This is a genomic window from Rubritalea profundi (assembly GCF_002954445.1).
Classification (GTDB): domain Bacteria; phylum Verrucomicrobiota; class Verrucomicrobiia; order Verrucomicrobiales; family Akkermansiaceae; genus Rubritalea; species Rubritalea profundi.
The window spans coordinates 771,931-829,601 of the sequence record NZ_MQWA01000001.1 but is presented as its reverse complement, the minus strand read 5'-3'; the positions used below and the strand labels follow the sequence as shown (position 1 = coordinate 829,601).

Below are 57,671 nucleotides of genomic sequence, written 5' to 3'. Positions count from 1 at the left end.
TGGGGCATTGGAAAACCCCGAGGCCTCACGGTGTTCGGGCTCGGGGCTATTATGTGGTGTCACTTCGTGAGACTGTGGCGCGCCAGCGGACTGACGTTCATTGGACACGCTTGGAATAAAATCAGAGGTCACCAACTGGCGCCGCACAAATCATCGACGGAATGTGATACTATAAAAAACGCGTAGCCTCATCAAAGAAGCTGCGCGCATTGTAGAAAAATTCTTAATTTTTCATTGGAGTGAAGCGACTCTACCACGCGAACTGGCTGCCGAGCGTGAGCGTCCAGTCTTGGCCTAGTTGTGGGCCGTTAAGGTTCTGGTAGAGTGGTACCGCAAACTCTGCCGCCACGCGGAAACCGTTGCTTGGGTGCCAGAGATTGAGACCGAGACCTGCATCGATACGTGTTCCACCGTGGTTACTTGGGTCAGCTGGGGAGGACATTTTAGGCTTCATAGGTGTGTTCACACTATTGTCCGTATCTCCACTAATGCCTTTCCAGCTCTTAGCTCCGAGGCGTAGCGATAAACTAGACCACTCTGTGACATTACGGGCCACCCAGCTGGTGGCTCCGATACTGTCTCCGAAACTGTAGCCTTGGTTGTTTTCACTGAGGTGGATACGACCATTTGCCTGTGCTCCCCACGACCAATGGTCGGTAGGCTGATTGAGGTAGGTGAGTGATGGTAAAAGGTCGAAAGTACCTGTGCCGAGCTGCATAGAAAATGGCTGGTGACGAGTCATGCCCATAGGGGTCTTGAATGATTCACCTGTTGAACCCGTCGGAAGTGAAAGGCTCAGTCCAAAGTGTGCACGGCTTTTGTTCTCGTCATAGAACTTATAAAGTCCACCGATTGAGGAGTCTCCCCAGCCGCTGGATTTCATCTGAGTTTTTTTGCCAGCCATCATTCCGCGGGTAATTATCATGTCCATGGAGTTTTCCACGTAGTTGGTCATAGCCATCAATGTGAGTTTATTTGTAGGAGCGTACATGAGACCGAACATGTGCATTTCCATGTCCATCTCGGTTGGGACCATTGTGTAGCCAGCCTGAGATGGTTGAATCTTGGAGTCTCCATCGTAGAGGTCCTCCATGTGCATGCTCATGAAACGATAAGAAAGCATCCACTCTCCTGCGTTGTGGGTGTGCTCAGCCATGATGCTGATAGGTGCGTGGCCGTCTGGACGTCCGCCATCCCAGTGGTCGACTGCGACGCCGTCTTTCGCACCATGTCCGAGTGCGATTCCTGAAAGTGCGAGAGCCGCGAGTGCGGAGTATTGAAATGATAGCATAGTATAAAGATGTAAATTGTTAAAAGTGGGCGACAGGTGGTCGCATTGAAAATGTAGAGACGTCGATCTACGATCGTGCCGACGTGTTAGCTGCTGAGCGTTCGTTGAGCTCTAGAGCTGAGACTTCTTTGAGAAGTAATGGTCAAAGGGACCAAGAGTAGGAATGATCTACCCTAGCCTGGGTGGCGGGGTGGGAACAGAGTCGTAGAAGCAGCAGGATAGGTGAGCATCAGTCACCACATGTGGTAACAGGCTGGCAGGTGATCCAGCTGGCGGGAGAATCTTGGATGCATTCAGGCCGATAAGCTTGATGCTACCTAATTGATATTGCGGAGCTTTAGATTTTTTATCGGGCGACTTCTCATCGCTCTGCAGTTCTTGGGCGGCCAGACAGTGCTCACACGGATGCTCACCGTCAAAGGTGCTGGAGATCGCCTCAGAGAACCCTTGTGTAGGTATTCTATCATTGAGCATTGTTGCCCATGCGTAGGATTGCAGAGCCACTGATGGCACCTCCAAAATGGTGACAGCAGCTACCAGGCAAATTAGTTTGGCTAAAAAGTGGCGCATCCTTGGGATTTGGAGGTAGTGGTGATTATCTTGATGAGCAAGGAAAATCAGGGTTGTTGACGTAGAATTGTGCTAAGATCTATAGATGTGGGGTTGACCTCTGGCAGTAGCTGGCTATGAGTTTCGCCATGCAAGACGAAACAGCAAATAACACTGATGAGCAAGATGTACCAGTGGACCAACCTGTGGAAGATTCCAACAAATCCATGGACGAAATCAATGCCGAGATCGAGCAAGAGCTCGAAGAGGCAATGGTAGAGGAAGAGCTTAACCGTGAAGATCAACTCGAAGCAGAAGTTGCTGAGCTTAAAAACAAGCTTCTGCGCACTGCCGCAGACCTTGAAAACTACCGTAAGCGTAGCACCCGTGACAAAGCGGATGCCATCCGCTACGGCAACCAGCGCCTTCTTGAAGATCTCCTCCCAGTGATAGATAACTTCGGCATGGGAATGCAAGCGTCCGAGCAAGATTCAGGCTCCATGATCTATATGGGGATGTCTATGGTGCAAAAGCAGCTCGATGATTTCCTCGCGAACCAGGGAGTGCAAGTTGTAGATCTCCAGCCGGGAGCAAAGTTTGACCCTAAAGTGCACGATGCGATGGCTCAGGAGGAATCTGAGACCTTCGAAGAAGGCCAAATTATCCGAGTCATGCGCAAGGGCTACAAGATGGGTGACCGCCTAGTGCGTCCAGCCAATGTAGTTGTAGTCCAAGCCCCAGCAGTTGAAAGCGAAGAGGCTTCAGAAGAAGCCTCAGCTGAATAACCATTTATACTAAGACAAGATGTCTACTAAGAAAGATTACTACGATCTACTGGGTACTGCGCGCGATGCCGATGCCTCAACGATCAAGAAAGCGTATCGCAAACTGGCGATCAAGTTTCACCCAGACAAGAACCCAGACGATGCGGAAGCGGAAGCGAAGTTCAAAGAAATAGGTGAGGCGTATGAAGTTCTCAGCAATGAGGACAAACGCGCTGCTTATGATCGCTACGGTCACTCAGCTTTTGACGGCGGAATGGGTGGCGGAGGCGGCGGTGGTGGCTTCCACGATGCCTCTGACATATTCTCGCAAGTCTTCGGCGGAGCCTTTGGTGGCGGCGGTGGCTTTGACGATTTCTTTGGCGGTGGAGGCGGACGTTCGCGTCGTCGCTCAGCAGCCCAAGCGGGCAGCGACTTACGCTACGACCTAGACATATCCCTCGAAGAAGCAGCCGCAGGTTGTGAAAAAGAGTTAGAGATCGAGAAGGAAGCGAGCTGTAGTAGCTGTAGTGGTAAAGGCTCCAAGAGCGGCAGTGGTTCTAAAACATGTAGCACCTGTGGAGGCGCGGGTGCGGTGACGCGTCAGGCTGGAATTTTTGTGCAGCAGACAACCTGCCCAGAATGTAAGGGAGCAGGCCAAATTATTTCTGATCCTTGTGGTGATTGTCGCGGCCAAGGTCGCAGAGAAGAGACTTCTAGAATCAAGATTCGCATTCCAGCCGGTGTTGATCGTGGGACTAGACTGCGTTCTTCAGGCAATGGCGATGCGGGACTCCGCGGTGGTCCCGCCGGTGACCTCTATGTCTTCATCGATATAAAGAATCACGAAATGTTCGAGCGTGACGGTGCTGATCTCCATTGCGAAATCCCTGTGCCATTCAGCGTAGCCACTCTCGGTGGTGAACTGGAGGTTCCTACACTAGAAGGTAAGGCGTCGATCAAGATTCCTTCCGGAACGCAAGGTGGCACGACTTTCCGCCTTCGCAGTCGCGGGATAAAAGACCTGTCCTACGGCTCAAAAGGAGACCTAAACATTACTGTTCACGTCGAAGTTCCTACCAGGCTCAATTCCGAGCAAAAGGAAAAGCTCAAAGAATTTAGTGAATCGATTGGTGAGAAGAATACACCGATGCAGGAATCGTTCTTTGCTAAGGCGAAGAAGTTCTTCGAGTAAGAAATCTATTTCAAATAAAGCGGTACGTCTCACACCCGAGCGTGCCGCTTTTTTGTAGGTAGACTTCACATATCTAACTTATCACTCCACACTTTCCTCCATGAATTCTATCAATCGTTACTATCTCCCTGAAGACCAATGGTCATCCTGCGAGCTTGTGCTCACCGGAGACGAAGCACATCACTGTACGCGTGTATTGCGCCAGAAGGTGGGAGATGCGGTTGTTGTGTTCGATGGGGTCGGACGTTCGGTTCAATGCAAGGTCGTCTCAGTCGACAAATCGAAGGTCATCCTCGAAAAAGATGGGGAGATAGAAATTCAACCACGCGGGCTAGCTCTGCATCTTTGCCAGGCGATTCCAAAGTCCGGAAATATGGAGCTCATCGTGCAGAAGGCTGTAGAGCTAGGTGTTGCGAGTATTCAGCCACTCATGACAGAAAATACGGTGGCTAAAGCTGACGGTAAAAAACTTCAAAAGTGGCAACGAATAGTTTTGGAAGCTTGTAAGCAATGTGGTCAGAATTGGCTGCCAGAGGTAAAGCCCGTAGCCCAATTCAATGAATGGGTGGATTCGCGAGAAAAATATCAACTCGAAATCGTAGCCGCACTTGATCCTCGGAGCGAAGTGATAAAGGTCGTCTTAGAGAGGCAGTGCGAGATTTCATCCGCGACATTATTAGTCGGCCCTGAAGGTGATTTATCTCAATCAGAATATGACGCAGCTATAGCTAGTGGCTATCATCCAGTGAGCCTTGGTGAAATCGTCCTGCGAGTAGAAACCGCGACACTCTATTGCCTTAGCGTGCTGAGCTACGAATACGCAAAATAGCCCGCGATACAGGCTTGCGTTCTCCTCGTTCGAGAACAAAGCTACACCCAACAATTTTATGAAGAAATTTTTCCCGTATTTTAGCTTATTCAAGCCAGTGAAACTGCAGTTCTTTACTGCGATCGTTTTTGGTTTGATTGCAGGTGTTGCCAGTGGAGCCGGACTTCCACTCGTTGCAAAATATGTTTTCCCGTTGATCTTCAGAGATCAAAGTACAGGTGCTGTGGCAGAAACTCCTGAATGGATGTTGAAACTGACCTCGTTTATCGGCATCGGGGTGCCAACGCCAAATCAGGTTCTTATTGTTGCCTGTTGCTTTCTTCCTGCAATATTTTTGATTCGTAATATAGCACGCTACCTGAATTCAATATTGATGAGCTACTCGGGAATGCTTGTTCTCGAAGAACTACGGATCATGACTTTTGATCGGCTCCAACGTCTGCCATTGGCATTTCATAAACGCCATAAAGAGGGAGATATTCTGACACGTGTGATGGGCGATACCAGTCAGATTAGACGAGCGCTATTCCGTATTGCGAGCGATTTGATTATCCAGCCTGTCCAGCTGGTTTCAGCAGTATGTGCTGTCATCTTCATGGCGATGACCATCGATGGAATGGTCTTTGTCCTCTATGCAATGTTAAGTATCCCAGTCTGTGTGTTTCCTATCCGTTACCTTGGTAAGGCTCTGTATAGAAAGGCCAGAGATGCACGCGCTAAAGGTGGGGACATGACCGCCACCGTTAGTGAGAACCTAGCGTCTCAGCAAGAGATACGTGCCTATGGAATGGAAGATGAGCAGGTGGAGAAATTTCGCGAAGATTCTATTATCATGCGAGGTCTTCAACTCAAAATGGTCAAGTACCAAGGGTTGATTTCCCCTTCAGTGGAGGTGATGTCCACACTAGGTGTTGTCTTTGCTATCTATTTAGGAGCTCAGCGAGGATTCACACTGCAGGTCTTTACTCCAGTGATTTTGGCAATGTACTTTGCCTACGAACCAGTGAAAAAGCTGGGAGCAATCTCAACACTCATTCGCAAGGCTGAAGCATCCCTAGAACGTGTGGAGTATGTTCTACATTCCGAAGACAATATGCCAGAACCTACAGAGCCTAAGGTTCTGAAAGATGTTAAAGGCGAGGTCTGCTTCAATAATGTGAATTTTGTCTACGACAGCGAGCCTGTTCTAAGTGGCCTGAATATAAAAGTGACCCCTGGTGAATCCGTTGCTTTGGTTGGCCCTAGTGGAGCTGGTAAATCTACTTTTGTTTCTATGATCCCGCGTTTCTATGATGTGAAAGATGGATCAGTGACTGTGGATGGATGTGACGTTCGTGATTTGACTAAGCGAAATTTGAGAGACAATATCGCGTTGGTTTCACAGCACCCATTGTTGTTCCGTGGCTCAATTGCTGAAAATATCCGCATAGGCCGTCCATCCGCTACTGATGCGCAGGTTATCGAAGCTGCGAAGCATGCGAATGCTCATGACTTCATCATGGAGTTTCCTAATGGTTACGACAATGAAGTGGGAGAGAGGGGCGATGGCCTCTCAGGTGGTCAGAAGCAACGTGTAGCAATAGCACGCGCCTTCTTGAAAGATGCTCCAATCCTGATTCTCGATGAGGCAACTTCAGCTCTCGATACGGAGAGTGAGTCGCAGATCCAAGCGGCTCTGAAAGTGCTTACGCAGGGGCGTACAACATTCGTGATTGCTCACAGATTTAGCTCAATTCGAGATGCTCAACGCATTCTCGTTTTTGATAAGTTTCAAGACGGTGGCCGAATCGTTGGAGATGGTTCGCACAGTGAACTTTATGAGAGCTGTAGCCTCTATAAAGACCTTTACGATAAGCAAACCGGCTAGTTTTTCTTGCTCTGTAGATTCTTAAAGAAGTCACAGAGTGACTCGGCCTCTTGTTCGATCGTGTAGCAGTCTTGTATGCGTTGATGGCCATTCATTCCCATCTCTAGTAACTCTGTAGGAAGCTTAGCTAAAATCTTAGTAAGAGCTTGCTTGGTGGCAGCAACATCACCACATGGAACCACACAGCCGTCTATGCCGTCGCGTACGACTTCCTTCCATGCTCCAGCTTCACTAGCTATGACTGCTGTCCCGCTCGCCATTGCTTCTGGAGCCGTTAGCCCGTAGCCTTCGTTGCGGCTGAGGGCCGCGACGACTGACATAGAACGGAAGAGTGTTGGGATTTCTGAAAATGGTCTTTTTCCTAGTACGACTATGCGATTGCTGAGCCCAGCATTGGTCATTTTTACTAATTGCTCGTCTAGGAAGCTTTGATGATTCGGCGTCGTTTCCCCAACGATCACTACCGTTGGCTCAGGGTTTTCTTTGAGCAAGGGAATGATAGCATCGATGAGAATATCGAGACCTTTCTGGTGGCGTACGCGACCAAAGATTCCGATGCCGTATTGACCAGCTAGGTCTAACGCTTTCCAATCGGCAGTTTTATCCGCTGACGGGTAATAGGTTTTTAGATCAATACCGTGGGGGATCACAGCATCGGCTGGAGCCTCAAGATATGATCCAGCAGCTTCACAGGTTGTGATGATTCCATCCATTTGACTCATTAGCCACTTAGTGAAGTTAGAATGGTGCCTTTGAGCTGTGGATGTGAAAACTCGGCAGATTTGTGCCCCGAAGACCTTCTTCAGCAGGATGGCTTGAATCATCTCGTCATTACGGCGGGCGTGAAAAATTCTTTTACGCCCGTCAGAGAGGGGTTTCTTGCAGAGTCTAACGGCATCCATAAAGCTCAAGCAAGTAGTCTCCTTGGGTAGGTGATGCTCTCCCATGACCGCTAGGTTCATGTGGGCCTTTTGGTGGCCTAGAACTTGGAGCATCGTGGAAGTCACTCCAGAGAAGCGCTTATTCGAATTTCCTAGAATGAGTTCGATGTCTTGCTGAGCTGGCATGGTAATATTATAAAAATTTGTCGACCGCTTACGGCTATGATCGAGTGAGGCTTAGCTCAACATTCTTGACCACTCGCTGCCACCTGCGTCGGATCGTTTTATCTCGATGAAACTTGAAAATGTTAAGGAAGGTAAAGCTGATGACTTCGCCTATACCATCAATCATCACAAGGCGAAGCTTACCCTGAGGGTCTTTCTTACAGATGATGTTTCCTCCATTGAGATCATAAAAGAGGATTCCGTGCTTTAGCAGGTAGTCCTCGAGGTTAGAGAATTGGAGCATAAGCTCTTTCTGCTGACCGTTGTTCTTTTTAAGGTAGTGAGTGAGGCTCTTCGAATAGGTGTCATCGTGATCTTTGATGCACTCGTAGAGATGTCCGGTTCCTAGGTTGGTCTCGATCGCTCCTTCATACCGCGTGAGGTGGCTGAAATCGACTCCGCGCTTATCCATCGCGCGATAGTAATGGCACTCCCTAGCTTGTTGTTTAATGCTGTTCGGGGTGCCGGTAGAAATTTTGATGCACAACGAGGCTTCATCTGGATGCTGATAGCATGCCCTTCTGGTACCTCTAGCTATAAGTAGGTCGTCATTTAACTCGATTTTCATTGCTCGGAGTATGCCCGAGGGGGCTTTTTTTAATAGTCTAAAGTAGTGTGTGCAGGGGGAAATAGTGAAGGAGTATATCGGGGGTTACTTGCTGTGGAGAGCACTCGTTGGCTTATCCGTTTGTCGAGAACCAGTGTTGACAACTTGATGTGGGGGGGGGATGTTTGACGCTTTATGGAAATGAGAGATAAATGTGACTCAGTGGTCTTCATGTATGATGGCGACTGCGGATTTTGTAGTAAGTCAGTCAATTTTTTATTAGATAACTCTGATGCTGAAAGCATGAAGTTTTGTGCTCTCCAGTCGGAGTTCTCTGCAGAGGTGTTTGGTGAGCATGGTATGGAAGCAAACCTCACGAGTTCGTATCTGCTCAAAAATGGAAAGCTCCATGCTGATAGTTCAGCTGTGCTTCATGCTGCGGCTCTATGCCGATTTCCAGTCAAAGCGCTGAGTGTATTTTTGATCGTCCCACCATTCCTGCGTAATTTTATTTATAGATCGATTGCTAAAAATAGGCATTCGATTTCAAAGTACATTGCCGACCGTTGCAGGATTCCTACCGAGAGTGAAAAGAAGAGGTTCATCGTGTAGTCGCAATAGTGTGTGTCTCGCAAATCATTGTACCAGTCTGCCCCAAGAAATTATAGATGTTCCCAATAAGCTGAAATGAGTGAAATCCCATCCGTCAAATACACAGTAATTCTACTAGCTGTGCTTTTCGTGCCCTTCATCATGAAGGAAGAGTTACGTGAGCCATACCCAGCTCTAATATTGCCTTCTGGAGCAAGCACCGCGAAGGTTAAGGGGGGAGAGGTGAGCTCTACAAAATACCTAGGCTATGGTATTACGCAGGACGGTGTGCGTGAAGAAATTGATCTGGTAGAGCTTATCCGACCAGCTCCGAGCCATTATTTGAAATACATATTTAAGAATGATTTTGGCCTTAGGTCTGGACGGATTGAAGCAGCTAAAGGTAGAAAAAAGTGGAAATATACGGCTAGAGCCTCGACGCCCGAAAATGTAGAAGACTGCAAAAGGTGGGTGTCTCAAAAAATTGGTAGCCAGTACGTTGCTCTCGAAGTGATAGAAAAAAAAGGTGCGGGTCCGGCAGTCAGATGGAGTGATCTCTTCTGAGGAAATTAAAAAAGAGGAGAGCTATGACCTTAAATAAACAAAAATTAAAGAGTCTACACGACTCAGCATGGGAGAGAGTGTGTAGAGCATCATCTCTTACTAATGACGAGATTCGATGCAGTGCTTTGCTGATTCCTTTGATCTATTTAATTATCATGTGGAGTAACTTCACGTGGCTATCGTCCATGCCGGATGCTCTTTTCGATCCCCCAGCGTATTCCCCAGGAATTCTAGCAAGCGGCTTCCCTAGTTACATCGTTCTGGCAATTCTTGAAAGTGTGCTGGCGTTGTCCATCGCCTTTCTAGCTCTAGGTAAAAGACCACTATTCTTTGGCTCCGTTTTTTGTGCAGTTTTGGTGACCCTCTGCAATTTTGAGTATAGTTTTGGTAAGATTGATCATGAAATTTTGCCTATCATCACGGTATTTTGTGTGGCGGTAGCGATGGCATCCATTCAAGGAACGCAACCTAAACTGGTGAAGCGCTTGTTTCCAGTGAGAGCTGAAACGCTTTTAGCTTTAGCAATTACATTTGGAATGTTCACTGCAGGTTTTGAAAAATCAATGAACTGGATTGATTTTGATATGTCTGAGAGTGGCTTTCTGAAATGGTTTTATGGTGGTTACCTTAATAAGGGACGTACTCACATGCTAGCAGAATGGGTGCCTCATTTGCACCCATTGATTATTGAGAGCTTTGATTATATAGCCGTCATTTTTGAGTTATCTCCGCTATCCATATTACTGCTTGGAAGACCTCTCTACTGGCGACTGTGGCTCACGTTTGCCTGCTTTTTTCACATGGGGAACTTGGTGTTTTTGAACATAGCATTCATACTGAATTTCGTCGTCTACCTACCCTTCCTAATGCCTAAAAATTTGGTGAAATTTGTATCACTAAAAAAGGTAAAAGTAAGCCTAATACTCATGATTATGCTGTTTGCCAGTTGGTCTGTTGTGTGCACATGGACAGATTTACCTAGGCCTTTAAGCTTATTGATTCAAGGGAAGATAATGAGACTATGGTTCAGCCTTACTTTATGGGGAGGACTAGGGGCTTGTGGAATGATTCGATGTATTGAACTTTATAGAGCTGAGTCGTCCTCAAAAAGAGTTGAATGATGAATTGTTGATTCGAATACTTCTTTCGTTCATTAAAGTTCCAGTAAAACTGACCGGTTCAGTTGATGGTTTGTAAAAATAAGATGATGAAAATTCTAGTGACAGGAGGAGCAGGGTTTATTGGCTCAGCCCTGATCCGATTTTTAATTAAGCACACACAGCACGAAGTCGTGAATGTGGACAAGTTGACTTATGCTGGCAATTTAGATTCCCTAACTGAATGTTGCGGTGATCCGCGCTATTTCTTCGAGCAGGTAGATATCTGTGATGCAGCTGAAGTTAACCGTATTTTAAGTAAGTATCAACCAGACAAGGTGATGCATCTGGCGGCCGAATCTCATGTTGATCGCTCGATTGATTCTCCAGGGGAATTCATCAAAACCAATGTCATAGGGACCTACGTGTTGCTTCATGCCTCGTTGGAATATTTTAAATCTCTAGATGAGGAAAAGCAGCAGAATTTCCGTTTCCACCATATTTCCACTGACGAAGTGTATGGCGACCTTGGTGCGGAAGGTCTGTTTACCGAAGGTACCCCTTACGATCCGAGTTCACCATACTCTGCAAGCAAGGCGTCTTCAGATCATCTGGTTAGAGCTTGGTCTAGAACCTTTAACTTGCCTGTAGTTATCACAAATTGTTCTAATAATTACGGTCCGTATCAGTTTCCTGAGAAGTTGATACCACTAGTAATAGGTAACGCCCTAGCCGGTAAGCCTCTACTTATCTATGGTGACGGCTCACAGGTGCGTGATTGGTTATATGTTGATGATCACGTTCTAGCTCTACTAACAGTGCTAGAGAAAGGAATACTAGGTGAAACATACAATATCGGTGGGCACAATGAGCGCCAGAATATTGAAGTAGTGAAGACTATCTGTGAGATATTAGATAGGAAAGTTAGCGATAAGCCGAAAGGCGTGAGCTCATTTTCTGAGTTGATCACCTACGTGAAGGACCGACCAGGTCATGACCTGCGTTATGCTATTGATGCGAGTAAGATCGAATCAGATTTAGGTTGGAAACCTAGTGAGTCGTTTGAGTCAGGAATCGCAAAAACTATCGATTGGTATTTAAATAATGCCCAGTGGAGCGAGCGAGTTTCGGATGGGAGTTATCAAGGTCAGCGTTTAGGTATGGCTAAAGGTTGAAATCCATTCAAATCAAAGCTATAAAGTAGCGATACATACTGGGTCAACAGAGAGGTACAACGAGTGTAATGATCCTTGTCTCAAGTGGTAATTCTCTGATGAACCTTATTCATAATAAATATACCCATGACTGAATCTAATATTGACCTAACTACTGTTAGCTTAGCTATTCCTTCAAACGATAGACCTAATTCCCTGCGATCTTGTATAGAGTAGAGTAAAGAAATGTCTTGTTAGCTGGGCGAATTAATCACAGCATCATACTGTGGTTACTACGGATTCAATTGGCTGTAAATGAGCCCGATAATGTGAAGATTTACTAAAAATTCTTGGTCGGTATGATCTGTCAAGCTTTCTATCAGATAGATATGAAGCTTAATAATAGTTAGCGCTTAGTCCTGACTTAATTTTTTTGTTCAAAACAATCTATAAGGTAAAAAATGAATACAATTATTCTAGCTGCGGGGGAAGGAAATTTCTTAGAAATGGTTAGGGGTAAACCCGCGATTGCATGGAGTCTAAGCAAGTTCTCAAAAAATGATCATTGCGTAATTGTCGTACGTAAAACGAACACTAAGTTGATTCAGTATCTGAAGAGTACACATGTTCCAAGGATCGGAATAAGAATAGAGTTGTATGATGAAACTGAGGTTTTAGATAATGTGTTATATAGTCTTCATCTGGGTCTGAAGTCTATACCTGAGAAATACGGAACTAGAGTAGTCTTGGGGGACACGTGTGTTGATCAAGAACTACCTAAAAGGGGCGATTTTTTTGTATGCGATGGCTCAGTTAGGGTTTCGAAAAATTGGTGTTTGGTCTCAATGGATACCTCTGATCGAATACTCCAATATTTTGATAAGCAGGAAGGTGTCGACCTCACTGATAAATCAGTTTTGGTTGGGTACTACTCAATGACTGACACGGCCCTTCTGAAAGTAAGTGTGTGGAAAGCCTTAAAAAACGGAGAGTGCGAGCTTAGTGGAGCTTTTGCCAAATACGGTGAAGTAAAACCTATTTATGGAGAACGCTGTCAAAAGTGGTTCGATTTTGGGCATATTAGTGGGCTAGTTGAAGCTAGGTTAGCCTTTTTTAACGCAAGGGAATTTAACTCTATGTCAGTGGATCCAGCTAGAGGAACTATCATTAAATCTTCTCGTAAAAAACAGAAACTGTTAGACGAAGCTAATTGGTACAGAGACTTGCCTCTTGATCTGAGTGTGTTGGCTCCGCGAGTGATTAAAGCCGAGGATCAAGGGGAGCGTTTCATTCTCGAAATGGAATTATTTGGTTACCCAAACTTGGCTGAAATTTTTGTTTATGGAGAAAACTCTACTGAAGATTGGTTATATATTTTAGATAAACTATTTTTGAATCACAAACTCTTAGAACAGTATAAATCTAATATCGAACACGAAGCTCTAGAATATATTTATAAGAAGAAAACTGAGGAACGTGTACTGGACCTAAAAAAAATTCAAGGTCTTCAAGGGATGGTTGGGGACGATTTCATTGAAATCAATGGGCTAAAATTACGCAATTTGCCATTATTAGAAGATGCTGTACGTGTGATCTGTGCAGAACTCTGCGACACAGATTGTGCGTTTACGATCACTCATGGAGATTACTGTTTTTCGAATATTTTATTTGATGAGAAGCACTTTATTTTTAGGCTGATTGATCCTCGAGGTCGCTTTAAAAATTCTTCGATTTATGGGGACCCACGCTATGATATAGCTAAGTTAAGGCATAGTGCGGTTGGGTTTTACGACTTTATTGTTCTTGGTATGTATTCCTTTAGATCCTCGAATGACGGATCCTATGAATTGAACCTTGTAGCCGACATTGATCAACAAATTATTGAAGAGCATTTTAACCGGTTAGTAGAAAATCAGGGCTTCAACGTGAATGAGATTAAAAAAATCGAGGCGTTATTATTCCTAACAATGATACCTTTACATGAAGATGATGAGAGTCGACAAAGAGCGCTCTATTTGATAGCTATTCAGAAATTAAATGAAGTGGTATAAATGACTGATAAAAAAACATTAAGAATTTGCATAGACCTAGACGGGACAATCTGTAGCCATCGTGAGGATGGGGAAACTTATGCGGATGTTAAAGTCCTTTCAGGGGCTAAGGAAATGATAGATTCCCTTCGTGAAGATGGACACACGATCATCATACATACCGCGAGACATATGGGATCTACTGGACACAATGTTGGTTTAGTTCTAGCCCGACAGGGTAAAATTACCTTGGATTGGCTTGAGAAGAATGAAATTCACTATGACGAAATTTTCTTCGGCAAACCAAACGCCGACATTACTATCGATGACCGGGTACTAAGGTTTGAAACGTGGGATTTAATAAGTAAATTGCAATTGCTGAATCTTGCGAAAGATAAATAGGAAGATGGGATCTAAGGTAAACATCGTGATTCCAATGGCTGGAGCCGGCAGTCGTTTTTATAATGAAGGATATAGCTTGCCTAAGCCCTTTATTGATATTCAAGGAAAAATGATGATTGAGCACGTGTTGAATGGGTTGTCGTGCCCACGAGCCACATACACACTTATTGTACAGGAAGCATTTTTATTAAGAAATAAGGACTGTTTAGATAAATTGAGGTGTGGTTACGATATTCAAATTCAGACAGTTGAGAGGCTAACACAAGGGGCTACTTGTACAGCATTAGCTGTGTATAAATTGATCAACAATAAAACCCCTGTAATCTTCGCTGATGCGGATAATATTTTCAAACATGGCATAGTCTCTGAGTTTCTTAGCGACTCTGTGGAACGTCAGTTAGACGGATCCCTCCTGACCTTTGAATCGAATCAGGAGTGCTTTTCGTTTGTGGAGCTGGATAGTGTTGGTCTTGCCATACGGACAGCTGAGAAAAAAGTGATTTCTAACCATGCTATTGCAGGTGTTTACTATTTTAAGCATGGGGAGTGTTTCGTCGATCAAGCGATCCAAAATATGATTTATAATGATAGAGTGGGGGGAGAATACTATATGTCAAATATATATAATTACCTTATTAAGAACAATGGGAAAGTTGGCAATTTTTCTATTTCTAATGAGGAGTGGGATTGTGTTGGTACGCCAAAGCTGCTTAGGGAATTTGTAGAAAAAGGAGGACAGCCTTTTCAAAAGAGTTGAATAATGAGTGCCGCAGAGAGGCATTTTTTCTAAAGACATGAACTAAACTCGGTGAGGTGAATGTATACAAATAATGGAAATAAATAATAAGGACATATCCGTGGTTATTCAAGGGGCTGTTGACCGAGAGTTAACCGAAACAGCAATTAAAAGTATAAGGGCCTATCTTCCTGGCGCTACTATAATTATTTCTACGTGGAAGGGTGAAGAAGTGTCTAGCCTAGACGTCGATGAGTTGGTTTTGAATGAGGACCCAGGGTGCTCCCCTAGATCTTCTATATCGAAAAAACCCAAGATGAATAATGTGAATAGACAAATAGTTTCATCGCTGAACGGGTTAAAATCATCAAAAACTAAGTTTTCTTTGAAAATGAGAACTGACTTTATAGTGACGGGAAAAGGCTTCGTTGAGGCTTTCGGAAAATATAACGACTATAATTCTGAAAAGTATAAAGTTTTCAGCTCTAGAATTATTTGCTGCATGGTGGGAACTAGAAAACCTGTTGGGGTAAATTATAGCCTGCCTTTTCATGTTAGCGATTTTTCAGCCTTCGGCTTAACTGAAGATTTGTTAAAACTCTATGACATACCCTTAGCTACTGAGGACGAATTCAAGTTTTTTGATAATCATCCTGAAATTGAAAGAAAAACCTTTGCTACTAATAGGTATAACGCAGAGCAAACTATTTGGGTTAATTGTTTGAGATCCAATAATAAACTTGTTGATCTAGATCACTCGACTCATTTATCGAATGAAAATGTGATAGAGTCAGATCGATTCTTAGTTAATAACTTTCACCCTCTTTCTTTTAAGAAATACGGAGTGAGTCCGATGAAGTGTGAATTAAAAAGGATGTTTAGTAATCCTAAGATCTACACCGATTATTATACCGAGCACGAATGGATGATGCTGTATAAAAAACACTGTTCAGAAAATGTAGATATTCCACTTCTTGATTTAGAAAGATTGCTCATAAAATTAAAATGTAAAATGAGTAGGAAAAAAGTTTAAAATATTACTCTCTAAAGGAGTATGGATCTAGCTTCTCGGCTGTTTTCTATTACTCTGACTTCAGTCAGTTACTGACCGCTTACGGTTGGTCTCCTAAAGTGAATTTTGAACCAGGTCTTAAAAAGACCGTGGAGTGGTATATTGAGAGTGATCGATCGACTCAGATGGATTGATAGAGCTATAGTCAATGCGTTGAGACGATTACCCTCGACAGTTTATTGGGCGAGCAGTACATCAATAGTGAGTCTATTATTAAGTATGCCTTTTGATGATTAAACGTGTTACATATCCTAAAAATAGTGTCAGTTGGTTAGGACTTACTGAGAAAAGTCTAAAGAATGAGTGTCGCCGACGTTTCACACGTTCTATTAGCTATCAGAATAAGACGATATGTAGTAAGCTAACTGACTCCTCAACTGAATATTTTGATGGTTCCGTATCGAGTCTCTCAGAGGGTCAACTGTACCCATGCTGTATTGAGGCTGAAATGACAGTCAACGAGCTGCTACTGGACGAGGTTAAATTGGCTAGAGTCTATGCAAAATGGTCTAGTACTATGGATCAAGAACGAGCAAGAGTGGAGCGTTTCTTCAACAGCAAGAACCCTAGTCATGTTATATTAGTTCAAGGCTATGAGCCAACTAGCTGGTTTGCTAGAGAGCTCGCGATTACACGCGAAATACCGCTCCTATCCCTAGAGAATACAGCCTTGAATCATAAACTCGTGTGGGATTCCTGCTCAGGTATTGTTGTGAACAGGAACGCGGCAAAAAATTACTTCTGGAGGTATTGGGATTGCGTCAGCGAGTCCGAAGTCCTCCCTTGGTTCCGTGAACTGGAAGAAAAGACAGCACAGTATAAGTCGAATGAACATACTTCTCCAGCAAATATGGAGTGTAAACTTGGTCGCGATAAACCTATTATCTTGTTCATTGGGCAAGTGTTCACGGACTCTTCCATTCTATTCGGTTCAGGGCAGTGGAAAAGCCCATTAGAGTTAATCTCCTCCGCTCTAAAGGAGGCCATTAAGCTAGGTGCTATCTTAGTCGTTAAGTTACACCCGAAAGAAGCTAGTGGCAGGTCGCCATTGGTGAAGCAGCCGTACGCCAAGCTTACTTATCGAAAGATGTTATCTGAACCTTTTCTTAAAGGTGAAATCGAATTGGGAGAAAACATTCTAGTAGACCATGAAAATTGTTGGAATACATACGGTTTGATGCAAGAGGCCACATGCGCGGTTACCATGAATTCCCAAGCTGGCTTAGAAGCACAAGTACGTGGAGTTCCAACAATTGTATGTGGCCATGCATTCTACGACGGTTTAGGATTCACTTGTCACGCAGGAAATAGACAGGATTTAGCTACTAAAATGGCTGAGGCTTTATCAACTGGTGAATGTAGTGAGCGAACCTATAGAGCAAGACTATTTGCCTATATCTATTTTGAAAAATATTGCATGGAGAAGTCAGAAGCCTCTGTGGTAGAAAAATTATTATCCATTTAAATTAAAGAAATTATGAGTACTGAGAGTGATATTGCAGCTAGTGTTGAAAAGGCTATTTTCAAGAGACGATCAACAAGGTCATTTGAAGATCGTCCAGTAGAAGAGGAGCATCTTAAAACAATTTTAGAAGCTGGAGTTGCGGCTCCCAGCGGATCAAATAGTCAAAACCAAAGATTCTTGGTGGTGATTGATCCCGATGAAATTGAAAAGGTTGGGAAAATGCGCTTTGTCTGGCCTTACAAGGCTGCTGACCAAAAAAAGATGCGGCAGAAAAATCCTGGAGGCATCATTGGTAATGCTGCTGCTCTAGTTGTTGTTTTTGCTGATTGCTCCATCACGGAAGGTCGCAACCATGGGGAATACTATATTTGGGAGTCGTTAGAGATTCAGAATTGTTCTGCAGCAATTGAAAACATGCTCATCATGTCTACAGCTTTAGGTGTGGGATCATGTTGGGTATCAGCAAGTGATAAAATGAATCACAGGAGGATGTTTTCCGATGGTAAATGGCAAAAAGTATTTGAAGACTATAAAATTAAAGACAGTTTCAAGCTTCAAGGTATCATTCTATTAGGTTACCCCAAACAACGCGACGATGAGGGGTTTCCAGCTGGCGAGAAAAAGCATGGGGCTACTGTTTGGCGCAGTGTTGAGAGAAAACCGTTGGATTCTTATTTGGTCGAGAAGGGGGAGGCCCAAAAGCAAGTTAACTTCTCGAAGTCACAGAAGCGCAAACTCTCATTTTACTCATTTGGTATTTCGTGGTGCTTAAAAACGATCCAAAAGTTCGACAAAAAGATTTGGAAACTCGAGTTGCGCAGTAAGGAGAACGTAGCTAATTCCTATAAATAAATTTACTTTGTTAAGTCGTTCATAAGATCACTAAATAAGTGAAACTTATAATATGATAAATAGTATGAAAAATTCGATAAGACGATTTTTTGGAGGCAAGAGGATCCAGCCTGTTAAAAGTGTTAAGAGGACAAAGTCAATGGCCGCTCTAACTCAACGCTCAGGTTTTGACGTTGATCTCCAGCCTGAATTCCGCGTGTTGATTACTAGTGGTCTAGGCTATGGTAATGTAGGAGATGAAGCTCAAGCTGCTGCTTCAGTAGGGCGCTGGAAGGAACTCTTACCAGAATGCTCAGTTCTACTATTGTCGCCGAATCCGGAATACACACGGAAGACTCATAAAGTCAAATCGTCTTGGTCATCTAGGGTTCTATGGTTTTCTAGTAATAATTCTAAAACTTACTGGCAGTCAAAAGGCAGGTTTAAATTTCTTTTTGCTAGAATGTGGTTTAGGCAAACTCTGTCAGCTCGGTTCCTTCGTGCTGGTTGGCCTATATCATTTGCAACAGCAGAAGAAATGACGCTATTGAAGCAAATTCGAGATACTTCAGTGTTACATATCTCTGGTGGAGGTTTCCTTACAGGAATGACTTCAAGTCGTCTTTGGGATTTTTCTTTGGTAATGAGATTGTGTCAGATTTTGGATACCCCTTATTTGCTAACAGGACAGACTATTGGAGTATTTAAATCTCCACTGGACAAATGGTTAGCGAAAAAATCTTTGTGTAAGGCAGATGTTATCTACCTTCGAGATCAAGGAATCTCAGAGAACGACCTTAAGGGTATTGGAATCACTGGAGATCACGTTAAATCAACGTTTGATGATGCTGTATTTTTTGAAAGTCTAGCTGATGAAGAAGTTAAAACTGTTCTGATAGATAATGGGATAGATCCCGAGCGCCCTTATTTCATCGCTAACTACCATTACTGGGGGCAGGACGATGAAATGAAGCTTAAATCTTCTAGTCGCTTTGCTGAACTCACTAAGAGGTTGATGGAGAAAAGTGGCTGCCAAGTGCTATTTGTCCCAATGACGCCAACTGATGTCGATGCAGAAAAAGACGTGATGGCGCTAATGGGTAACGAAGGAAGTCTACTAGACTACAAGTTTGATTATCAAACTGCTAGAGGTGTATACCGATTCGCATCGTTTGTATTTACAATGAAACATCATCCTATCATTTTCGGTTACGGAGAAGGTATCCCTGTAGTCAGCGTGGCTTTAGATGATTACTATTATCACAAAAATAAAGGCGCTATGGCTAACTGTGGCCATCAAGATTATTGTCTGTCGAATGAAGTGTTCTTTGGAGAACAGGCAATCTCTACCTGCGATAAATTTCTCGCGATTAGAGATGAGTTAGCATTTGAAGTACAGCAATGGGTGGAGGCAGCTAAACCTATAGCGATGGAGCCACTCGAGCGTTGCCTAGCTATAAACAAATTTACTAGCTAGCCTGATACCGAAGAATATACCAAAAGGCATCACATTATGAAAATATCAGTAGTTATAAATAATTTCAATTATGAGAAGTATATTTCAGAAGCTATTCAGTCTGTTATTGATCAACAAATTGCAGCTTACGAAATCATCATAGTAGACGATGGATCTAGAGACTCATCAGTGGCTATTGTTGAAGAGTTCGTTAAACGATATCAGAGGGTCAAGCTCTGTGTCCAAGAAAATCAAGGCCAGTTGATGGCTATATTGAATGGTGTTAAGGCGGCAAGTGGTGATGTGATTTGCCTACTTGATGCCGATGATATTTATCATCCTAACCACTTGGAAGAAGTGGCAAAAACATTTATTGAGTATCCATCGCTAGGAATGCGATTCAATGACGTAGAGTCTTTCAACCGAGATGGCGTCAAAAAGAGGTATCACCATGTTCATTACTATGGTGACATGGGGGTGACCTGTATTTCTCAATACGTGATGCGTAAGTTCCTGGGGAACGTCACATCATCCTTGAGTTTTGGGGGCGAGGCTGCGGATCAAATAGTGTCTTACATGGAAAACTACCCATATAAGCATGAGTGGCGACTCCGCGCTGATAACTGTGTTATTTGGCTAGTTTCCCTATTCGGCTTTACTAAATATAATAGTGATAAAATGACCGTGGGTTACCGAATTCATGGTGAGAACGGCTTCAACGGGAATGATTTAAGCGATCGAAAAAGGATGGAGCACATCGTTATTAAATCGCGATTTTTCGAACTAGCAGCCCAAGAGCTAGGGATCGGACCATGGCTTCTAAAGAATGTGCTTAAAGAATTTAAAAATTCTAAAATCAAGCATGATGATAGGTTAGCTGCTTATGTCGCCTGTGCTAAGGAGATATGCCCAAGTGAGGGGAAGGGTAAGTGGGTAAATCAGCAACTACACGCCATTCACTCTGAGCTTTAGCTCTAGAGGCGTGGATCGCTAATTACGGTAAAAAAATAGTTCATGAATGACAGCTGACGCGAATCTGTCATGAACTATGTATTTAACGCTGACTACGATCCCGTAGTGGTTTGATAGGGATTGATGTGGTTACCAGTAGCGCTGGAAATGTAGCCCCAAAACCTAGCTGAATAGCGCACGAGCTTGATCGTTTTACGACGTCTCATGTTTGGTACATAGAATGTTAGAGCGATTGTAATCGTGTAGAACAAGATATTCAAAAAGTTTCTAATAGCTCGAGGAAGCATGGTAAATATAGCCTTCAAGTGACTACCTTTTTTAGCCTTGAATATAAAAGCATTGCTTTCGATGCGTGCAAATCGCTGGAAAAACCATCTGAGACTTGTGCGGGACGCTGATATAGTTTCGTAGACACAGGCCTTAGGAGTGAAGGATACTTTGATTCCAAACGTTTCTCTAGCTCTGTTGAATAGCTCTTTGTCTGAGCCACCAGTGAGGGCTAGGCTAGGGTCAAACCTTAAGAATTTAGCATCAGATGCGTAGAGGGAGCGAGTCATCAGTACGTTACAAGTTGAGACAACGCGCGGTACGTGGCCCTCCTCTTTGCCGAACTTAACATCGTGTAACAATGGTTCTACTATCCAAGGTTTAGCTTCGTAGACGTTTAGGACCTCGCCCTGAATTGCATCGTCATTGCTAGCTACCTGGTATTTGACTAATTCTTTGAGCCAGTCTTTCTTTGGGTATTCATCGTCATCGAGGAATGCGCAGAAGTCAAAGTTAGAGTTGTCCGCATATTCGAGAATGACATTGCGTGCTTGTGGGATTCCACGTTCTTTACAATCTGCAAATTTAAAAGTGACGCCGTCTGAGCTCGCTGAAAATGTTTCAACTATCTCACTAGCGATTGGCTCTGAGTCATTATTGACGACAAAGCAAACAACTTCTTGGTCTGCGTCCATCTCCATTGCAGCAATGTGCTGGAGACAGTTTTTGAGCATCTGAGGGCGTTGGTAGGTGCAAACTCCTACGAGGATTTTCGTTGATTGCATAAAATAAGTAATAAATGGTAATAAGATTTATGCCGTAAGAGGGACTCTGTAGGCATTAAGGAAAAGATTAATTTTTTTTGAGTTTACGTCAATGAGTTGCTTGGCAAACTGACCAGGCTGAAGGTGTGTCTTGTAGTATTTTTGTGTAGATTTACTCATGGCTTCGACTTGGTCGCGAGGCATGTTGAGCGCCAGCTGGAGCATTTCTACAAGACTAATCTCATCACTATAGACAAGACAGTTCACTCCGTGTGTTAGGTTTGGGTGAAGGTACTGGTGGTATTGCAATATCGGGATTGATCCCGCAGCGAGGCTTTCGATCAGGTTGTGACAGAGAGGCATTTCTACCCCCGGACATGCGAAGTAAAAGTCTGCCAACGCAAGAGTTTCGATCCATTGTTCACTGGGGATTCGAAGATCCTGAGTTGTGGCAATCGTGAGTGACTTACGATGTTCCTGAGAAGGGATTAGTTGATCTAAAGTAAGTGGGCGGCGTACTAACTCAGCACCGAAGGAGCTTTCTGCGATAGCGAGTGCTCTGACTCGACTAAGCACATTGTACTTATCGGCAAGAACTGGAGCGTCGTACTTTGGCGCTTTAGCGTTACCCGCAAAGAGGAGGCTCAGCGGGCGGGTCGTCGTCTGATCGTCTTTGCTCAAGAACTGTTCAACTTGGCCACTTTCGTGGATTTCAGGGTGAACAAAGAAGGGCAGGCTGAAGCAATCATCGTGACCTACAGGCGGTCTTATTTGTTCATATTCGACACGAATAACAGATACTGTGGTTTGTGGGTACTCGTTTAGTTGATCTGTGAGGATGATCGCTGTGCTAGCAGGCACTGAGCCAACAGGGATTATGCTGAAATCATGGGTTAGCAGAAGCTTCTTACAGGCTTTGATCTCCATGGTTGCTAGAAATCTGAAGCGGTCAGTGTAGGCAATGGCGTAGCCTAGGGCCTCGAACTCAGTGACGAGATGGTAGAGGTAGCGGCCAGTGACATTGTCGATTTTGATAGACTTAAAGTCTATTAAACAAAGAGGTTTGTCTTTGGGAATGGGAATAGCAGCTAGCCGCGCATTCACTGCCGAACGTCTGTGAGATGGTAAAATGTAACTGCGAAAGTGGCGGATGTTGTGCTCGATCTTTTTTCTAAGAGACATGAATTACGAGCGTTGAGGTTGTTTAAGGATACCATCAGGCGACCATGTCGTTTTACTGGAAATCGTGCTTTGGCGGATTGCCATGTTCTTATCGAGAGCTTCTTGGTTCACGTAGCCTCGGGCATGGTCGAGGTGGATGAGTACTGCTCTGTGGCGCAATTGCTTGGGCTGCAGGCCAAGATTGAGAAGGCGTTCACCCATCTCTCTGTCTTCTCCGCCGTATTGCATGGTTTCATTGTGGCCATTCACTCGGAGTACATCTGCCTTCCAGGTCGATGCGTTACAGCCATTCCATGTTGGTTTAGTCGTAGTTAGTGAGTCTGCCAGTTTGTCCCAAGGTGAGGATAGACCGAGCTTCAGTGCGCTTGAAAAGCTTTTGAGTCCGTGTTTTTTGAGCCAAGCTACATCGAATGCTCGACCTGACCTGATGTCATCTTTGCTGATCAGCTTGCTCAATTGCATTGGCAGCTTGCAGTAACCGCCTGAAATGAGGAATCCTTGTTCAGCGTGGCTCGCATGTGTGGCGATGAAATCGGGTGTTGGAACGCAGTCGCCGTCAGTGAAAATTAGGTACTCACCGCCAGCCTCTGTTGTCGCAATGTTGAGAATCTGACATTTTTGGAAGCCGTTATCCGGGTGCCAGCAATGCTTGATTTTGAGTTTGGAATGGTTTGCAAACTCCTCGATGAGTTGTTTGGTTTCATCTGAAGAACCGTCGTCGGCGATGATGACCTCAAATGTCTCGTATGTTTGCAGCTCGTAAGCCCAAAGCACTTTTTGTAGCCATTCAGGGTTGTTGTAGGTGCTAAGGATGACGGAGATGTTCATGAGTGGCTTTCAAGGGCGATTCAGTTCCTGAAAATAGAGTTAGGAACGTACGTACTGAGTTGAGAAGTTTTTTGCAAGCCTAGGGAAAAAAAGACTGTTAGTTTATTACTCGTTTTTTCGCTTATGCGGAACTCGATATGCATTCACGTAAAGAGTGAGTTCGTTAGATGAGTGTGTTAGCATCTTTTTTGAGAAAATTCCCGGTGTGAGGTAGTCTTCATAAAACTGCAGCGCTCCTTGGCGTAATCTAGCAATCTCCTCAGCAGGAGCAGTCATTGCAAAATTAACGACTTCGACTAGTGATTCAGCGTCGTCGAATACGAGGCAGTTCTTTGAGTGCTCAAGGTGTGGTTGAAGATATTGCGGGTATTGTAGAATCGGGATGGAGCCAGCAGCGAGAGCTTCGATGAGGTTGTGACAAAACGGCATGTGCACCCCGGGTGTCGCGAGGTAGAATTCAGCCATTGATACGGTCTCTAACCACAATTTTTGTGGGATCTTGCAGGCTGGGTAGGACGAGAGAGTGAAAGCTGGTTTGGACGGAGTCTCGAACAAGTTTTTGTATGCTTCGGGTCTATAGAATTGTTCGGGAGGGAGTGACTGGCGAAGAGTTTCTAAGCATCTGTGTCGACTAAGGATTTTATAGCGATTCGGAAGCAATGGGTTGTCATAAGTGGGATACTTATCATTGCCGGCAAACAGGATTTTCATGCAGCGCTCTTTAGACGCTAAGTCTGCTTTCTTGAGGCGGTTTAGCTGCCCACTATCATGGACACGAGGGTGCATGAAGAAGGGCAGGGTGAATGCATTGGGCTCAGACGAATCTGGAAGCTTTTCCTCGTAGTCCACGATGATTACTTTCTGGGCGGCATTGGCTGGAGGGTATGCAACGTCAGTGACGACCACTGCTGCATCTGGGTAAGAACGAGCCGGTGGGATGATGCTGAAGGTGTGCTTCAGTAGGAGCTTTTTATACGTTTTCTCAGTAAACGTGGCGAGAAATCTGAAACGGTCAGTGAAGCAAATGTGAAATCCTTGTTCCTCAAAATCTGTGATGATGTGGTGCATGTAGCGGCCGCCTACATTGTCGATTTTGATCGATTGAAAATCAAAAACACAGAGAGGTTTTCCTTCTAGAATAGCCACTGATTGGGCTTTTGTTTCCCTTGCCGACGCGTAGTGAGACGGGATGAAGTAGCTACGAAAACGACGAACCAGGCCTTCAAGTTTTTTTCCAAATGAATTCATTATTTAAGGACGTTGCTTAAGTGAATGTAATTGTCGTGTGTTCCTGTGAGATCCTTTTATTTGACCCAATAACGATGAAGCCAGAAAACATCGAGCAAATGCGCGCTGAAGTTACGCTCGTAGCCTGCGGTTATATTTTCGACAACATCGTCAGTAGTTAACTTTTTATCGGGTAAATTGATTGGGAGTATCTCAATTGTCCACCTGCCTGGAGTTTGAGAATAGACGGAAAGGGTAAAGAGTGGTGCGCCAGTGCGCAAATGTAGAACAGCAGGGAGCTTGCTTCGTGCTGAATCCCTTCCAAAAAATGGGCGGTTAGCTTTCTTCGGTCGTCCAGATCGTTGGTCAGCTAGGATTCCCATGACTCCACCTTCACGAATGAATGTGCTTAGAGTTCCTAGTGGAGTTCTCTTTGGGAACATCTCGCAGTTGTATTCCTTACGTTGGTTCGCTACATATCGGTCGGCCGCTTTACTGTCGAGTGGGCGATAAATCGCGCCAAAGTGTGCCGGTGTGGGCTCGACTAATGGCATGAGCTTGGTGAGAATTTCCCAATTGCCCATGTGACCGAGGCACATGATAGCCCCTGATTTGTCTTTTACTGCTTGGTGGAAGCTAGGAGATACATTGACGTCGATCACTTTTTCAAGCTGCTTGGGCTTCATCCCGTATGTTTTCAGCGTGCAGGATAGGTTGGCTATATTGCGCTGGAAAATGGACTCTGTTAGCTCTGGCGAGGGAGTGAAGGCTTGAGTGTGCTTGGCCACGATTTCCATGTTGAAGTCAACAATCGCCCGGCGTTTTGGCATTATGCGGTAGCAGAGAGTGCCAAGGCATTCTCCAATGTTCCATACGGTCCGCACGCTGATGAAGCGGAAGACAGCATTTACAAGGAATAGAGTAAGAAGTATCGGTATGGCTTTGAGACGATCGAGCATTTGAGTAGGTGGGGGACTCTTGGCTAACAAAAGGATTTGTCAATGCCGAGGTTTTGTGTGAGTGAGGCTTGTTATTGCGTGCCGACCTAGCCTAGTCTAACCCGTATGGTACCTTTGTTAGCACTTTTGATCATCGTGATCGTCTCTCTTCTGGTTGTGCGAGTGGGAACTAATGCTCTAGCGCTGACTGGGATGTCGCAGGAGGCTGCGAAGTTTCAGGCTGCATCCGCATTTTTCGGCGTTGGTTTTACGACGGCGGAGGCGGAAATGGTGATGCGCCACTCGGTAAGGCGAGGGGTGGTTCTGAAGCTTATCATAGCGGGGAATGTGGGACTCACGTCAGCTATGGCTACTTTGATTGTGACTTTTGTGGCGAATGATAACACGAAGGAAATGAGTCATTTGCTGCAGGCTTCTCTGACTGTATTGGGGATTACGAGTGTGGCCTTTTTACTGAATTTAAAAGTCATTAAGAAACCAGTGGATGCGATTATGGTGCATTATCTGAAGTCATCTGGGGTGGTGAAAGCGATGGACTATGAGCTTTTGCTCAAGGTTGAGGATGGCTTTTCTGTTTCTGAGGTGACGATCAACCCTGGTCACCCATGGTGTGGTAAAAAGCTGATGGAGTCCCGTCCTTCAGACCGCGGGGTGGTGGTGTTGAATATACGTCATGCCGACGGGGGCTTCACTGGAGCACCAGATAAGGATTTCAGACTTCACTCTGGTGATGAAATAATGATCTATGGAGCTGATGCCTGTGTCGCCAAAGTGGCTAATAATTTATCCGAAGAAGCAGACTCCTAGTGGCCTGAGGTTCTTCAGGCAATGATAGTGGACTAAGTCACGATTTAGCCTCGACTGGTTCAAGGACCTCTACCAGGCACTTTACTACCCCATTGTGATGGAAATCGAGGTGGGATCCATGAGACATTCCTACCGAAACATCAATGATGCGTCCGGGCTTGTAGGGGCCGCGGTCATTGATGCGCAGGATCTTGCTCTTACCATTCTCTAGATTGGTGATGCGAACACGAGTACCCATTTTTAGCTTCTTGTGCGCGGCGGTATAACCGTGATTGGTGAATTTTTCACCGCTGGCCGTGGCTGTGCCAAAATTCGTCTTCACTGAGTACCAAGACATCTTGCCCGATTCGACCTCGACCACGCGGTACTTGCAGTTACCGAAGTGAACCTCGGCACCTTTTCCGCTAGTCGGTGTGGCGCAGCTCACCAGTAAGGGGAGCATTAGAATGGTGAGATAGATCAATGGTCTCATGACTACTCTTTTGCTTTCTTAGCTGCCTTTTTCGTGGCTTTTTTAGCCTTTTTTGCTGTCTTTTTCTTCGCTTCACGCGGTGGAAATTCGAAGGATGGTCGGCCGTTGTTGAAATCGTAGATGAGGAATGCCTTGAACTTGCGCTTGGTGCGGTTCGAGATGAAGTCTTCCATCAAGGAGGACTTTTCGCCTTGGAAAATTTTGACAGCGTCTTCTTTAGAAATGGCTTGTTGTAGAAGCATCTTGGAGACCTTCATGCCATTTGGAGCCTTTTTGTTTTTGGCTTCAGGGACAAAGTAAGACTTTTCAGTCTCGTAGATCTTGACCACTTTCTCGTCGAAGGTCATTTCGCCGATGATCATGTCGTCGGTGAGGTCTTCCATATCTTCTTCATCGCGGTCGAATACGAAGGCAACTTTGAATTTCTTGTCGATTTCGAGACCGGCATCGAATGGTCGGTTAAAACGTGAACGGAAGCCGCTGAGTGGGCCGACAAACATCTTGGTGAAGAGTTCGCGAGCTTCCTCTTCAGCGAGAAGACGGTTGGCGATGTACTTGGTGACTTTGAATCCACATTCTGGCTCCATGCACTCGTAAGTGGCATCCGTCTGCTTGAGGGTAGTTGCGCCACATTTTGGACAGGGAGCTTTGATCTCAGGGAAAACCTTGTTCTTCAGCTCCGTTGCATGGCCTTTAGCGCGTTCTACAATGTCTTTGGTAAAGTCGATGATTTGCTCCATGAAGACGGGGCGTTCGAGCTTGCCTTGCTCCATTTGGCGTAGCTTGCTTTCCCAGTCACCAGTCATTTCTGGCGAGGTGAGGCCGGTTGCTCCGATCTCATGCAGGGTCTCGATAAGTTTCAGTCCGCTGGCAGTCACGTGGATTTCACGTCCATCGCGGGCGATGTATTTCTGGCGAATGAGCGCTTCGATAGTCGCCGCGCGGGTGGCTGGAGTTCCGAGACCGCGATCAGCCATTGCTTCGCGTAGTTCTTCGTCGTCGATGAGCTTGCCAGCTCCTTCCATTGCGGAGAGGAGTGTGGCTTCGTTGTAGCGCGCAGGTGGCTTAGTCTCGTCTTCTTTGACGGAGATTTCTTCTAGTTGGGCATCTTCACCTTCGGAAACTGGACAGAGTTCGTCCTTGCCTGCTGCGACACCGACTTGGCGGCCGTAGACTGCGAGCCAACCTGGCTCGACGAGCACTTTACCAGTGGTGAGGAAGGTGTCTGAGATGCCTTCAGTGTGTGAGATTGTGGTTTCGCGGCGGGTGTTCTCAAAGATTGCAGGTGGGAAGAATACTGCAAGAAACCGCTTTGCTACGAGGTCAAAAAGTTTTTGTTCAGGCTCTGAAAGTTTGACGACTCGTCCTGTAGGAATGATCGCAAAGTGATCGGAGATCTTAGCATTGTTGAAGATGCGCTTGGTTGGGATCAGCCGGTTGTTGGTCTGAATATCTTTAGCGAATGGCGCGAGTTCAGCGTGGTCTTTACCGATCGAGTCGATGGTGTTGCTGACGATGCCGACATAGTCCTCAGGGAGGTAGCGGGAGTCAGTACGTGGGTAGGTGAGCATCTTGTGGCGCTCATAGAGCGACTGAGCGAGCTTGAGCGTGCTGGTGGCAGAGAAGCCAAAGCGGGAGGACGCTTCACGCTGGAGAGTGGTGAGGTCGTATAACTGTGGGGACGCTTGCTTGGTCGGTTTCTTTGTTTCAGAAACATTGCCAGTCTGGCCTTCGCAGCGGTCCTTGATCGCGTGGGCTGAGGTGATTTCCCAGAGGCGCTCGGCGCGTGAATGTACGTTGCCAGCTTCTTTTTTCCAGGCTGTATCGATCCAGCGGCCATCGTAGTAGCCCGCAGCAACAGAGAAATTAGCGTGGACTTCTGCGTATGGAGTGGGGATGAATGAGCGTATTTCCATTTCGCGCTTGGCGAGGATGGCGAGAGTGGGAGTCTGCACGCGGCCAGCGGATGTGATGTTGAAACCACCATGTCGTGAACGGAAACAGGTGAGGGCGCGGGTGGAGTTGAGTCCTACGAGCCAGTCTGACTCTGAACGGCATTTAGCGGCCGCTGTGAGGTTCTCCATTTCTGTGTCATCTCTGAGACCAGCCCAAGCATCAAGAATTGCTTGGTTGGTCATTGAGCGCATCCAGAGTCGTTTGACGGGCTTGTTTACTTTACCAAGTTCGAGAATGTATTTGAAGATGAGTTCACCTTCACGGCCGGCATCACAAGCATTAACGATTGTGTCGATGTCCTTGCGACGGGCTAGGCGTAGAACTTGTTTGAGGCGAGCTTCCGATTGCTCGATGGGCTCTAGCTCAAAGTGTTTAGGTACAGCTGGGAGGACGTCGAACTTCCATGGGAGGTTCTTACCATTCGGTCCAGTAGGCATTTTTAGCTGCACTAGGTGACCAACTGCTGAGGTGATGACGTGGGTGTCATTTTCAAAGTAGACATCACGTGCCTTTCCTTTTTTATCAAATTTAGCCATTCCTGGTGCTTTGGCCAGGGAGCGTGATAGGTCGGTAGCGACCGAGGGTTTCTCAGCAATGATTAGAGTCTTGGACATCCTAAGACTGGGATTAGGGCGCAAAAGGGAGTTTGGAAAGGTAAATTTTTGTTTTGCCTCTATATAGGTGTAAAATGAATGGGTGCTAGAAGGTTGAAATTAGGGTGGGAGAGAACGTGTTTTCACCCCTATTGACCATTGAGTCCGTTGTCGTATGGAGGAGGGTACTTCTCCACTAAACTGCTATTTTCTACAGATTGCGATTGCCAAGCGAAATTGAAGAGGCTTTATCATAGGGTGGATATGGCAGGAATGGACAAGCAACGCATGGCTGGAATTTTGTTCCCAGTATTCTCGATGCGGCGTGAGGGAGATCTGGGGATTGGCGATACGACAGCCGTGAAGCAATGCCTAGATTGGTTTGCGCAGCACCAAGTTGGGTTTTTACAACTCTTGCCGATCAATGTGACTGGAGCTGATCGCAGCCCGTATAGCGCAATTAGTTCCGTGGCGCTGGATCCTATTTATTTGGACCTGGAAAAAATAAAGGGAGTGGAGCCAGCTATGTTGAATAAAGCTCGAGCCAGCTGCGGGGTGGCGCGCATTGCGGCGACTGTCGATTACTCGACGGTGTGGCAGGTGAAACTACGAGTTTTGCGCCAAGCATTTAAAAATAATCAAAATGCAAAAGAGAATGCGAGCTTTGGATCTTTTAAGAAAAAGCACAAGTCGTGGCTTCGGCATTATTGTCTGTACCGGTGGTTGATCGATGAAGCCGGCGGACTAGAAGATTGGTCGCTCTGGCCAGAGGCATTTAACTCAGCTGGAAAAGCGAAACGCTATGAGGTACGTAAAAAGCGCAAGGACCGCGCTGAGGTATTAGCTGCCCAGGATTATTATGCGTGGGAGCAATGGCACGCCTTTTCTCAATGGGAAAGTGTGCGGGATCATGCGGATAAACTCGGAGTGAAGTTGATGGGGGATGTACCGATAGGAGTGAGTTATGCGAGTGCTGATGTGTTTTTTGAGCCAGAGTGGTTCCACTTGGATTTGTTTGGTGGGGCTCCGCCGGAAACTGAATTTAAAGCAGACGCATTCACCACGAAGTGGGGGCAAAACTGGGGGGTGCCAGTCTATCGATGGGATGCGATTGAGAAGAGTGACTACCGATGGTGGAAGCGGCGGATTGGCGAGCTAAGTTCGATTTTCCATCAATTTCGAATCGATCATATTCTTGGGTTTTACCGGATTTATAGTTTCCCGTGGCACCCGCGTAGAAATCCTGAGTTTCTCCCGCTGAGTGCCGAGCAGGCTGCGAAGCTGACTAAGGGGAGACTCCCTAGCTTCTCCCCCCGTGAAGACGACACGATGGTGCATAAGGCGCAGAATCTACTGGATGGCGACAAGTACATCCGTGCTGTTGTTGATGCAGCGGGTTGCGCCGAAGTGATCGGTGAGGACCTCGGGTCGGTTCCAGATTATGTGCGACCACATTTGTTAGAGCTCGGGGTTGCTGGGTTTAAGGTGTGCCATTGGGAGCTAGATTCTAGAGGTATAGTGATACCGGTGGAAGAGTACCCAGAATGCTCGTTTGCCTGCTATAGTACGCATGACATGGCTCCATTGAAAAAACTCTGGGAGGAGGCTCGGCATGATGCCCAGTCGGGTCCAGATAAACGAGACGCCGAGCTGAAGCTCAAAGCTCTTAGCCAATTTGCGGGACTTCCGGTTCAACGAAGGGGGAAAGAATACCCCGCGTATTCCCACAAACTAAAGAAGGCATTTCTTGAGACCCTCCTGAGTGCTGGCTCGCGCTATGCTGCGATCCAGATCAATGAGTTAGTCGACAGCTCCGTTCAAATCAATTTCCCTGGTACTGTCGGGGATCAGAATTGGACCTATCGAGTCAGTTGGGAGTTTGGCTCCATCCCTAAGACTGTGCAGAGAGAAATGGATAAGCTGCAAAGGCTGATTACTAAATATGATCGCGGCGCTTAGTCTTATCGAATAACTCCGGATTGTAACGTCGGAGCGCTTTTCCGAGTCCTTCGGTATAATTTTTTGGGAATGTCCATATTGGGATGCCCGGTTGCTTTTGAACTAGGCCTCTGTCTTGAGGCCTGGGGCCGTACGCCAATGCCATTAGTAAGTCGCTGGTTACCCAGGGGCTTTTTCGCAAATATCCGTGGCCGTTGCCGGCTCTAGCAGCTTCTGCATTGCTGACATCGATGATAACAACTTGCGGGTTATCTTTGAGGTAGCGCAGGCCTTGCTGGTCAAGACTATCAATATCAAAGGACTGGCCTAAGCGTTCTCTGTTCGTGAGAAACCTTGAAAAGCTGAGAGCTTTGTCTGAGTCACTTTGGTAGACGAGAAACTGGTCCATGAGCTTATCCGCTCCATCGAGCAGGTATCCACCTACGAGCTTGCGGTCCACATCGCCAGCAATGATGGCGACGGTGCCCAGCTTGAGTCGGCGCTTATTCTCAGCTTTAGTTTTACTATGCTGGAGGATGGCGAGGTCTCCCATTGCCCGTGTGACAACTCGACTGCCAGCGCTGTAGCCAATGATATTGATTTTATCGACATTGGTGCGTTTGGATAGAAAGAGAATGAGGTCGCGAAGGTGACGTGATGAGACCAGAGCTGTTTCTGTGTCTGAAACGTAGGCTAAGGTTTTTGGTGTCGACGGCCACGAATAGGCGATAAACACACCATCATAGGCAAGGAAGTGCCACATCTCAGCGGTGGTTAGAATGGGGTTTTCGAAGGTGACTTTATATCCGTGGACGAAGATGTTGACGGTTTTATTTTTAGATTTAGCGAGCTGTTGGTTGATCTCTTTGATGTATCGCTTGGTGGCTGATTTAGCACTTTTGCGATCCGCGTCTGTGACTTTTGAATAACGATGAACGGATTCATCTAGCAGGCCGTATTCGTTGATGCCTTTGACCTTGATAGGGAATTTTTCAGTACGAGTTTTGAGTAAAGAGATCTTCCTAGCATCTTGCCAGGTGAGGTCGTCACGGCCGGTCTCGACCTGTGCTCGGCCGAGGCGTATGGCATTTCCCCTTTTGCTAGAATAGAATTGTTGCTTATCCTTCGCGGTCGCAGGTCGGCGATCCGTAGCGTAGAAAATTTGGTCAATGAGGGTGTCTCCTACGCGATCAATTTCGTTAGGCAACTTTAAGCCCGTATCGGTGAAGGCGGCAGGGGCTGGCATGAGATCGAACACTAATGGCCCATTGCTGCCGCAAGAAGTGAGGAGAGCAATGAGCAGGATGAAAAGAGAACGATACTGGTGCATGAGGACTTCTCTAGCGAGAGTTCAACGCTGTGTCGAGACTGGACACGAAAAAGCCCGGGGACAGATGTTCCACGGGCTCTGGCTGTTATGCTTAGATGAGTGTGGTGTTAGAGGGCTTTGAGGCACTCTTGGATAGCATCGAAGTTAGGCATATCGCTAGGGACTTCGAGAACTTCTGCGTACTGCACTACACCAGCTTTATCTACAACGAATGCTGAGCGCTTAGGCACTCCACCCATGATGAGATTTTTCTCAGGAAGGAAGGACTCATAGGCAATGCCGTATGCTTCAGTGGCTTTGTGTTCGTAGTCAGAAAGGAGAGTGAGGGTGATGCCTTCTTTCTCTGCCCATGCCGCTTGGGCGAATGGGTTGTCGCCAGAAATTCCTAGAACCTTCGCGTCGAGCGCATTGTAGCTGCTGATGTTTTTAGAAATATCACAGAACTCCGCAGTGCAGCCACCTGTGAAGGCCATTGGAACGAAGAGGAGGAGGAGGTTAGTCTCACCGATGACCTTGGAGAGTGTGAGTGTCTCTGGGCCATTTGCGCCGAGAGTTACAAGTGTGAAATCTGGGGCTTTATCGCCGACTTTAATGCTCATTTTAGTATTAGTTGGATCTTAGAATATGTAGTTTAGGATTGTTCTAAACAATAGGCCTATAATGAACATAGTGAATCCTTGATTGCAAGGTTCTTTCCTGTCGCGAGCTCGTTTGACTGGCCGATGATAGTGCTGATGGCGATTTGCCGAAAATCTATCACCCGCCCCGTAAGCGCAGAGCTGGCGGAGAGCGAGTAACCGACACACTCTCTGCCCGCTCAAAGGGTAAACTACCTATTGGTGATCCAAGTGCTCTGATAAGGTTCGAGCACAATGCTCTGTTTACAAGGAGTGATTTTTTCACCACTTAACAAGTCACGCCAGTTCTCAGTCGCTATCAAGTTCAACTCCACAAGAGGTATTTCTTGCTTCTTGTCTGAGATGTTATGTAGCGCGAAAATAGATTGCTCCCGATTGAGACTCTCACGCCAGAATGCGAATACCTCATTTCCAAAATGGAGGGTGTATTGAGTCGCATTCGGGTGGAATGCGGGCTGCTGCCGACGGACTCGAATCATCCGCTTCAATGATTCAAACACCTCACCGTGATGGAGGCCTGGATCTGCTATTTTTTCTTCAAGCATATCAGCATCCCAATTATGACGATTGATAGCTCTGAGCTCGCCCGTATCAGCAACACCTTGTAAATCATTTTCAGTACCTAGCAGACTATGAATGTAAAATGCAGGAACCCCCTCCAACGCTAACATGATGGAGTGTGCACATATGAAGCGTTGAAGGTGGTACGCATCCTTGGCTCCTCCTATCTTGCCAGCCATTGAGCTGAAGAGAGAAATATTTGCCTCATACGGTTGCAGCTGACCATCCGGCATCTTACGCATCGAAATCTCTCCACCAAAGGAACAAAGTGTGTCTGTCAGGTCCTTCAATTCTTGTTCACTCAGCAGCCCTTCAGCTGGTCGCAAACCAATTCCATCATGGGAAGCAATAAAGTTAAAATAAGCTCTGCCACGACGCGCTGGGGGCATTGACATCATCCAAGCCTTCAAGTGCCTACAATCACCGCTCAGCATCGTATTGAGCAGGAGCGGAGGAAGCGAAAAGTTATAGATCATGTGCGCCTCATTATCATTCCCAAAATATGAAAGGTTCTCTTTGTTAGGCACATTGGTCTCGGTGATTACAATAGCTTCTGGCTCCAGTGTTTCGATGAAGAGACGTAGTAGCTTGATGATCTCATGGGTCTGGTCTAAGTGGACACATGTGGTGCCCGACTCTTTCCAGAGAAAGGCAATCGCATCGAGTCGGAATACCGTCACCCCCTGGGCTAGATAGGTTCGAATAACACGAATAAATTCTAACAATACCTTAGGGTTGCGGAAATTCAGGTCAACTTGGTCTGCACTGAAGGTACACCATACCTCCTTTTCGCCATCGACTGTCTGGACGTTTGTGAAGAGCGGATGTGGCCTTGGGCGTACGACTTTGGAGACATCCTCATAGTCCTCACCTAAGACAAAGTAATCTGAGCCAGGGTCTTTTCCTTCTTTAAAGTTCTTAAACCACTCGGATTCGCTCGAACAATGATTAATCACAAGGTCGGCCATCAATTTGAAATCCTCACTGATCGCCTGAATATCCTTCCAGCTTCCGAACTCAGGCTTCACAGCATGATAATCTACTACGGAGAATCCATAGTCAGAAGTGTACGGACAAAATGGTAAAATGTGTATTCCATTGGTTACTCCGCGGAGATGCTGACGCAGTATTCTGTGCAGTGTCTTAAGAGGCAGTTCCCCATTTTTCTTGATAGAGTCAGCATAGGTGATCGTATACACGTCTCCTTCGTCCCATTTATTTACCAAGGTGTGAGTGTCGATCGCGGCATCGGTGAGTCCTCCATCGCGCATTATGTCAGCTGAAATTTCAGCCGATTTCTCAGCCCCGTAGATTTGTTGCACGTGCTGTTCTACTCGGTGTTGGACCTGCTGAACCTTTGGATGATTAGCTTGATCGTAGCTAACACCACCAAACTCCTGCATATCCTCATCTACAGCATCTAACAGCTGATCCATGATGTCTGGGAGAGCCGACTCAACTCGATTCCAACTCGGCATGAACGGGGTATCCATCGATCTATCAGGATCAAGAAAATCATTACCAGCCTGCATCACATTATCTGCAAACGCCTCCACCGCCAGCCCTTCAGTATGGCGATCATACTTCAAACCATTCATCACGGCGTCATTGTGGTAGCTATCTACAAGGTCGAGAGCGATACGGTAGTAGGTCGCTTTGATCGTACGAATACGTTCGCTCGAGAATACCTCACCTTGAGTGGCCATCTTGCGATAGAGCGATTTGGCAATATCCGAGCTCATCTTGGAAAGACCGCGATTTTTGTCTTTGAGAGATAATTCCTGATGCTTGTGGTCATAGATATCGGCAATATCAACCTGACAGATTTGGTTCGTAGCATAGTTGCGCTGCATCTCCGAAAGGGTGCCCATTTCAAGTCCCCAATCTGAAGGGATGCGGATGCTTTCGATCACGTCGCGAGTGAGTGAAAATTCTCCGGCGAGTGGGTAACGGAAACTATCGAGATAATTTAAATAATCATTCGCTCCACACACCTTCTTCAAGGCGCGTATCAACGGTGTAACTAACAAACGGGTCACTCGGCCGTTCATCGCATTGTTTGCAACACGGGCATAGTACCCTTTACAGAATTTATAACCAAAAGACGGGTTGGCTACAGGGTAAATCAAGCGTGCTAGCATATCACGCGAGTAGGTCGTTATATCACAGTCATGGATAGCCACTGCCTCCGCTTTATTGGAAGCCAATACATAGCCAAACATGTACCAAACATTGCGGCCCTTACCAGCCTCCTTCGGCGCGAGTCCTTTTTCCTGCAATTGCGCATCAATTTTTCTGAGTCTAGGCCCATCATTCCATAAAACTTTGGGCTGCTGAGGAAGACGGCTGAAGAACTCTAAAGCATAGCGATACTGCTCTTCATTCGCTTGATCTAAACCAATGATGACCTGGTCGAGATAAGGGACGAGTGCAATTTCATCGATTATTTTCGAAAGCGCGGGACCTTCGAGTTCGGAGAAAAGCGAGGGCAGTATAAGCGCCATCGGTCTCTTCTTAGAAAATTGAACAAGTTCATGTTCTAACTCATCAAGGGGTCGGTTATTTAGCTGGTGCAATGTCGTAATAATGCCGTGTTGGTGAAAGTCGCCCATAGTTTTATTTGTAGTTTTTTAGAATATTAGAAACAGCTTCGCCCCAACCCTTTGAGCCAGTTTTCGATGCTATAATGAGAGTCTCTTGTTCTGGATGGACTCGTGGGCCATCAGTATGCGGAATGACTACGCCATAGTCAGCGGCTTCAATCATCGCCTTATCATTGGCGCTATCTCCAATAGCCACCACTTTCCATAGAGTGTGAGGTTCGGCCTGTTTGTAGCGGTCTATTAGTTGCTGCATCCCGAGTGCTTTATCTACTTGCCCCATCAGATGAATAAAACGCCCACCTCGCAGAGCCTTTATCCCGGCCTCCTGTAAACTCGTATAAAAAGAATTCCACTCAAGCTCGGTACCATTCCAAATGATAGGTTCAGTAGTCTCACGTTCCATAGCTAACGCCGCAGCGCTAACACTGAGTCCAGTATGATCGATCACCTGTTGCACTGACCAGTCGGAAAACCCTTCAAAAGAATAAGAATGAGACTCTCTCAATGCATGAGCCACTTCGAGAATCTCCCGCCTAGCCATCCCAGCGGGTTGAAGAATAAAGCCATTCGCATCAGCCTCGCTCACTGGAGCAATAGATGAGAGTTGATGTATTGCGACTAAGCCACCATTTTCAGCCACCACGGCATCACATTGCCCTATTTTTTCGGCCAATTGCCTTAACTCTGCGTAAGTTTTGCTAGAATTTAGAATGAGCGGAAACCCTTTTTCCTTTAATGCTGCTAGAGCCTCCTTTGCGCCGTCATATCCATAGTCTTCATCCAGTAATGATGCGTCTAGATCAGTGATCACGAGCAATTTTTCGTTAGCAATGGAAGTCATAAAATGGAGTGTCGATGGCGTTGGATTGCAACCTAAAACTATTTAAGCAGCAATCATACCACTCTCTCAAAAAAATTCGTCACATCAAGAGATAAATCCAAAAAGTGTGATATATCTCATTACTATTTAGACGTGCTATAGAGCCACCTTGCGCCAGTAGTAACCTAGGAGGGCACGACAAACCCGCCCATGCATTTGAGCCGTGCCGCATTCTATTGAACATCTAGCAGAGATAGTGGTTATTCCCTATCCAGATAATGAATGGGTTTTTGTTAGGTAAGGTGGAGGGGGGCTAGATAGAATTACAGAAAATGGAGGGAATTCGTCGATGCAGTCAATATTGAATCTTGACCCACGGCTGGGGCGTGTGACTATTTCCAAGCCAACGATTATGGACCAAGAACAATTATTTCAAGAGATACTGATGGCGCGTCAACGCGTCTACGCTGCCGGTGACCCTACACCATTGCAGAAGCTTGAAATTCCCGAATACGACTGCGAAGTCTGGGTTAAACGAGAAGATCTTGGTCCAATCAAAGCCTACAAGTGGCGTGGGTCATACAATGCGATGGCTGCATTGAGTCCAGATCAGCGCGCTAAAGGGATCGTAGCAGCTTCTGCTGGGAATCACGCGCAAGGCGTTGCTCTGGCCGCTAGGAAGCTCGATTGTCAGGCGATCGTCTACATGCCTATTTCCACTCCTGAGGTGAAACAGAGCGAAGTGAAGCGTCACGGTGGCGAGAATGTTGAGATCCGTCTAGTGGGGGATTCTTATGATGATGCCGGCATCGCCGCACGCAAGTACTGTGACGAGGCTGGTGCCGAGTATGTGCATCCATACGACGATGTTGTGACCATGGGTGGCCAAGGTACCGTGGCTGATGAAATAGTGATGAGCGGAGACGGCCCATTTGATCGAGTTTACATCGCTATCGGCGGTGGTGGACTTGCGGCTGCGATGAGCTGCTGGCTTAAAAAATACTGGCCAGAGTGCAAGGTGATCGGTGTCGAAGGTGAAGGTCAGGCATCAATGAAAGCTGCAATTGCGGCAGGTCATCCGGTCGAGCTCGAATACCTTGATGTTTTCTGTGATGGCACGGCTGTCAGGAAAGCTGGAACCAATACTTTTAAAATCTGTAATGAACTCCTCGAAGAAATCGTCACAGTAACCAACGACGAGGTCTGCCACGGGGTTCGCCGTCTATGGGAAACCGTACGTGCTATCCCTGAGCCGAGTGGAGCAATGGGCTTAGCGGCAATTGCTAAAGATTACGCCGCGGGCAAGATCAAACCTAGTGAGAAAGTGCTCAGTATCATCTGCGGAGCAAACATGGATTTCGCTCAATTGGCGACCATTTCTCGTCGTGCAGGTATTGGCTCTAGGCAGCGCCGATTCCTGCGTGTGCCAATTCCAGAAGGCAATGGTTCGTTGCTAGGTTTTCTCAAAGATTTACCGGAGGAAATCAGCATCGTCGATCTTCAGTACGGTCGTGTTGGTTCCGAGGTCCAATTTCCAGTGCTCGGCATGATCGGATCAGTCGGGGACTATGCCAAAGTGGATCTCTTACTCAAGCAGAGAGGTGTCACCGCTGCGGATGTTTCTACCGAGGAAATCGTCGGCTACCGTATTATCAACTACGAACCAGAGCTCTTTACTTGCCCGCTATTCGTCAATATAGAATTTCCTGAGCGCGCTGGAGCTTTCCAGCAATTCATGGCGAAGGTCAGTGAATTCACCAGCCTATGTTATTTCAATTACGAATACTCCGGTGAACGCGTCGGCCGAGCACTTGTGGGTATGGACTTCGAAAACGAAACAGCCAAGGATTCCTGCAAAGCCCTTCTCAACGACATGGTCGGTGGAGATATTCGCGACGTCCGTCCAGTCAGTGACGAGACGCTGAAGAGGTTACTCGGGTGATTGCTCGAGCTTGAGATGCCTATCTTGCCGCGGCCTGAGAAATGAACGGGACGATTGTTGTGCCAGTATTGATGCTTTTTGCTGGCTGCAAGCGCTGGTGCATGGCGTCGCTAGCTGAGATTGGCAGTGAGAGGCTCTCGATATTATTGAGGCGTTCTTCAGTGGCTTCTATATCGGCGTTGTTTGCCAGTAATTGCTCGACCGCGAGATCGCTGAGGAAGCTCATGTGCTCTATGAGTGGAAGAGGACTGCCATTGAGAAGCTGAACATTGACTTCGATATTATTGGCTTTGAATGGGCTACCGTGCTCGTGCAGGGCGAGCTTGAAGTGTTGCTGGAAGCTTCCTAGGAGGCTGGCGAGATCGTTGCCGCGGTCGACCATGATGAGGCTGTAGAGAGTGACAGCATTGGTGAAGAGAAAGAGGTGCTCTAGCTGGTCATCAGTGCTGATGAGGTGCTCACAGCGCCAGAGTGCTTTCCAATTGGAGGAAAGTGGTGTGGCGTTGTCACTCTGGATGTCTTGCGGGGAGATCGCGAAGTGGGATTGCTCTTCGGCGCTGAGATAGAGTTGAATTTGCATAGCAGGGTATCCAATAGGCCTAAACCTTAAGGGTTACATACTCTGCTAAGCTCTCATTGAGTTAGAAAGCGATTTGTTCAATTATTAGAAATCCGCTGAGAGCCCCCATTTCGCTACAACTAACTGATAATTGATAGGTTTTCTAACTGGAAAATCGGAGTTTTTTGTATATTTGAGGCATTGAGGTCGACTTTAAAGCTGATGGACCAATCATTTTGTTCGTCTGGATCGCAAAGGATTTGAGCCACTTTCCAGTGATTTTGGTCAGAAGATTGGTCGATCTGGGTGTGCTTCATATTGCGGGCTTCTGGGTCGAGACGTATGCTGTGGTGCTCGGAGTCGAAGTAGGCATCGATGATCGGATTGAGTCGATTTGTCGTCCATGCCACTCCTTCAGGGTCATTTGGCTGAAATTGCTGCAAGAAAGCTGGGATGTCGTCGTAAGAAAGGTGCTTGAGGGCTGTCAGAGATTTCTCACGCACGAGCTTTATAAATTTCTTCTTCTGATGAGTCAGTGGGCGCTCGGCAGCTTCTTTTTGCTTTGCTTCCTTTTCCTCGAGGAAGTCAGGGTTACGCATCAGCTCCCACTCATCGATGAGTGAGGAGTCGACTGAGGTGACGTGGTCTTTGAGGTAGGCTTCAGCTTCGAGAAGGGTGTCGTTCTTCAGGTTTGGCGGGACAGTTTGTGCCAGCACCTTATAGACCTCGGAAAGGTGACGCAGGAGGATTGCCTCAGAGCGTTCTAGTTTGTAATCTTTGATGTAGTCCTCGAAGTCCATGTATTCCTCGAACATTTCACGGGCAATAGATTTCGGACGGATGCCTTCGGACTGGACCCACGGATGTTTGGCGCGAAATTTGTTGAAGGTGTCGTAGATGAAATCTTTTCCTGGTTGGGGGTAGGTGACTTCTTCGAGCCTTTCCATCCGTTCATCGTAGCTGACTCCTTCCTCTCGGAGCTCAGCGATAAGGGCACCTTTTGCTTTGCTGAGCTGCGCTTTTAGAAGGGCTGCTGGATCTTCGAGTATCGACTCGATCAGGGAAATGACCTGGAGGGCGTAGTTCGGGTGTTCGCTGTCGAGCTCAGGGATGGTTTCTAGAAGGTAGAGCCCGAGTGCCTGATTCATAGTGAAGTCGTCTTGCAGGTCGATGTGCAGTTGGACTTTCGGAGAGTTCGGATCTGGGTTGCGCTCGGCTGGAGCAATGAGGGTGAGCACCCCACCACGGACGAGGGCGATGAACATTTCTCGCGCTTGGATGCGGAGTTTTTTCTTAGAGGACTCAGTTTCGTGACAATCGTTGAGCAGCTTTTTCAGTGCCGCGCAGCCATCCTCGTGGGGCCGGCTGAGGAGATTTAGAATGAGATTGTGGCGCAGGCGAAAGCTTGATTTGAGCGGTTCGGGCGCTGACGCCTCCAGTTTCTCAAAGGTTTCCTTATTCCACGAAACGAAACCGAAGTCTGGCGCTTTCTTTTTGACGAACTTTTTCTTCTTAGTGGAAGCGGCAGCCTTGGCTTCGAGCTTGAGGTTTTCGATCACGTGCTCGGGTGCTTGGGCGACGACGAATCCGCGGTCGTCGAATCCACGACGACCAGCTCGACCTGCAATTTGTTTGAAGTCGCGGACTGTGAGGGTTTTGACGCCTGAGCCATCGAACTTACAGAGCTGAGTAAACAGGACTGAGCGGATAGGCACGTTGACGCCAACGCCGAGGGTGTCGGTACCACAGATGACTTTGAGCAAGCCACGCTGGGTCAGTTTCTCTACAAGAATACGGTATTTTGGGAGCAAGCCAGCATGGTGGATGCCAATACCGTGGCGCAGCATCTTGCTAATTTCTTTACCATAAGGAGACTTGAAATTCGCACCATGCAGAGCTTCCGCCAGTTCCTTTTTCTCTTCCTTGCTACAGAAATTATGCGAAAGCAGGTTTTGCGAGGACTCGGCAGCAGATCGCTGTGAGAAATGAACCAAGTAGACTGGAGCTTTGTTGGCTTCCACTAGTTCCACTACTTTTTCAGCAAGAGGAGTTTCAGAGTAGTCGAACTCGAGCGGGACGGGGCGTTGGTCAGATTGCACCAGGGCGGTCTCGGCACCAGTGAGCTCGGTTAGGCCTTTCTTGAAAAAGTGGGTCTCGCCGATAGTGGCTGACATCAAGGTGAAGCGCGCTTGGGGGAGCGTAAGCAGGGGGATTTGCCAAGCAATGCCGCGCTCAGCATCTGAGTAGTAATGGAACTCGTCCATGATGACATCGTCTACCTTAGCTTGTGCTCCATCGCGCAGTGCTAGGTTAGAGAGAATTTCAGCAGTGCAGCAGATGATTGGAGCAGTGGGGTTGATCGTGGCATCGCCAGTGATCATACCCACGTTCTCGGGGCCAAAAGAGTTGCAGAGCGAGAGGAATTTCTCGTTCGCCAGTGCCTTGATCGGAACCGTGTAGTAAGAAATGCGATCAGCGCAGAACGACTTGTAATGGTGCGCCAGAGCCACCATCGATTTTCCTGAGCCAGTCGGCGTGTTGAGAATCACGTTGTTACCCGCAAAGATCTCCAAGATGGCCTCCTCCTGGTGGTCGTAGAGTTCGATCCCTGAATCCACCACGGTGGTGAGGAAATGGTTGAGGGCGTCGTCGTTATCGAAATCTCCCGCTGGCTTAGTCAACTGCATGGGGGGAGTGGGGAGGAAAAAGGAGAAAGTGGGAAGGATAAAATTGCAAGTTTTGCTCTCTTTGGAAAATGACCTACTTTCAAGTATTCTCATTTGCCAATTTTTCAGCGAGCTCGCCACGGTTGACCATTTGCTTGAGAAACAGCTTAACTCCCGTCAGCAAAATTAAGTCCTACAGATTCTAGAATCTCAGTGCCAGCCTGCTTGAGTGCTGGATCTAGCCGGACACAGTAACTTGGCGTCTTCATAGAAATAGCTTAGCTGGTTCTCAAATAGAGGTCAAACGGTGTGCGTCAATTGTTGCACGCGTGTTTCGTGACTTTACAGTGAGGGCATGTTACTCGACCATGTCATCACTTCAGTGAACAACGCACCTCAGGGCTTGTTTGAGACGTGTTATGTGTATTTTAACTGGTTTGAGGCGCTGGGCTGGTTTTGTTTGGCCGCTTATGTATGGGGGAGATCTATCAACTACCGACGGACGAAGCTGGAACTTATCTACGGATTACATTTTAGTATTCGGCCTAACAGATATGTTTGAGGTCTATCAGCTAACAGCAGTTTTATTTCTAACAAGGGTATTGGTGTCACTGAGTATTCTAGTTTGTCGCTTTTATGTATCGCGACCTAAATTATAAGATTGAGTACAAAAAAATCCCGCACGATTGCTCGAGCGGGACTTTTCGAATGATTTGTAAGGTTGGCTTTAAGCGGCGCTACTCTTTTTCTTTTTGAGGATCGGTAACTTAGTTCCCTCTACCACAGCGCGGTTGATGGTGACACTTTCGATGTCTTTGCGGCTTGGAATATCGAACATCACATCGAGCATGATTTTCTCAACGATAGAGCGAAGTGCTCGTGCGCCAGTTCCACGGCTGACCGCTTCTGCTGCGAGGGCTGTCAGTCCGTCCTTGGTGATGATGAGTTTGACATCATTCATGCTGAGTAGCTTCTGGTATTGTTTTACCATGGCATTTTTCGGCTCAGTGAGGATCTGTACGAGTTCGTTTTCGTCGAGTCGGCGAAGTGCAGAGAATACTGGAAGACGACCAATGAACTCGGGAATGAGTCCGAAGTGAAGTAGGTCTTCAGGCTGTACCATGGTCAGGAGTTCGCGATCTTCTTTGTGGGATACGTCTTCTTCAGAGACTTTGAAGCCGAGTGTGCGCTTGCCGAGACGGTCGCGAACGAGGTCTTCCATACCAACGAATGCTCCACCCACAACGAAGAGAATTTTCTCGGTGTTGACCTGGATGTATTCTTGCTGTGGATGCTTGCGGCCACCCTGTGGTGGGACATTACAGACGGTGCCTTCGAGGATCTTAAGCAGAGCCTGCTGGACACCTTCACCTGAAACGTCACGGGTGATGGAGACGTTTTCAGTCTTGCGGCCGATTTTGTCGATCTCATCGACGTAGATAATACCGCGTTCAGCTTTCGCGACGTCGCCGTCGGCTGCTTGTAGCAGACGGAGTATGATGTTTTCTACATCTTCACCTACGTATCCAGCTTCGGTGAGCGTGGTGGCGTCGACGATGGAAAATGGGACGTCGAGTACGCGTGCAAGTGTGCGTGCGAGAAGAGTTTTACCTGAGCCAGTGGGTCCAAGCATGAGGATGTTAGACTTCTCAATCTCTACGTCTGCGAGTTCAGGATCGTGCGGGTGATCGTGCTGACGGAGACGTTGGTAGTGATTATAGACGGCTACAGAAAGGGTCTTTTTGGCGTGTTCTTGGCCGATGATGTACTCGTTGAGTTTATCACAGATTTGGGAAGGAGTGAGGACATCAGTGTGTGGAGTCGCTGGTGCGTTGATGTTTGTCGGAGAATTGGCGTACTTGGTGACGCCGTTGAGCTCTTTCTGCAGAATGGTCGAGCATACTTGGATGCATTCGTCGCAGATATAGACTCCTGGGCCAGCGACGAGTTTTTTTACCTCTGAGTGGCTTTTACCACAAAAGGAGCACAATGTTAGATTATTGGAACGTGCCATAATAGTGACCTAGAAACCTGGGTTTTTAGGTGAGTTGAGTTTAAAATATAGGGTGAATTCGGATGAGAAGTTTGTACGATCATCGGGCTCGTACGGCTATACATTATGTACGTGTATCGAACCCACTGCAAGCAGCTTTTAGTTGAAGAAAAGGGCGCTAGAGATAATAACTAGCGCCCTTTTTAAAGTTGGGAAAGAGGAGGGCTAATTCTTCTTTTCAGGAGTATTGTTGATCTCGAGGACTTTGTCGACGAGGCCATAGGCAACCGCTTGCTCAGCAGACATGTAGTTGTCGCGGTCGGCATCCTTTTCTAGCTGCTTGGCAGTTTTGCCAGTGTGCTTTGCTAGGATGTTGTTTAGACGGCCTTTGAGGCTGTACATGAACTCGACTGTGCGCTCTACGTCAGAGGCTGTTCCTTGTGCCCCACCAGAAACCTGGTGGATCATCACGTGTGAGTTAGGAAGGCAGAAGCGCTTCCCTTTAGTACCAGCTGTGAGGAGTATTGAGCCCATAGAGGCACAGATTCCGATACAGTAGGTGTTCACATCACATGTGAGGAACTGCATGGTGTCATACATCGCAAGACCAGCAGTGACGGAGCCACCAGGTGAGTTGATGTAGACGTGAATGTCCTTCTTCGGATCTTGCATCTGCAAGAAAAGGAGCTGCGCGATGACGGCGTTTGCCACGTGGTCATCAATCGCAGTACCAATGAAGATAATGCGGTCCTTGAGCAGGCGAGAATAAATATCATACCCGCGCTCACCACGGCCATCGGTTTCGATGACTGTAGGGATCGGGTAATAATTGGCCTGCGGGGCCATTGGATTCGAGTTTTGGATGTTGGGATTAAGCATCATTTTTTTCTTCAGTAACAGTTTCGCCAGTTACTTTCGCGTTCTCTACTAAAAAGTCAATTGTCTTGCCGATAAGCACTGAGTTACGAACGTTCTGAATCGCGTTAGCTTTCTGCAGTTCCTTGATGTACTTCTTCGGTGCTTTGTTTTCCTGTTGAGCCATCTGGTAGATGCGCTGAAGTACGTCTTGGTCTTCAACCTGGATCTTTTCTTTGAATGCGATCTCCTGCAGGAGGAAGTTTGTCTTGAGGTTTGTACGAGCTTGAGCAGCTGCGTTCTGTTCGAGCTCGTCCTTCTGGGACTTTAGCATTTCCTGCGTCATGCCCTGCTTCATTGCGCGCTGCGCCATGCTCTGGATGTTACCCTGGGTTTCAGCTGCAACGAGTTCTTCAGGAAGGTCGAAGTCAACAGCTTGGTTGAGTTGCTCAACGATCTGGTTCACTTTAGCGTCTTCAGCTGCGCGATTCTTTTCTTCAGCGAGTTGCTGTTTGATCACTTCCTTGAGGTCATCGATGCCCTTATCAGGCATAAGCTTACCTGCGAACTCGTCGTCGAGTGCTGGAAGCTCTTGCACCTTGATTTCCTTGATTGTGACTGCGAATACTACGTCAGTACCGCGAACGTCAGAGATTGGGAAGTCTTCACCGATAGAAATGGTGACTTCTTTTTCTTCGCCAACATTGAGGCCTTTAAGCTGAGGGCCGAAAGTAGGAAGGAATGAATCTTCTTCGATCTTTACCCAGTGACCTTCGCGGCCTTCGAGGAATCCAGCTGGCTTGCCGATTGCTTCTGCAACTGGCTTACCGTCGAGAGTGGCTTTGAAGTCAATCACTGCGAAGTCACCGTCATCAAGTGGACGGTCAGAGATTTCAGTGAAGTCAGCAAAACGTTGCTGAAGCTCAGTGAGTGAGTTGGCTACGTCCTCGTCAGTTACTTCGGCAGAAGGAACGTCGATGGAGAGACCCTTGTACTCAGGGAGTTCAAACTCAGGAGCGAGTGTGATAGATGTCTCGAACGTGAATGCGCCGTCATCTTTGAAAGTTGGAGCTGCTGGAACCTGTACGTTGAGTACTTTGAGGTCTTCTTGCTTGATCGCAGCGTCGCAACCTTCTTGAACAAGACGGTTAGCGAGCTCGCCTTCGATTTCCTTTTCGTAGCGTTTCTCGATCATTGTCACAGGAGCCTTACCTTTACGGAAGCCTGGGATGTTAGCCTGACCGATGTAGGACTTGAGGATGGTTTTGCGCTCGGAAGCTACTTTTTCAGCGGGAACCACAACGTTGACTGTTGCGGCACATGTGTTCTTTTCTACTGTGATATTCATGACGAAATTGATTCGATATTGTGATCGTTGTCGTGGCTGAATACGTAAGATCTTCAGCTCGCGGGCGGGAAATTAGGCAAGATTTGGCAGAAGGTCAAAGCCGAAAAGGCGCTATTCACACTAATTGATCCAGTTTTTTCGGCTGAGCCACGGTAGGCTGAGGTTTCACGGAGGAGGGGGGAAGTGTGAATAAACCATTTTCAAACGCTGGAGTTATGGCAGAACACCATGAATCAAACTTTAAACGAAAGGTGAAATCCCCACTTTCTTCCGTGCAGCGCATTTACTGAAATCCCCCAAAAATAGCATTTGTCTCTTTTGGAGCGCTAAGTATTATAATCTATTGAATGGGAGTGGGTGTCACCTTGCAGCGGTAGAAGGCTTTTTCTGGCCCTAGCGGCAGCAAAAAGGTGAGCCATTGAGTAATCGCATCATCTGAGAGAGCCCCAACCGTAGCGTCTAGAGTCCAGCTATTTCCACCAAGATTACTAGAGCTTTCTAGCTGATAGGTCACATCCAGTGTGCCAAAGTTCAGTGGACGGCGGAATTTAAACTCCACCTTATTAGTCCCAGCATCGTCAACGATCTGGATCGCTACAGCCGCATTGGCTGGGTCTCTCACCTTAGGATCCAGGCCAAATACCATTTCTTCGAAGGTGGTGTAGCCATCACCATCATCGTCGGCATCATAGGCAACCGTGCCGACTCTCTCAAAATGAGCGGTTTCCCAAGCATCATTCAGGTTATTACCGTCACTATCGTTGAGTCGGTAGTTCGCTGTCACTTCCGCTGTATTGCTGGGCATCGTATAGGTCGTGGTCGCAGTGTTGGAGTCGCCAAAGCTGCCTCCATCGGATGTCGTCCAATTCTCGAAGTGCTGACCAGCAGGCGCAGTTTCAGCGATGATGTAGGCAGCCAGGCCTTCAAGAATAGTTCCGTCTCCAGATCCATTGCTTACCGTAAGCGGATAAGAATTTTCATTTACCGTAATAATAACAGTGTCGATCCCAGTCCTGCCGTCATTATCTGTCACAGTGAGTGTGATAGTGTGCACCCCTTCAGCAAGGTTTACTGTAGGGTTTTCGCTTGCGGCAATGACGCTATTGTTATTTTTCCATTCATAGCTAGCAATGCTGCTGTCGCTATCTGATGAAGCGGAGGCATCGAGACTGACTGACTCACCAGCCAGCGAGTCACTATCTGTGATGGTTTGATCCGCGCCAGCATCGGCAGTCGGCTCACCGACAAACTGACTTAGACCGACAAGCTCTCGAGTGTCTTGGTAAAGATTTACTTTGGCGGGGTTCTGAGTAGCAGAGACATACTCACCATTAGGAAGATTGAGAATGTAGTCGCGAGGGAGTTCACCAAACCAGTGTTCAAAGTAGTTTGAATAACTATGCACTACCTGGCGATCGTATCCAGACTGAGTTTCATAGGAGCTTACGATGTCATGCATAGCATCTTCAAAAGTGACAGGAGCGGCGGCATCCACTTTAAACCGAGTGGCAAGGGGTTCATTACGAATTTCTTCCCACCAAGTCTCCTCATCGGAATTTGGCCAAAGTCCTGCGTAGTCCCACACTTCGAATCCTGAAGATATTTTTTTGTTATTCGCTGTCGCGTAATTGACGATGGGAGTGAGCCAGCTTTTAGCTATTGAAACCTCATCATTGTAGGACATGTAGGCACCGTGGCCGATAGTCGCCATGACATGCTCGTTCATAGGTTTGGTTGAGCCATTCCAAGTGATGTTTTGATTTCTCCATTTAGGTCGGAGCGCTTGAGAAATCATGATATTTGGAGAATGGGCATCGACCCAGTCCTGGCCAATTTTCATGGTATCAAGGAGGTCATCGTAAACTGTTGTGTCTCCAGGCTCTTGGTCTAAATGAATACCAGCCACCGGAGTGGTTGGGTGAGTTAGGTTGAAATTATGCACCGCTTCAGCTAAGAGCTTTATTGATTGTTTATTGGCTGTAATCGTCATCCGCGAGTCGTTGGGGTCGTCCCACAAGTAGCACATCAACCAGACCTGAATACCTCGGCTATTTGCCTCTACCACAAAGGTTGCAAATCCAGCTTCATTCGGAACTCTTGGCGTAGCATTGTCCAGATCCGCCATATTCCATTCCCATACAGCATTGAAGAAGTAGAGCACTCTGATCGATTTGTTCTCACAAAAGTCAAAAAACAAATCTTGTGACCCTTTGTAATTTTCATAGAAGCGCGCCTCGGCGTTTCGGGGAGCTGAGGGAGTTGGGTCCCATGAACGATTGTCGTTTTTTGTGCCAGATATAGCAGCTGGGTTCCAGACCCACATGGCGCGACGATCTGGGCAATCGAATAGATCCCATTTTTCGCCACCATTCCATTCGGCGCATTGAGCTAAGTTACTGAAAAGTAGCGTCAGAAATGCAAGTAAAGTGCGAATGTGGGGGGTGATTGATTGGTGTGAGGTGAACCGCATAGTTCGACCTCTGAGTAGCTTAAATGAAGTTGTGGAGTGGGGGTAGGAGTAAGATTCGGTGTCGATGTAGATTGAGGTTTTGTGGTGCTGACGTTCAAGATAGACTTGTCACCCCAAGCCTTGCTCGGCTGGGACTCTTCGTTTTTTCGAGTGGCTGGGTTAGGGCGATGGGAAGGCATACTACGCCGGTAAGCCGGGTTTTGTCAAACTTTCAATACTATCAATAGTATATAATAATATAGATAGAGAGTTATTTGCATAAGGTTTCATATGTGGCGGGCGCCGGGCAATATTTTTTAAATATCCAATGATTTCCGCACAAGACTGGGCATCGCATTTGTTCCGCGAAGCACACTTCTCTAAAGCCCCAAAAAACAACATTTGTCTTTTTTGATTCTCTAAGTGGTACAATAACTTAACTGGTAAAACGTAATACTACGTACGGGTGAAAAGGAATTCCTATAGCTACAGAGTTCCTTCTTAATTGGACAAATCTTGATGCGCGGCAGTATTAGTTCCATTATTGGCTGACCAATAAACACGTTTAAGCACTCACTCGTTTCTGCGGTAGAAAAATGACCACTAGCTGCGCGATGGAGCTTAAGATGACCAAGCCAACGCGGAAAGTCGCGTCCTTCTCAGGCTGCGTAATAAATTCCCTGAAGTAGAAACCGAAGACTATGGCGGCAGCGCAGAAGGCCGTGATTGAAGCCGCACGATCTAGCCGCTTACGGTAGAGAAAGCCCGCAACAATGGCTACTAGACCAATAATCAGGCAAAACCAGAGAGAATTTGGCTTGTATGCTGCCGCTTGGATACTGCGCCAAAGGCCAGTCCAGACGACATGGAGCCCAAAAATAATGGTGAATAGATCGCGATGCGGCATGTTTTTGGTTGTTTCAGAATAGTATGGAAATACCAGGGGTTCTTACAAGGTGAGACGCGACCCATCAATCACGAATTTTAGCCGGTTTTTCGAGTTCGAGTGGGGGAGTTTTTTGGGGTTGGAGAGAGTCTAAGGTCTGAAGGTTGAAAGTCGGGGGAGATCGCGTGGTCGCGATGGATTGTTTTGATTGAAGTCACCAGAATTCGTTGGTTTGACTTTTAGACAGTTGAAGTTTTGGAAAGTGTGGGAGTTTCATTGTCTGAAAAATATAGGAGCGTACTCAAGCATCACATTTCAATGGGATCACTTCATGAAACTTACCACTTGCAGTTAGGTGAGGCGGCGCATTACTTTTTTCAACTTTCACATCTACTAGTCCATTTTTTGCAAACACCTCACTGACTGACTGCATTATTGGCTCAAAAATTTGGTCTGGATTTTCATGATCTAAAAGATCGGCCCTAACTTCAAAAACACATTCTGAAGTTTGGACCAATTGCACTCGCTGAGCGCTGTCATGTTCTAAATCAAAAGCTAAAGGTGATAGAGTGACATTTCCCACTCGAACTACTGTTGCCTGCCTTCCCTCAATTTGAAAACTTCTAAAGGGCGAACCACATGGACAAGGGTCACGATAAAATCGCAAGCGATCCCCAATATTATAGCGAATAAAAGGCTGAACATGATTGGAAAGTACAGTTAACAACGCCGTGGTGGATAGTTCCCCATCCCGAACAGGTTGGTTGTTTTCATCTACTGCTTCTAAGATGACCCAATCTTCAAGTACATGTTGACGGCCACAATCGCACTCAAAGGCCATGAAAAGACACTCGGTACAGGCATAGGTATCAAGAATGCGGAACTCAAGTGAAGGGAATGCTTTTTCAACGCGGTTACGAAGCTCAGCCGTGAATGTCTCGCCTGCAACCTTGAAGAATTTAGGTTCTATTTCTAAACGACCAGCTTCTTTTTCGCGGGTCAAAATCTCCAGCATACTTGGATAAGTGGTTATAGAAGTTATTTGTTTAAACCCATTGAGCTGCTGTACCGTTTTTCCGATCGCTTGCTCTACCGAAATAAAAGTTAACTTTTTGCTAGTCGTGGAACTAAACCTTGTATGAGCTTATAAAATCCAACACCAGCAAAATGGCCATTTCCCCCAGAAATTATAAGATGAGTACCCGTCTTTTGAATTTTCCCGGTCATTCTTAATTGCCGCAGAGAAAGCCGAGCCAAGGAAAGGCCAAAGAGATACTCAAGTACAGATGATGGGAGCACCACTACCGCAGGTTCCCCTGAGCTGCCAGAAGTTCTAAAAACGGCATATTGGCCAATCGGAACGCCAAGCATATCCATATTACCCATATGTTCTCTTACTTGAGCAAGAGTTAAAGAACGATCGGTGAGCCAATTATCAAATTCACCCATAAGATCCACCTTAGACGTTACAGGCAGATCGTTTAGCTTAACAAGATTTGTGTCAGGCAAGTGAGCATAAAGTTTATTAAAGTATGGAGAGCTCTGACGGGCCTCTTGTAGAAGACGTCGAAGGTTTCCCCGCTGTTTTCCTTCAATCCTTTTACGGCCTCCCCAAGCCGTCCAAATGCCGTCTATAAAGTATCCAAATGTTCGAATTAAGCTATATTTCATGCAGATATCTCTAACCTTCCTCAGTTATATAACGTAAAGCACACCGATCGCTGTCGCTCAGTGCTCTTTAGGTTGTGGGTTGTGATAAATTGTCATAATTAGCTCGCTATAAGCGGGTCAGTGCTTGGGTGCAGCGTCATGGTTTCCGGTCTAACGGATGAGCCGGTGAACAAGATAAGGCATCACCTGACTCACCAAAGCCCAAGTTCTACTATTTTCTTATACAACTCAGAGTTCCAAAAGAACCAAATGCCATTTTCTTGCAACAGGACCGTGGTTCGTATTGTCTGGCTAAGAGGTCGTGTGGGAGTTTTGGGGTTTTGGAGTGCGGTCGGCTTGACGCCGCTTTTGGGGATGGATCTGGCTCGACACATGGGGGTGGAGCTGGAGTCACGGTTGCAGATGAAGTCTCTGAGCCACTAGCCTCAGAGGCTTCCCTCAGCAGACGAAGGGACGTCGTGGTAGTCCAGTGCCCATTCGCGCATGAAGCGCACCCGCTCGGGAACAATCCGATAGAGGATGAATTCTGGGTTTTCTGGACTTCCTAGATACTGTTTGAGAAGGGGATTGGAGGACCAGATTTGCTCTAGGAGGGACTGCTCAGTGACCACTTCGGCGGTTCCGGTGAGGCGGACTTGATCGTGATTTGGTGCGAGATAGGCGAGCTCGACTCTAGGGTTGGCCGCAATTTCGGCGGTCTTGTGGTAGCAGGCCAGATTGGCGACGTAGACAGTGAAATCAGAATCTACCCGAACTGGCGAGACCGGACGCAGCCTCGGTTGCCCCGTCACGTCGACCGTAGCGAGCATGGGGAACTTGGCAGCCTTGATCACCGTGTGGGCGAGCGCGTGCAGCTGGGTGAGATCGACGGATTCGGATTGGGGTTTCATGAAATAGTGCGCGCAATTGCTGGGGGTTTTCTTTTTTGCGCGGAGTTAAGTTGAGGGGGGATAAAGGAGAGTGGAATAGGTGGATTTATAACAACTGCCCAGTGGGATGGCAATGGGGGAAAGCCCCAATGAGCAAAACATTGGATGAGCAGCCACTTTGGGCCTCCAACCCGGGATTTGGTCGAAGCACCCTGGCTCTGCGCCGGTGGGTTCCCTTTCCTAGTTGAACCAGTTCAGCTTCGGTTAGTTATCGAGGATTCATTCCTTGATGGCTTGCCAGAGCGGCTCGATGGGCTTCATGGAAACGTACTAGGGCGAACGTACTAGGGGACAGGGCTCTAGATTTGACCGTCTCGGTCGCTCAAAATAATCCCAGCGAAGCTGCTGACTCACAGCGCTCAGACCTCACCAGCGAACTTCCGCCTGCCATTCAGTCCCGTCATCCACACACACAACTCTGGCTGATATAGCCCTCCATAGACCCAGATCTATTTTTGAGATCCTTTACAGATAAAGGGAGAACTCAGGTTTCAGGTCAATTAGTCTGTCTCACTGTGTGTGTGTCACTGTGTGTGCAGCTGCTCTTTAGCCTGTTTGGCATTGTCCGCCTGCAGCTGGAGGACGGAGAGCAGGCTGGTGGCGAGGATCAGTGCGTTGATGGTTCTCATGGATGATCGAGGAAGATAGCGGAGTGTGGATTTTTGTCGATAGATTCATCCGGAAAAAAGGATCACTTATCGTCACCACCAATCACACGACACGACAATTTTTTATACAGAATTGGCAGGATTTTTCAGAATTGGCCCAATTGGTTTCTGATGATCTGGACAGCCTGTGGCTCAATACCGCTGAGAGGCCGGCGCGGCTAAGAGAGCATATTGTCTGATCAATAGAGATTGCGGTCTCATTGATCACGCGCACTGGGGAGTGTCGAAGGTCTGAAAGTCGAACGCCGTGCACAGCTCATATTGTCTGATAAATAGAGATTGTAACGCGACCGTCTCGGTCGCTCAAAATAATTCCAGCGAAGCTGCTGACTCACAGCGCTCAGTCCTCACCAACGAACTTCCGTCTGCCATTTAGGCCCGCCATCCCCACTCAAACCTGACTGATATAGCCCACCATAGACCTAGATCACTTTTACAGATAAAGGGAGTTCTCAATTTTCAGTATATATTGTCTGATCAATAGATGGAAGCTACTCGATATAGTATTGAAGTGATTTTCCTTTTGTTCGTGTTGCCAGATGTTGACCCTAACTTACTGCTTGATTCAGAGGCTGAGTGCTTGTTTGATTCATAGGTGCTGAATCCTAGTCTACTAAATTTGAAGTGCACTGAAGATCAGCGATTGGTGTGCTTTACGTTCTGCTCAACAATGAAGACTCAACTGCTAAGTCTAGTCATCGCGCTGGGAGTCTCTATGACGTCTGTTGCCGATGACGCCGGCGATAATTCTGTTCGCGAGCAAGCCCAAGACGAGCTTGGTCCAGGTTATGGCATGAAGGAAATGACTGCAACCTTCTCGATAGATTATAAGGCACTCGTTGAAGGATGCCAGCAAAGCGATAATTTGCGAAAACGGAGGAAGTTCATGTCCGTAATGCTCTGGCTTGCAGCGTATGGCGGATTAGATGGATACTACGCTAGCGATCATGCCGGCAAGATCGGCTACATCGTAAGTGAAATTGGCGATGATGCGATGGCCCGACTGGTTGTCGGCCAGCCTGAGGTTTTGCGATTGGCGGCTGGGCGTGATGTTGCCTTTGCTTTCGCTCTTTTCGAACCCGACGCTAGGAGTATGCGAAACTGTTTCCAAAAACCTTCAAAATTCTTGATATGATGGCAATCATTGATAAAGAAAACGCGAACTTTGTTCAACAAGACGGCGCGGATCAACCCGCTAGCGCTCCAGAATCAAAGCCCGAGGGCAAGGAGAAGCCGAAACCCGAATCCGAGGTGCGCCCCCAGTAGCAGGTGGCAGGCCTTTGACGTTCGCTAATAAAATGAAGACCCTAATACAATTGCTGATTGTTACGTTGAGCCTTTCCGCTTGTTCGACCAACGCACCTCACTCCGGAGCACTGGAATCGGGTCACTGGAGAAAAGTTAAGGATAAGCCTCCTACTTATTTTCCTGTAGGTGTCGATAAAGACCATCCAACTGGCTTCGATCATGGCTATTGGATCGAGACCGGAGACGCAAACGGGACCCGCTTTTTCGTGCCGCTGCGAAATACGAGATGGCCACGCGAGGAGCTCATCGCCGAGGCGCAAGATGCGATGAGCCCTCAAGCAAAGAAGGAGCTCAAGGTCAGTGAAACTCACAGTCTCATGATTGGTGCTGGGGGTGGAGTTCTACAAGTAATTGGCACTACCATATACGTATTCGCTAGGTGTATTTCCGGGGTCTAACGCATCGGTTCGTGTATGACAAATAAAGCAGCCGAAAACGCTGCCTCCATTCACTGCATGTCTCATAGTCTGTCTCATAGTCCCGCGCAGGATCATGCTCGGTGACTAAGCGAAAATCCCTGGCTGCGCAGCTAAAAAACAAGATAAGGTGAAGTCTTGAAAAAGAGTTTTCTAGTAATTAATTCTATTAGAAAGGGATGAAATATGTTTAAAAATAACTCTCTAAGTCTGCAGGAATAGCGCAGAGCCGAATAGGCAAGAATCTCCTGCGAATCCGAACGAACCAAAAGAATGAAAGTAGATCAACCAGAGGTTAAACTAGGCACCTTCGAAAAGTATTTGGTGCTCTGGATTCCACTCTGCATGGTGGCTGGCGGTTGGTTGTCTCGCTACACTACGATCGGTGAATCTATCGAAAGTTTTTCCATTCGGGGGATCTCGATCCCGATCGGTCTCTGCCTATTCTTCATGATGTATCCGGCGGTACTCAACTTGAGGGCTTCGGAGTTACGCAAGCTCAGGGAGACGCCCAAGCCCATCTTATTGACCTTCGTATCGAATTGGCTGGTCGCCCCGCTGGTAGGATTTGGGCTGGCGAAGATCTTCCTGTCTGGCCACGACGAGCTTTTCGTCGCGGTGATTCTCCTCAGTGCCAGCCCGTGCACGGCGATGGTTCTGGTCTGGGGTGCGATGGCCGATGGCAACCAGGAGCAGAACGTCGTCAACACTAGTCTCAATACCATCACGATCATGATTTTCTATGCACCATTCGTTGCTCTCCTCACGGGGATCCAGAACATCGAGATCGATCGATGGGGGCTGGTGATCTCAGTTCTCGTCTTCATCGGGTTGCCGATGTTGCTCGGACTGTTGACGCGCAAGATTGTTATCCCTTGGAAGGGGGAGGCATGGTTTGATGATGTCTACCGCCCCGTTCTTGGCCGGGTCTCGATGGGCGCGCTGCTGGTCACGCTGATCGTGCTTTTCGCACTGAATGGTACGACGCTCATGGGCAATCCAGGATCTCTGTTGTTGATATCGGTGCCGCTGCTGTTGGGGTTCGTCATCGTCGTGGGGTTCAATCTCCTGATGACAAGGCTTCTCCGACTGATGTATCGGGAGGCAGTCATCACGGTAATCATCGGATCCTCCAGCCATTTCGAGATCGCGATCGCTACCGCCATTGCCACCTATGGTGTGGGATCGGTAGCAGCACTAGGAACTACCATGGGGCTGTTCTGGGAGATTCCTATCATGTTGGGGCTGGTGTACTTTGCGCGGTATCTCGACAGCAAAGGCTTCTGGTCCAAGCACTAGCAAGCTGTGCAGATCGGAGAAAGATGGGGGATTGTAATGAATGCGAGGCGTTTCATGGGTCGGTTATTTACGATGATGGAGTCACTACCAATCTCATAAAATATTTTGATTCCGCAGAACTAAAATTAAAGGAACTGGCATCCATAATCTCAAGGGTGACTCGGGTCAAACTCTGGGATGAGCCTGCAGGTGTCCATATTTCTGTGAGAGCAATACGATAATCGACATCCTTGGAAAGGGCTTTCCATGCGCTGAGGTCATTCGATAAAGCAACGTCCCAAGTTGTCAGAGTACTCGCATCATAGGAAAAGACCAATTGCGTAACGCCGGCAGAGGTTCTGGTGATCGTCAGCTCACGAGCCGCATCTCTTTCAGCAGTTCCCGGAGGTGTTCCGTAGAATTGCTCAATGCCATCTCCATCGGCATCCGCGCCAGGAAGCTCGTATCCCGTGCCCAGGTTAGTCGCATATTCCTCGTAACTCATCCGGGCTGCCTCATCGGGTGCCAACGCCTGTGAGTGGTGCGATCCTTCTGCTCCTCCGCCAAGAAAACGAATGCGATACTTGTATTCGGAAATTGGCTGACTAGGTGAGTCGAGATAACTTTGCGTCGAGGGTATGAAGAGCGTCGTAACCGTTTGCCACGACAATGTCTGCGCCGTAGAGGGCAGTTCAGCGTTCAGGGTGGTAACATGACGGCGTTCGATGACAACATGGGTGGCCCCCCGCAGGCTCCGCATCCCAGGTGAGTGAAGCATTACCCGTAGCCTCTTCCACCGTAAATCCCGTTGGACTTGTAACAGTTGGCAGGGGTCGTAGGATATTCAGATCATATACAGGTGTTGTGGTATTTTCAGCCTGGTAAACAGTGATTTTGGCTGAGCTGAAATCGAGTTGATACCAGCTCGTCGCCTCGTTTTGCATCCCCTTCAGGTTCAGGTGATGCCTACGTCCCTCCAAATCATACTCTCCTGAGTGATTATGACCATCGAGCCACATAGCCACATTGGGATAGCCGTTGAGGATATCGAGCATTTCAACACTGTTGAGCATGGAGTGCCCATCGAATGGTTGGTGGATGGGATCATGTGTCATACAGATAACGGGCTCGCCCAGAGCCAGCGACTCGTCGAGCAAGTCCATCAGCCACCTACGCTGCTTGAGCGAAACGGCTCCATTCCACCATTGTTTTTGAACCCCCGTAAAATCATCATATTAACCTG

Annotated in this window: 51 protein-coding genes; 25 read left to right on the top strand and 26 right to left on the bottom strand. The window is 47.0% G+C overall.

The features are described from left to right. Positions 1-250 precede the first annotated feature (250 nt). A complete protein-coding gene (locus BSZ32_RS03645; protein WP_105042166.1) occupies positions 251-1,291 on the bottom strand; it encodes a transporter family protein in 1,041 nt (346 codons plus the stop codon). A 168-nt stretch (positions 1,292-1,459) separates the two neighbouring features. Beyond that, the gene (locus BSZ32_RS03640) at positions 1,460-1,861 is read right to left on the bottom strand and encodes a hypothetical protein (protein ID WP_105042165.1); all 402 of its coding nucleotides are present in this window, start codon (positions 1,859-1,861) and stop codon (positions 1,460-1,462) included. Positions 1,862-1,989: 128 nt separating this feature from the next. Here BSZ32_RS03640 and grpE point away from each other — a divergent pair, with 128 nt between their 5' ends. From grpE to BSZ32_RS03620, 4 genes are all read left to right on the top strand, one after another. Further along, complete coding sequence (grpE, locus tag BSZ32_RS03635) at positions 1,990-2,625, top strand: nucleotide exchange factor GrpE (RefSeq protein ID WP_165788619.1); 636 nt, start codon at positions 1,990-1,992, stop codon at positions 2,623-2,625. A gap of 19 nt (positions 2,626-2,644) precedes the next feature. Continuing rightward, complete coding sequence (dnaJ, locus tag BSZ32_RS03630) at positions 2,645-3,796, top strand: molecular chaperone DnaJ (protein ID WP_105042163.1); 1,152 nt, start codon at positions 2,645-2,647, stop codon at positions 3,794-3,796. Between the two features lie 100 nt (positions 3,797-3,896). Next, the gene (locus BSZ32_RS03625; RefSeq protein WP_105042162.1) at positions 3,897-4,625 is read left to right on the top strand and encodes a 16S rRNA (uracil(1498)-N(3))-methyltransferase; all 729 of its coding nucleotides are present in this window, start codon (positions 3,897-3,899) and stop codon (positions 4,623-4,625) included. A 58-nt stretch (positions 4,626-4,683) separates the two neighbouring features. After that, complete coding sequence (locus tag BSZ32_RS03620) at positions 4,684-6,492, top strand: ABC transporter ATP-binding protein (RefSeq protein WP_105042161.1); 1,809 nt, start codon at positions 4,684-4,686, stop codon at positions 6,490-6,492. Here BSZ32_RS03620 and BSZ32_RS03615 read toward each other — a convergent pair. Both BSZ32_RS03615 and BSZ32_RS03610 read right to left on the bottom strand, forming a co-directional pair. Then, complete coding sequence (locus BSZ32_RS03615; RefSeq protein ID WP_105042160.1) at positions 6,489-7,559, bottom strand: glycosyltransferase family 4 protein; 1,071 nt, start codon at positions 7,557-7,559, stop codon at positions 6,489-6,491. The genes BSZ32_RS03620 and BSZ32_RS03615 overlap by 4 nt on opposite strands. Before the next feature lie 34 nt (positions 7,560-7,593). Then, positions 7,594-8,166, bottom strand: coding sequence for a YrbL family protein (locus BSZ32_RS03610; protein ID WP_105042159.1), 573 nt, complete (start codon positions 8,164-8,166; stop codon positions 7,594-7,596). Between the two features lie 180 nt (positions 8,167-8,346). Between BSZ32_RS03610 and BSZ32_RS03605 the strand changes: the two genes are divergently transcribed. From BSZ32_RS03605 to BSZ32_RS03550, 12 genes are all read left to right on the top strand, one after another. Beyond that, a complete protein-coding gene (locus BSZ32_RS03605) occupies positions 8,347-8,757 on the top strand; it encodes a thiol-disulfide oxidoreductase DCC family protein (RefSeq protein WP_165788618.1) in 411 nt (136 codons plus the stop codon). Positions 8,758-8,832: 75 nt separating this feature from the next. Continuing rightward, positions 8,833-9,300, top strand: a complete 468-nt coding sequence (locus tag BSZ32_RS03600; RefSeq protein WP_105042157.1) for a hypothetical protein — start codon at positions 8,833-8,835, stop codon at positions 9,298-9,300. Positions 9,301-9,323: 23 nt separating this feature from the next. Beyond that, positions 9,324-10,421, top strand: a complete 1,098-nt coding sequence (locus BSZ32_RS03595) for a hypothetical protein (RefSeq protein WP_105042156.1) — start codon at positions 9,324-9,326, stop codon at positions 10,419-10,421. 83 nt (positions 10,422-10,504) lie between these two features. Beyond that, complete coding sequence (rfbB, locus tag BSZ32_RS03590; RefSeq protein WP_105044761.1) at positions 10,505-11,572, top strand: dTDP-glucose 4,6-dehydratase; 1,068 nt, start codon at positions 10,505-10,507, stop codon at positions 11,570-11,572. Positions 11,573-12,012: 440 nt separating this feature from the next. Further along, positions 12,013-13,602: a hypothetical protein gene (locus BSZ32_RS03585; protein ID WP_105042155.1), complete on the top strand. Its 1,590-nt coding sequence runs from the start codon at positions 12,013-12,015 to the stop codon at positions 13,600-13,602. Beyond that, positions 13,603-13,983: an HAD hydrolase family protein gene (locus tag BSZ32_RS03580; protein ID WP_105042154.1), complete on the top strand. Its 381-nt coding sequence runs from the start codon at positions 13,603-13,605 to the stop codon at positions 13,981-13,983. Positions 13,984-13,987: 4 nt separating this feature from the next. Then, the gene (locus BSZ32_RS03575; protein ID WP_105042153.1) at positions 13,988-14,740 is read left to right on the top strand and encodes a glycosyltransferase family 2 protein; all 753 of its coding nucleotides are present in this window, start codon (positions 13,988-13,990) and stop codon (positions 14,738-14,740) included. Between the two features lie 73 nt (positions 14,741-14,813). Beyond that, positions 14,814-15,752: a WavE lipopolysaccharide synthesis family protein gene (locus BSZ32_RS03570; RefSeq protein ID WP_105042152.1), complete on the top strand. Its 939-nt coding sequence runs from the start codon at positions 14,814-14,816 to the stop codon at positions 15,750-15,752. A 556-nt stretch (positions 15,753-16,308) separates the two neighbouring features. Then, positions 16,309-17,256, top strand: coding sequence for a capsular polysaccharide export protein, LipB/KpsS family (locus BSZ32_RS03565; protein WP_165788617.1), 948 nt, complete (start codon positions 16,309-16,311; stop codon positions 17,254-17,256). Positions 17,257-17,268: 12 nt separating this feature from the next. Next, the gene (locus BSZ32_RS03560) at positions 17,269-18,108 is read left to right on the top strand and encodes a nitroreductase family protein (RefSeq protein ID WP_105042150.1); all 840 of its coding nucleotides are present in this window, start codon (positions 17,269-17,271) and stop codon (positions 18,106-18,108) included. A 139-nt stretch (positions 18,109-18,247) separates the two neighbouring features. Continuing rightward, on the top strand, positions 18,248-19,564 hold the full coding sequence (locus BSZ32_RS03555; RefSeq protein ID WP_165788616.1) for a polysaccharide pyruvyl transferase family protein: 1,317 nt from the start codon (positions 18,248-18,250) through the stop codon (positions 19,562-19,564). Positions 19,565-19,600: 36 nt separating this feature from the next. Continuing rightward, the gene (locus BSZ32_RS03550; protein WP_105042148.1) at positions 19,601-20,515 is read left to right on the top strand and encodes a glycosyltransferase family 2 protein; all 915 of its coding nucleotides are present in this window, start codon (positions 19,601-19,603) and stop codon (positions 20,513-20,515) included. Between the two features lie 92 nt (positions 20,516-20,607). Here BSZ32_RS03550 and BSZ32_RS03545 read toward each other — a convergent pair whose 3' ends face one another. The 5 genes from BSZ32_RS03545 to BSZ32_RS03525 form a co-directional block, all read right to left on the bottom strand. Continuing rightward, positions 20,608-21,567 (bottom strand): glycosyltransferase family 2 protein, encoded by a 960-nt coding sequence (locus BSZ32_RS03545; RefSeq protein ID WP_105042147.1) that lies wholly within the window; start codon positions 21,565-21,567, stop codon positions 20,608-20,610. A 27-nt stretch (positions 21,568-21,594) separates the two neighbouring features. After that, positions 21,595-22,728 (bottom strand): hypothetical protein, encoded by a 1,134-nt coding sequence (locus tag BSZ32_RS03540; protein ID WP_105042146.1) that lies wholly within the window; start codon positions 22,726-22,728, stop codon positions 21,595-21,597. A gap of 3 nt (positions 22,729-22,731) precedes the next feature. Further along, entirely contained in the window at positions 22,732-23,556 is an 825-nt protein-coding gene (locus BSZ32_RS03535) for a glycosyltransferase family 2 protein (protein ID WP_105042145.1), read from the bottom strand. 105 nt (positions 23,557-23,661) lie between these two features. Beyond that, positions 23,662-24,804, bottom strand: a complete 1,143-nt coding sequence (locus BSZ32_RS03530; RefSeq protein WP_105042144.1) for a glycosyltransferase — start codon at positions 24,802-24,804, stop codon at positions 23,662-23,664. A 56-nt stretch (positions 24,805-24,860) separates the two neighbouring features. Beyond that, on the bottom strand, positions 24,861-25,742 hold the full coding sequence (locus BSZ32_RS03525; protein ID WP_105042143.1) for a lysophospholipid acyltransferase family protein: 882 nt from the start codon (positions 25,740-25,742) through the stop codon (positions 24,861-24,863). Between the two features lie 135 nt (positions 25,743-25,877). Between BSZ32_RS03525 and BSZ32_RS03520 the strand changes: the two genes are divergently transcribed. Continuing rightward, entirely contained in the window at positions 25,878-26,549 is a 672-nt protein-coding gene (locus BSZ32_RS03520; protein WP_165788615.1) for a TrkA C-terminal domain-containing protein, read from the top strand. A 37-nt stretch (positions 26,550-26,586) separates the two neighbouring features. Here the strand turns inward: BSZ32_RS03520 and BSZ32_RS03515 are convergent, their stop codons facing one another. Together BSZ32_RS03515 and BSZ32_RS03510 are read right to left on the bottom strand one after the other, a co-directional pair. Next, a complete protein-coding gene (locus BSZ32_RS03515) occupies positions 26,587-27,021 on the bottom strand; it encodes a septal ring lytic transglycosylase RlpA family protein (protein WP_105042141.1) in 435 nt (144 codons plus the stop codon). Between the two features lie 2 nt (positions 27,022-27,023). Continuing rightward, positions 27,024-29,591 carry a DNA topoisomerase III gene (locus tag BSZ32_RS03510; protein WP_105042140.1) on the bottom strand — a complete coding sequence of 856 codons (2,568 nt, stop codon included), beginning with the start codon at positions 29,589-29,591 and terminating at the stop codon, positions 27,024-27,026. Between the two features lie 252 nt (positions 29,592-29,843). On the opposite strand from BSZ32_RS03510, the gene BSZ32_RS03505 reads away from it, so the two are divergent. Further along, positions 29,844-31,529, top strand: a complete 1,686-nt coding sequence (locus BSZ32_RS03505; protein ID WP_165788614.1) for a 4-alpha-glucanotransferase — start codon at positions 29,844-29,846, stop codon at positions 31,527-31,529. Here BSZ32_RS03505 and BSZ32_RS03500 read toward each other — a convergent pair. From BSZ32_RS03500 to BSZ32_RS03485, 4 genes are all read right to left on the bottom strand, one after another. After that, positions 31,507-32,838 carry an alpha/beta hydrolase gene (locus BSZ32_RS03500; RefSeq protein ID WP_105042138.1) on the bottom strand — a complete coding sequence of 444 codons (1,332 nt, stop codon included), beginning with the start codon at positions 32,836-32,838 and terminating at the stop codon, positions 31,507-31,509. The two genes, BSZ32_RS03505 and BSZ32_RS03500, sit on opposite strands and share 23 nt — an antisense overlap. 107 nt (positions 32,839-32,945) lie before the next feature. Then, the gene (locus BSZ32_RS03495; protein WP_105042137.1) at positions 32,946-33,437 is read right to left on the bottom strand and encodes a redoxin domain-containing protein; all 492 of its coding nucleotides are present in this window, start codon (positions 33,435-33,437) and stop codon (positions 32,946-32,948) included. A 230-nt stretch (positions 33,438-33,667) separates the two neighbouring features. Then, positions 33,668-36,649 carry an alpha-amylase family glycosyl hydrolase gene (locus tag BSZ32_RS19120; RefSeq protein ID WP_206018709.1) on the bottom strand — a complete coding sequence of 994 codons (2,982 nt, stop codon included), beginning with the start codon at positions 36,647-36,649 and terminating at the stop codon, positions 33,668-33,670. 4 nt (positions 36,650-36,653) lie between these two features. Next, on the bottom strand, positions 36,654-37,481 hold the full coding sequence (locus BSZ32_RS03485) for an HAD-IIB family hydrolase (RefSeq protein ID WP_105042136.1): 828 nt from the start codon (positions 37,479-37,481) through the stop codon (positions 36,654-36,656). Positions 37,482-37,872: 391 nt separating this feature from the next. Here BSZ32_RS03485 and BSZ32_RS03480 point away from each other — a divergent pair, with 391 nt between their 5' ends. Beyond that, positions 37,873-39,402 carry a pyridoxal-phosphate dependent enzyme gene (locus tag BSZ32_RS03480; RefSeq protein ID WP_105044759.1) on the top strand — a complete coding sequence of 510 codons (1,530 nt, stop codon included), beginning with the start codon at positions 37,873-37,875 and terminating at the stop codon, positions 39,400-39,402. 19 nt (positions 39,403-39,421) lie between these two features. On the opposite strand, the gene BSZ32_RS03475 is transcribed toward BSZ32_RS03480, so the two are convergent. From BSZ32_RS03475 to BSZ32_RS03430, 10 genes are all read right to left on the bottom strand, one after another. Continuing rightward, on the bottom strand, positions 39,422-39,982 hold the full coding sequence (locus BSZ32_RS03475) for a hypothetical protein (RefSeq protein ID WP_105042135.1): 561 nt from the start codon (positions 39,980-39,982) through the stop codon (positions 39,422-39,424). 119 nt (positions 39,983-40,101) lie between these two features. Continuing rightward, positions 40,102-42,648, bottom strand: coding sequence for a DEAD/DEAH box helicase (locus BSZ32_RS03470; RefSeq protein WP_105042134.1), 2,547 nt, complete (start codon positions 42,646-42,648; stop codon positions 40,102-40,104). 706 nt (positions 42,649-43,354) lie between these two features. Then, complete coding sequence (clpX, locus tag BSZ32_RS03465; RefSeq protein ID WP_105042133.1) at positions 43,355-44,641, bottom strand: ATP-dependent Clp protease ATP-binding subunit ClpX; 1,287 nt, start codon at positions 44,639-44,641, stop codon at positions 43,355-43,357. Positions 44,642-44,845: 204 nt separating this feature from the next. Continuing rightward, entirely contained in the window at positions 44,846-45,499 is a 654-nt protein-coding gene (locus BSZ32_RS03460; RefSeq protein WP_338066251.1) for an ATP-dependent Clp protease proteolytic subunit, read from the bottom strand. Continuing rightward, a complete protein-coding gene (gene tig, locus BSZ32_RS03455) occupies positions 45,492-46,823 on the bottom strand; it encodes a trigger factor (protein WP_105042132.1) in 1,332 nt (443 codons plus the stop codon). The genes BSZ32_RS03460 and tig overlap by 8 nt, the downstream gene beginning before the upstream one ends. Positions 46,824-47,163: 340 nt before the next feature. Then, on the bottom strand, positions 47,164-49,293 hold the full coding sequence (locus BSZ32_RS03450) for an InlB B-repeat-containing protein (protein WP_105042131.1): 2,130 nt from the start codon (positions 49,291-49,293) through the stop codon (positions 47,164-47,166). Between the two features lie 544 nt (positions 49,294-49,837). After that, entirely contained in the window at positions 49,838-50,179 is a 342-nt protein-coding gene (locus BSZ32_RS03445) for a hypothetical protein (protein ID WP_105042130.1), read from the bottom strand. Positions 50,180-50,459: 280 nt separating this feature from the next. After that, complete coding sequence (locus BSZ32_RS19115; RefSeq protein WP_206018707.1) at positions 50,460-51,173, bottom strand: phenylacetate--CoA ligase family protein; 714 nt, start codon at positions 51,171-51,173, stop codon at positions 50,460-50,462. Between the two features lie 89 nt (positions 51,174-51,262). Continuing rightward, a complete protein-coding gene (locus BSZ32_RS19110; RefSeq protein WP_206018706.1) occupies positions 51,263-51,829 on the bottom strand; it encodes a phenylacetate--CoA ligase family protein in 567 nt (188 codons plus the stop codon). A gap of 425 nt (positions 51,830-52,254) precedes the next feature. After that, positions 52,255-52,719, bottom strand: coding sequence for a pyridoxamine 5'-phosphate oxidase family protein (locus BSZ32_RS03430; RefSeq protein WP_105042128.1), 465 nt, complete (start codon positions 52,717-52,719; stop codon positions 52,255-52,257). Between the two features lie 670 nt (positions 52,720-53,389). Here BSZ32_RS03430 and BSZ32_RS03425 point away from each other — a divergent pair. From BSZ32_RS03425 to BSZ32_RS03410, 5 genes are all read left to right on the top strand, one after another. Beyond that, on the top strand, positions 53,390-53,605 hold the full coding sequence (locus BSZ32_RS03425; RefSeq protein WP_105042127.1) for a hypothetical protein: 216 nt from the start codon (positions 53,390-53,392) through the stop codon (positions 53,603-53,605). A gap of 491 nt (positions 53,606-54,096) precedes the next feature. Beyond that, positions 54,097-54,561 (top strand): hypothetical protein, encoded by a 465-nt coding sequence (locus BSZ32_RS03420; RefSeq protein WP_105042126.1) that lies wholly within the window; start codon positions 54,097-54,099, stop codon positions 54,559-54,561. Continuing rightward, the gene (locus tag BSZ32_RS19995; RefSeq protein ID WP_276308395.1) at positions 54,558-54,692 is read left to right on the top strand and encodes a hypothetical protein; all 135 of its coding nucleotides are present in this window, start codon (positions 54,558-54,560) and stop codon (positions 54,690-54,692) included. Before BSZ32_RS03420 ends, BSZ32_RS19995 begins: the two co-directional genes overlap by 4 nt. A gap of 32 nt (positions 54,693-54,724) precedes the next feature. Continuing rightward, complete coding sequence (locus tag BSZ32_RS03415; RefSeq protein WP_105042125.1) at positions 54,725-55,132, top strand: hypothetical protein; 408 nt, start codon at positions 54,725-54,727, stop codon at positions 55,130-55,132. A 291-nt stretch (positions 55,133-55,423) separates the two neighbouring features. After that, on the top strand, positions 55,424-56,449 hold the full coding sequence (locus BSZ32_RS03410) for an arsenic resistance protein (RefSeq protein WP_105042124.1): 1,026 nt from the start codon (positions 55,424-55,426) through the stop codon (positions 56,447-56,449). Between the two features lie 67 nt (positions 56,450-56,516). On the opposite strand, the gene BSZ32_RS18250 is transcribed toward BSZ32_RS03410, so the two are convergent. Continuing rightward, positions 56,517-57,206 carry a hypothetical protein gene (locus BSZ32_RS18250; RefSeq protein WP_165788613.1) on the bottom strand — a complete coding sequence of 230 codons (690 nt, stop codon included), beginning with the start codon at positions 57,204-57,206 and terminating at the stop codon, positions 56,517-56,519. A 223-nt stretch (positions 57,207-57,429) separates the two neighbouring features. Between BSZ32_RS18250 and BSZ32_RS19105 the strand changes: the two genes are divergently transcribed. After that, on the top strand, positions 57,430-57,671 hold a 242-nt coding region (locus BSZ32_RS19105), incomplete at its 3' end, for a hypothetical protein (protein ID WP_206018705.1).

What these genes read in the sequence shown, in the direction of transcription:
- BSZ32_RS03550 (WP_105042148.1), top strand. Translation starts at nt 19,601, where the DNA reads ATGAAAATATCAGTAGTTATAAATAATTTCAATTATGAGAAGTATATT.
- BSZ32_RS03500 (WP_105042138.1), bottom strand. Translation starts at nt 32,838, where the DNA reads ATGCACCAGTATCGTTCTCTTTTCATCCTGCTCATTGCTCTCCTCACT.
- BSZ32_RS03420 (WP_105042126.1), top strand. Translation starts at nt 54,097, where the DNA reads ATGAAGACTCAACTGCTAAGTCTAGTCATCGCGCTGGGAGTCTCTATG.
- BSZ32_RS03595 (WP_105042156.1), top strand. Translation starts at nt 9,324, where the DNA reads ATGACCTTAAATAAACAAAAATTAAAGAGTCTACACGACTCAGCATGG.
- BSZ32_RS03495 (WP_105042137.1), bottom strand. Translation starts at nt 33,437, where the DNA reads ATGAGCATTAAAGTCGGCGATAAAGCCCCAGATTTCACACTTGTAACT.
- BSZ32_RS03600 (WP_105042157.1), top strand. Translation starts at nt 8,833, where the DNA reads ATGAGTGAAATCCCATCCGTCAAATACACAGTAATTCTACTAGCTGTG.
- BSZ32_RS03605 (WP_165788618.1), top strand. Translation starts at nt 8,347, where the DNA reads ATGAGAGATAAATGTGACTCAGTGGTCTTCATGTATGATGGCGACTGC.
- BSZ32_RS03425 (WP_105042127.1), top strand. Translation starts at nt 53,390, where the DNA reads ATGATCGAGGAAGATAGCGGAGTGTGGATTTTTGTCGATAGATTCATC.
- BSZ32_RS03565 (WP_165788617.1), top strand. Translation starts at nt 16,309, where the DNA reads ATGGATCAAGAACGAGCAAGAGTGGAGCGTTTCTTCAACAGCAAGAAC.
- BSZ32_RS19110 (WP_206018706.1), bottom strand. Translation starts at nt 51,829, where the DNA reads ATGAAATATAGCTTAATTCGAACATTTGGATACTTTATAGACGGCATT.
- BSZ32_RS03585 (WP_105042155.1), top strand. Translation starts at nt 12,013, where the DNA reads ATGAATACAATTATTCTAGCTGCGGGGGAAGGAAATTTCTTAGAAATG.
- BSZ32_RS18250 (WP_165788613.1), bottom strand. Translation starts at nt 57,206, where the DNA reads ATGCTTCACTCACCTGGGATGCGGAGCCTGCGGGGGGCCACCCATGTT.
- BSZ32_RS03470 (WP_105042134.1), bottom strand. Translation starts at nt 42,648, where the DNA reads ATGCAGTTGACTAAGCCAGCGGGAGATTTCGATAACGACGACGCCCTC.
- BSZ32_RS03540 (WP_105042146.1), bottom strand. Translation starts at nt 22,728, where the DNA reads ATGTCTCTTAGAAAAAAGATCGAGCACAACATCCGCCACTTTCGCAGT.
- BSZ32_RS19120 (WP_206018709.1), bottom strand. Translation starts at nt 36,649, where the DNA reads ATGGGCGACTTTCACCAACACGGCATTATTACGACATTGCACCAGCTA.
- BSZ32_RS03415 (WP_105042125.1), top strand. Translation starts at nt 54,725, where the DNA reads ATGAAGACCCTAATACAATTGCTGATTGTTACGTTGAGCCTTTCCGCT.
- BSZ32_RS03485 (WP_105042136.1), bottom strand. Translation starts at nt 37,481, where the DNA reads ATGACTTCCATTGCTAACGAAAAATTGCTCGTGATCACTGATCTAGAC.
- dnaJ (WP_105042163.1), top strand. Translation starts at nt 2,645, where the DNA reads ATGTCTACTAAGAAAGATTACTACGATCTACTGGGTACTGCGCGCGAT.
- rfbB (WP_105044761.1), top strand. Translation starts at nt 10,505, where the DNA reads ATGATGAAAATTCTAGTGACAGGAGGAGCAGGGTTTATTGGCTCAGCC.
- BSZ32_RS03460 (WP_338066251.1), bottom strand. Translation starts at nt 45,499, where the DNA reads ATGCTTAATCCCAACATCCAAAACTCGAATCCAATGGCCCCGCAGGCC.
- BSZ32_RS03555 (WP_165788616.1), top strand. Translation starts at nt 18,248, where the DNA reads ATGGCCGCTCTAACTCAACGCTCAGGTTTTGACGTTGATCTCCAGCCT.
- BSZ32_RS03620 (WP_105042161.1), top strand. Translation starts at nt 4,684, where the DNA reads ATGAAGAAATTTTTCCCGTATTTTAGCTTATTCAAGCCAGTGAAACTG.
- clpX (WP_105042133.1), bottom strand. Translation starts at nt 44,641, where the DNA reads ATGGCACGTTCCAATAATCTAACATTGTGCTCCTTTTGTGGTAAAAGC.
- BSZ32_RS03570 (WP_105042152.1), top strand. Translation starts at nt 14,814, where the DNA reads ATGGAAATAAATAATAAGGACATATCCGTGGTTATTCAAGGGGCTGTT.
- BSZ32_RS03530 (WP_105042144.1), bottom strand. Translation starts at nt 24,804, where the DNA reads ATGAATTCATTTGGAAAAAAACTTGAAGGCCTGGTTCGTCGTTTTCGT.
- BSZ32_RS19995 (WP_276308395.1), top strand. Translation starts at nt 54,558, where the DNA reads ATGATGGCAATCATTGATAAAGAAAACGCGAACTTTGTTCAACAAGAC.
- BSZ32_RS03475 (WP_105042135.1), bottom strand. Translation starts at nt 39,982, where the DNA reads ATGCAAATTCAACTCTATCTCAGCGCCGAAGAGCAATCCCACTTCGCG.
- BSZ32_RS03430 (WP_105042128.1), bottom strand. Translation starts at nt 52,719, where the DNA reads ATGAAACCCCAATCCGAATCCGTCGATCTCACCCAGCTGCACGCGCTC.
- BSZ32_RS03610 (WP_105042159.1), bottom strand. Translation starts at nt 8,166, where the DNA reads ATGAAAATCGAGTTAAATGACGACCTACTTATAGCTAGAGGTACCAGA.
- BSZ32_RS03645 (WP_105042166.1), bottom strand. Translation starts at nt 1,291, where the DNA reads ATGCTATCATTTCAATACTCCGCACTCGCGGCTCTCGCACTTTCAGGA.
- BSZ32_RS19115 (WP_206018707.1), bottom strand. Translation starts at nt 51,173, where the DNA reads ATGCTGGAGATTTTGACCCGCGAAAAAGAAGCTGGTCGTTTAGAAATA.
- BSZ32_RS03480 (WP_105044759.1), top strand. Translation starts at nt 37,873, where the DNA reads ATGGACCAAGAACAATTATTTCAAGAGATACTGATGGCGCGTCAACGC.
- BSZ32_RS03510 (WP_105042140.1), bottom strand. Translation starts at nt 29,591, where the DNA reads ATGTCCAAGACTCTAATCATTGCTGAGAAACCCTCGGTCGCTACCGAC.
- BSZ32_RS03640 (WP_105042165.1), bottom strand. Translation starts at nt 1,861, where the DNA reads ATGCGCCACTTTTTAGCCAAACTAATTTGCCTGGTAGCTGCTGTCACC.
- BSZ32_RS03525 (WP_105042143.1), bottom strand. Translation starts at nt 25,742, where the DNA reads ATGCTCGATCGTCTCAAAGCCATACCGATACTTCTTACTCTATTCCTT.
- BSZ32_RS03505 (WP_165788614.1), top strand. Translation starts at nt 29,844, where the DNA reads ATGGACAAGCAACGCATGGCTGGAATTTTGTTCCCAGTATTCTCGATG.
- BSZ32_RS03535 (WP_105042145.1), bottom strand. Translation starts at nt 23,556, where the DNA reads ATGAACATCTCCGTCATCCTTAGCACCTACAACAACCCTGAATGGCTA.
- grpE (WP_165788619.1), top strand. Translation starts at nt 1,990, where the DNA reads ATGCAAGACGAAACAGCAAATAACACTGATGAGCAAGATGTACCAGTG.
- BSZ32_RS03580 (WP_105042154.1), top strand. Translation starts at nt 13,603, where the DNA reads ATGACTGATAAAAAAACATTAAGAATTTGCATAGACCTAGACGGGACA.
- BSZ32_RS03575 (WP_105042153.1), top strand. Translation starts at nt 13,988, where the DNA reads ATGGGATCTAAGGTAAACATCGTGATTCCAATGGCTGGAGCCGGCAGT.
- BSZ32_RS03445 (WP_105042130.1), bottom strand. Translation starts at nt 50,179, where the DNA reads ATGCCGCATCGCGATCTATTCACCATTATTTTTGGGCTCCATGTCGTC.
- BSZ32_RS03515 (WP_105042141.1), bottom strand. Translation starts at nt 27,021, where the DNA reads ATGAGACCATTGATCTATCTCACCATTCTAATGCTCCCCTTACTGGTG.
- BSZ32_RS03450 (WP_105042131.1), bottom strand. Translation starts at nt 49,293, where the DNA reads ATGCGGTTCACCTCACACCAATCAATCACCCCCCACATTCGCACTTTA.
- BSZ32_RS03615 (WP_105042160.1), bottom strand. Translation starts at nt 7,559, where the DNA reads ATGCCAGCTCAGCAAGACATCGAACTCATTCTAGGAAATTCGAATAAG.
- tig (WP_105042132.1), bottom strand. Translation starts at nt 46,823, where the DNA reads ATGAATATCACAGTAGAAAAGAACACATGTGCCGCAACAGTCAACGTT.
- BSZ32_RS03560 (WP_105042150.1), top strand. Translation starts at nt 17,269, where the DNA reads ATGAGTACTGAGAGTGATATTGCAGCTAGTGTTGAAAAGGCTATTTTC.
- BSZ32_RS03625 (WP_105042162.1), top strand. Translation starts at nt 3,897, where the DNA reads ATGAATTCTATCAATCGTTACTATCTCCCTGAAGACCAATGGTCATCC.
- BSZ32_RS03545 (WP_105042147.1), bottom strand. Translation starts at nt 21,567, where the DNA reads ATGCAATCAACGAAAATCCTCGTAGGAGTTTGCACCTACCAACGCCCT.
- BSZ32_RS03410 (WP_105042124.1), top strand. Translation starts at nt 55,424, where the DNA reads ATGAAAGTAGATCAACCAGAGGTTAAACTAGGCACCTTCGAAAAGTAT.